Below are 51437 nucleotides of genomic sequence, written 5' to 3'. Positions count from 1 at the left end.
TCATTTCTTTCACCTGCTGTTTCCGTGGTAGATTCTCTACCTTCCAGAAAACCAAGTGTAAATCCTTCCTCCATTACCAAACTAAATTTCCGGATGGGGCACTAGGAACAATTTTTTGGCTGGTAGATGAACTTATAAAATGGAAAATAGGATACGAAAGGAAATGACCCAATAAAATAAAAAGAAAAACCCTTAATCGATGAACCTGTTCGCAGAGAAGTGATTCATACAGAAAAAGAAAAGAGATTAGTACTGAAAGATGAGTCCTCCGGATTTGAACGCCATTTGTTGTCGCCCACCTTTCCATCCAAGGGAATTGAATTTATAATGAACATTCTGCCGGTTGGAGCAAGAACCGGAGCGTTTCCCGCCCATCAAAAAAATGTCCAGGAATATATTTATGTGGATAAAGGAAGGCTTCAAGTGATTCTGGGCGGATCCGATACTTTTATCCTAAATTCAGGGGATTCCTTTTATTTCGAAGCAAACATTGAACACGAGTTTATCAACCATGGAGAAGAGATCTGCCGATACTTCCTGGTAATCGACCCTCATCGCCAATTTTCCGACAATTAAATTTGCCGGTTTGGAATCCCCCCCAAACGGTTGCTCTTTCCACCGGAAGTGCGTCTTCCGGTGAAACACCCCGTGTGCTCAATTTTGCCAAATCCCCCCATTTCCATGACTCTCCTCCCCTTTCCAATAAAAAAAGTAAAGGCCCCGTGACCTTTACTCTACCCAGGACCGATTCCGCTTTCCAAACCTTATATATTATATCTGATCCTTTCCCTTCGGTAAAGATATATTCTTCACCATGAGGCCGATCCTGTGCTATAATGACTCCCTGAAAGTTTATGTCAACCTTTGACCCCGTCCCGTTCATGGGCGAGCCGGGTGATTTTACTTGAAGGGGGAAGCGCATCCTGCGCGCCTGGATATGAAAGCCGACCAAATCCGCAACATTGCCATTATTGCACACGTCGATCACGGGAAAACCACCCTCGTGGATGCGATGTTGAAACAGAGCCATATCTTCCGCGTAAATCAAAGCGTCGCTGAACGGGTCATGGATTCCAATGACTTGGAACGGGAGCGGGGAATCACCATCCTGTCCAAGAACACCTCCGTTCGCTACAACGGGGTGAAGATCAATATTGTCGACACCCCGGGCCATGCCGACTTCGGCGGTGAGGTGGAGCGGGTGATGAATATGGTGGACGGAGTCTTGTTGCTGGTGGACTCCGTGGAAGGGCCCATGCCCCAAACCAAGTTTGTCCTCCGTCATGCCTTGGAACGAGGGCATAAAGCGATCGTGGTCGTCAACAAGATCGACCGGGCCAACGCCCGTCCCGACTATGTGGTGGACACCACCTTCGATCTATTTGTCGATTTGGGGGCAACGGAGGAACAGGCGGAGTTCCCTGTTCTCTATGCCAGCGCCTTAAACGGAATCTGTGGCGAGGAACCGGACCGACTGGCGGATAGCCTGGAGCCGCTATTAGAAAAAATTGTGGAGTATCTGCCCGCTCCCCAGGTCAACCCTGACGCACCGCTCCAGATGCAGGCAACCTTGATGGGACATGACGACTACAAAGGGAAAATTGTGATCGGAAGGTTGAACAGCGGTACCATCCACAAAAACCAGCACGTCCTGCAGATCGACCGGGAAGGCAACCAACATCCCCTGAAGGTGGCTCAGGTCTTCACTCACGAAGGATTGAAACGGACGGAAGTGGAAACCGTCACCGCCGGCGACATCATCGCCTTGACCGGCCTCGGGGATGTGGGCATTGGAGATACCATCACCGCTTTGGAACATCCCCAGCCCCTGCCCCCGATCCAGGTGGAGGAGCCCACACTCCGCGTCACCTTCGGTGTGAACACCAGCCCCTTCGCCGGGCGGGAAGGAGAATACGTCACTTCCCGGAAACTGAGGGAACGCCTCTATCTAGAAGCAGAGAGGGATGTCGCTCTCCATGTGGAGGACACCGATTCCCCCGACACCTTCCTGGTGGCGGGACGGGGAGAGTTGCATCTCAGCATCCTGATCGAGAATATGCGTCGGGAAGGTTATGAGTTTGAGGTAAGCAAACCGGAAGTGATCCTGAAGAAAATCGATGACAAATGGCATGAACCGGTGGAAGTCGTCGAAGTGGAAGTGAGCAGCGAGTACCAGGGAGCGGTGGTGGAACTGCTGGGACGCCGCAAGGGACAGATGATGAACATGGAACTGCGGGATGACGGTTCCATCCATTACACCTACCGTGTTCCCACCCGGGGGTTGATCGGATTTAATCAGCAGTTTTTAACGGCCACCCGGGGGGAAGGGCTGATGAACACCCTCTTTGGCGGCTATGAACCCCACTCCGGTGAAATTCAGACCCGGGACCACGGATCATTGGTTGCCTGGGAGCCCGGCAACGCCACCTCCTACGGACTGTATGCCGCCCAGGAGCGGGGCACACTTTTTATCGGGGCCAACACGGAGATATATGAAGGCATGGTCGTCGGCCAGCATATCCGGGAAAACGATCTGGATGTTAACGTATGCAAAAAGAAACAGTTGACCAACTTCCGTGCTGCCGGCTCCGATGAAGCTTTGCGCTTGGAACCGCCGAGGGATCTCTCCCTCGACGATGCCCTGGAATACCTCTCCGATGATGAGTTGTTGGAAGTGACACCCCAGGCCTTCCGCATCCGGAAGCGGATCCTGCCCAAAAACCAGCGCCGCAGATACCAGAAGCAGGCCGGACGGGTGAAGTGAGAACAGATTAAACCCGGCACGCCGGATCAGGCAGTGTGCCGGGTTTGTTTTATCCATCTGTTTCCGAATGATTGTTGTAGTGATGCTTCGATCCTCCTTCGACACGAAAAGATCCAAGGAGAAATGATGGTCAAGGGGTAAGTCAACCACAAAGCTCCAAGGTTTACAAAGGCACCCTTCCCACGATGACGAAAGGGTGTCTTTGCTTGGAATCAATTTTTAATCTCTGATACCTTCACCAACTGTTTTCCGAGGTTCTCCCCCCTGAACAGCCCCTGGAAAGCCCGTGGGGCATTTTCCAGACCCCTGACGATGTTTTCACGATACTGAATCTTGCCTTGGGACAACCATTCGGCAAGCTGGGTCAGCCCTTCCCTGAAGCGCTTTTGGTAGTCGGAGACAATAAATCCTTTCATCAGAGCACTGTTGATCAGGAGTTGAGATTGAACCCGGGGACCCACATCCGCTCTCTCCAGGTTGTACAGTGCGATCTGTCCACACAGGACGATGCGGGCGAATTTATTGATCTTGGAAACAACGATATCAGAGATTTCCCCACCCACATTGTCGAAGTAAATATCCACCCCGTCGGGGCAGGCTTCTTCGACCTCCTCTTTCACCTGATCGGTCTTGTAGTTGATAACAGCGTCAAAACCCAGATCCTCTTTCAAAAAGCGGATCTTTTCCTTTGAACCGGCAATTCCGACCACACGGCAACCTTTCATTTTGGCGATTTGTCCCACGAGGGAACCGACGGCACCGGCGGCACCGGAGATGACCACCGTCTCTCCCCGTTTAGGTTGACCGATCTCCAAGAGTCCGAAGTAGGCAGTGAGTCCGGGCATTCCCAACACTCCCAGAGCAGTGGTGGGAGGAACCAGCTTCGTATCCACTTGGTTGAGTTGATCTCCCTTCACCACGGAAAAGTCCTGCCATCCCATCATTCCGGTTACCAGATCTCCCTTCCGGAAACCCGGATGCTTCGATTCTTCCACTTGTCCTACCACTCCGCCGGTCAGCACCTCATTCAATTTAAAAGGCGGAATATATGACTTGGCATCGTTCATCCGTCCCCGCATATAAGGATCAACAGAAAGGTAGATGGTTCGTATCAACACTTCACCATCCCCCGGGTTCGGAATCGGAGATTCGATCAACCGAAAGGTGCTGTCATCCGGCCAGCCCTTGGGACGTTTTGCAAGCAGGATCTGTCGATTGGTTAAGTTGGACATGGGAATCCCCTCCATCCACTGGATTTCGATCACAGAAGTAATAATACCCGAAATTCTCTTGATCCAAGCCGCTTAGAAGTTGCCGATCTTGGTCATCCGGTAATCAGTGACCCGATAGCCCATGGATGCATATAATTTGACGGCTGCCAGATTATTGCTGGTGACATAAACATGGCGAGGACTCACCCCTTTTTCGTGAAACCAGCGCTCGCCCCAGGCCAACATCTGCCTGGAGTAACCCCGCCCCCGGAAATCCGGGTGCAGAAATATTTCACTAATAAATCCTTTTTTGCTGAAGATGAGAGGGTCCTTCCGGATCTCCAAGTGCAAAAAGCCGACGGGTTCATCTCTGTCCAAGGTAAAGATCAAAAGGAGTGAATCCGGGTCCTTAAGTCGCTTCCTCAGTTCCCTTGCCCATTTTTCTCCTGCTTCTTCCCTCACCAACACCTGCTCCCAATGCTCGGCATCATGATGCTCTCCGACCAATTCCGACCACAGGCGATAATGTCCCCGTATGAGATCCAGATAAAACTCCACCACCACCCCTTCATCCGTTTCCGGACGGTAGGAGCGCGCCTTCAATGTTTGGCGGCCAAGATTTCCCCTTCTCCTTCCATTCTGATTTTCCGACATGTTATAAGGCACTGAACCCCTTCCCTTCATCTTTGCCGCTGTGTATCCGATTGTTCAACGTCACATACTATGATTATATCGCTCCACACCCCACCATGGAATAGAGATGGACTGAATATACCCAATTGACGGAAAAGGAAAGCCAACATGATTCCCTCGCATGGTACCCGGAAAACAAAGGAAAAAAGCCGAGACTCATCACCGGTGATCCCGACTCTTTTCAGGCGCTAATCCCATCCTCGTTCAAGCGGGGCAATCCAATTCGATTCCACCACATCCCCCCAAAGAAAAAGGCGGTGGGCACCAGCAGGGCAAACAGCCTCCAGTCCCATTCACCCGCCCACATCGCCGTGGAAACTGAAATACCGATTCCGATTCCAACCGCTGACAGCGGATAAACATCCGGATCTTCTCTCTTCATTTTCCCAAACACGAGCACTTGAAGGGGAATGGAGCCCGCAAAGAGCAACACCCCCGTCCCCAATGTTTCTGAAGCCATGTACAGTGCAAGGAGCAGCCACAAAGCCGGATCTTCCGGAACCATGACCGCCGATACATACAGGCCGCACAGAATGAGTTGTACCGAAAAACCGGCACCCAAGGAAAAGATCGAAATGGTGAACAGAGATTTAAACACCTTGGACCCTCGTTTCACTCTTTGACATATCCCCTCCATTTTAACCCGTTTCAGGAACTTATGCACATCAAAACCGGGGAAAGACATTTCCGTCCCCCAACCCCGTCATTCCAGGCGTATCTCCTGAGTTCTGAAGTTGAATTTGAATATCAGGTAAACACCTGACGCACCCGACAGACTGCCCGCAACTGTTCCCGATCCACTTCAAATCCGATCCCCGGCCCGTCAGGCACCGGAATTTGACCGGCCTCCACTGTCACTTCCGGCCGGATCAGATCCCGCTCCCAGTAACGATTGGAGGCGGAAATGTCCCCTGGAAGATTGAAACCTTCCAAAGAGGCGAGGGCTATATTGTGAGCGCGGGCGATCCCCGACTCCAACATCCCGCCACACCAGAGGGGAATTCCTTTTCTCTGACACAGATCATGGATTCGCTTGGCTTCCGTCAACCCGCCGACCCGCCCCACCTTCACGTTGACCACTCGACAACTGTCCAGCTCCAGTGCTTTCCGCACATCGTCAAAAGATTGCAGACTCTCATCCAAGCAGATTGGCGTTGCAAGTTCCGCCTGCAACCGGGCATGATCCACGATATCGTCAGCAGACAAGGGCTGTTCGATCATCAACAGGTGAAACTTGTCCATCCGTTTCAATTGTTCCAAGTCATTCAGCGTGTAGGCGGAGTTGGCGTCGACCATCAACGGCAACTCGGGAAAAGCCTCCCGGATCCGTTCCAACACCTCTACGTCCGCCCCGGGCTTCACCTTCACTTTTACCCGGCGGTATCCTTCCTCCACCCGCTGTCGAATCGTCTCCAACATGGTGTCCGGATCAGCGGCTCCGACAGCCACCCCTGCTTCGATCCAATCCCGGGTCCCTCCCAGGGCACTGGCGAGGGAGAGCCCTTGCTCCTTGCACCAGAGATCCCAGACTGCCCCCTCCAAAGCCGCCTTGGCCATGGGATGACGGCGGACGGACCGAAACCGCTTCGGGACTTCCCCGGGATGTAGCAAGGGAGTGTGGAGAAGGCGGGGGATCAGGAAATCCTTCATCACATGCCAGGCAGTTCCGATCGTCTCCTCAGTGTACCAAGGAGAAGAAAAGGCGACACACTCCCCCCACCCGCTTCGCCCCTCTTCATCTTCCGCTTCCGCCAGGATCAGCTCCCGATCCGTCACAGTGGTGAGACTGTTGGAAAAGGGGGTCTTCAAAGTCATTCGGACATGATACAGCGTCACTTGACGAAGGATCACCAATCCCGCCCTCCTTTCCCTTCCTTTGGAATCAGTTGCAACAGCTCCCGGCGCAGCAGCTTGTTAGAGGCGTTTTTGGGAAGGTGGCTCACAAAATAGATTCGAATCGGCACTTTGTAACGGGCCAGCCTCTCTCCGCAGTAGTGAAGCAGCTCTTCCTCTGTGATGGACTCCCCCGCTTTCAGCCGGACAAAACCGATGGGCACCTGTCCCCACACCTCATGGGACCTCCCGGTCACCCCCGCTTCCTCCACCGCAGGATGCGCAGTAAGAACCGCTTCCACCTCCGCCGGGTAGACATTTTCTCCGCCGGAAATGATCAAATCGGTGCGCCGGTCCAATACATAGAGAAACCCTTCTTCATCCAGATAGCCCAGATCACCGGTGTACAGCCATCCTTCCCGGATCGCCTCCATCGTTGCATCGGGCCGTTTCCAGTAACCCCCGGTGACATTGGGGCCCCGAACCACGATCTCCCCTGCTTCTCCTGGGGGGAGATCCACCCCCTCCTTCACAATTCGAAGCTCTGACGGAAAAAGCGGTTTCCCCGCCGACCCCAACTTCCGCAGGCTGTCCTCCGGGGCGAGGGTGACGATCTGGGAAGCTGTCTCTGTCATCCCGTAGGTTTGAAACACGGGCACCCCTTTCTCTTTACACCGCTCCAGCAACGACTTCGGTGCCGGGCCGCCCCCCAGCAACATGCACCGAAAATGATCCGGATAAAATTTCTCTCCCAAATCCTCCAGCATCCGACTCAGCATCGTCCCGACGACAGAGACGATACTGACTCCCTCCCCCCGGATGCTCCGATTGGCCGCCGCCGGATCAAAGGCGGGGTGGATGACCGCCGTCATTCCGTAGATCAGGCTCCGCATCAGGATGGACAAGCCGCTCATATGAAACAACGGGACGGAAGCCAGCCATCGGTCCCGGGGATCCAATCCCAGGTTGAGGACGGAGGCGATGGCACTCCACCAGTGATTTCCCCAGGTGAGCATCACCCCTTTGGGGCGTCCTGTCGTCCCGGAAGTGTACATGATCGTATGTAGATCTTTCAGGGAGAGACGGGAGGGAAGCTCCATCTCCTTCTCCGGGAAGCGGGTAAGCTCCTCCCAGGTGTAGGCCGTCGTTCCGAAGGATCTCCAGGTTGCCGCCGCTTTCGGCTCGTGATCCTCATCCACCACCCACATCCGGGCCCCGACATCTTCCACCTGCCAGGCAATCTCCTCCGGGGCGAGACGGGTGTTGAGCGGCACCACCACCGCTCCGAGACGGGTGACGGCGTGGATGAGCGTCACCATATGGAGACCGTTTCCCATCAACAAAACCACCCGGTCTCCCTTCTTCAACCCCCATCCGGCCAAACGCCGTGCCATCCTGCCCGCTTCCTCTTCCAAGCGGCGGAAGGTCCACTCCTCCCCTTCACAGATGAGGGCGATCCGCTCCGGTGTCAAAGAGGCTCTCTTGGCCAACCAATGGGGCATTTCCGTTCCATTGTTGTACAACATGAAATACAACCTTTCTGATCATCGTGGTGTCGTTTCCCTATTATAACTCTCACTCACCCTGAAACGGGAGAGCTACCGGATCCACCCCCCTTGGTAAGTCAGGGAGTAGATCACCCGACCTTCCTCCGTGATCCGCTCTCTCCCGTGGAACTGATCCACCCCACCCACACTTTCATCTTCATACCGGAAGGCTCCTTCCCGGAAGAGACAGGGCCCCCGAAACGGACGATCCGGTTGGAGCTTCCGCAGGGCGGCACGCAGGAAAGCATAAACTTCCCGAATCCTTCTGGAATCTTTTATATCCGGGGCCGTCCCCCCGGAGTATGTCATCGACCAGATCGGGCACTCCCGATCATATACCACCTCCTGTCCGCTGAAATGGGAGAACCCAAAGTAGATGTCCCGGTACAACCACGGACCTTCCCCATACTCCAACTGCTTGGATCCGGGCACCAACGGCTGCCGGGTGCCATCATCCCCTTGTGCAGCATAGGTTTCCTGCTTGGCCCGGATCAGAAAACGGATAAATTCTTCTTGGTTCATCTCACTCACAGCCACCCCTCCCTCTTTTCATCCTAATCGAAAGACCGACTTCGGAACAAGCGTTCCTGCAATTAAATTACAAACCCGGCTCCATCAGAGAGCCGGGTTTCCCTATTTACGGGAACCGGGGGAACTTGTCGAAGTCCGGTTTCCGCTTTTCTTTGAAGGCGTCGCGCCCTTCCTTGGCTTCGTCGGTAGTATAGTAGAGAAGAGTGGCATCGCCCCCCAACTGTTGCAAGCCGGCCAGCCCGTCGGTGTCGGCGTTGAAGGAGGCCTTCAGGAAGCGGAGAGCGGTGGGGGACTTCTCCAGGATCTCTTCACACCATTGGATCGTCTCTTCCTCCAACTTCTCCAACGGGACGACGGTATTGACCAAACCCATATCCAGAGCTTCCTGTGCATTGTACTGACGACACAGGTACCAAATCTCCCGGGCCTTCTTATGGCCGACGAGACGGGCCAGGTACCCGGCGCCGTAACCAGCGTCAAAGCTGCCTACCTTGGGGCCCGTCTGACCGAAGATGGCATTGTCCGCGGCAATGGTCAAATCGCAAACCACGTGCAGCACATGCCCGCCGCCGATGGCATAACCGGAAACCATGGCGATCACAGGTTTGGGGATGGTGCGGATCAGCCGCTGCAGGTCGAGGACATTCAAACGGGGAATCTCATCCTCTCCCACATAGCCGCCGTGCCCGCGCACTCGTTGATCACCACCGGAACAGAAGGCCTTGTCCCCTTCTCCCGCCAAAATGATCACCCCAACCTCGGAATCATCCCGGGCCCGGGAAAAAGCGTCGATCATCTCCGTCACCGTCTTGGGACGAAAGGCATTGCGCACTTCCGGACGATTAATAGTCACCTTGGCAATCTGCTTGTACTTTTCATATTTGATATCTTCATACTCCCGTACCGATTTCCATTGGACGCTCACTCGCTCATCCTCCCTCAAATACCCGAATCCGATGAAGTGTGTTCTGGGTTGATCGGGATGGGGTTTCCAGATGACCTGTCGATGTTCTGAACTGTTAAAAGCACTCCATGCAAAACCCCGTCCTCCCTGTGATGACTTTTTCACAATGCCCTTAAGGGATTTCCTGATCCAAAAGAAATTCCATCACTATTGTATCAAAAAGTCGGGGCACTTCCAGGTGAACCGCATGTCCGGCTCCGGGCACAACCCGCCATTGGCACTGGGCAAATTGTCCATTCATCTCCTTCGCAATCCGACAAAACTTCCCATCCAATTCCCCGGTGATCAACAGCACAGGGCATGGGATCTTCCCAAGATGCCCCCACCAAGAAGGCTGTGCGCCGGTTCCCATCCCGCGAAGGCTGTTGGCCAACCCTTGGGCCCGTTGGGACAGCCGCTCTTTCCGCAAGGCCTGTCGCACTTTTTCCGGCAGGTTCGCCTGACTGGCAAACAGAGGAATACTTTCCCAATACCAAATAAATGATTCCAACCCTTCCCTTTCGATCCGGTCCGCCAGAGCTTCATCCTGCTCGCGGCGAGCCCGTCGCTCCGCATCTGTTTTCAACCCGGGGGAGCTGCTTTCCAACAAGAGAGTGTTCACCCGATCGGGATACCACTCGGCGAAGGAGAGAGCGAGACGTCCCCCCATGGAATACCCGAGGACATGGGCATGGGAGATTTGCAACCGGTCCAGGATCTCTGCCAGATCCGCGGTGGCCCGATCCATGGTGTATCGGGCCGGATCCGCTGGTGCATCGCTCTCCCCATGGCCGATGACATCCACCCGCACCACCTGGAATTGTCGCGTCCAGTTGCTGAGATACGGCTCCCAGGTGACCCTGGAACCTGTGAAGCCGTGCAACAGGAGAAGGGCCGGGCCCTGTCCCTCCGACTCGACCCGATAAGAGACACCGTTGACATGAAAGTGCATCAGCCTTCCGCCTCCCTCAGCCGCCTTCGCACCACTTCCCCGATCTGTTTCCAGATTCCGCGGTGCAGGTTTACGTTTTCCCGACGATCTGTCCGAACTTCGATCACATTCAGTCCCGGCCGTTCCAAGCTGGCCACATAATTCTTCCGAAACTCCTCCCAGGAAGTGGGGCGATCCAAATGCCCCCCGTACATCCGCACCGCATGCCCATAATCCAGACCAAGAGGCGTGCCGAACAGCGTCTCAAAGGTGGTGGGCTCCGTTTGGGAAGCTTGAGGGAGAAAGGAGAAGATGCCACCCCCGTCATTATTGATCAACACGATGGTGGTGTTCAAAGCATGAAGCTTGGCGGCGAGAAGACCGTTGAGGTCGTGAAAAAACGAAAGATCCCCCAACACCAATGTCACATGGAAGCCCGCCGCCGCTGCGCCCAGAGCAGTGGAGATCACTCCGTCAATCCCATTGGCTCCCCGGTTAGCCATCGGGAGCAAGCGCCGGTCACTCTTCATCAGGAAAGAATCCAAGTCCCGGACAGGCATGCTATTCCCGGCAAAGAGGATCCCTTCCTCCGGCAACAGCTCCGCCAGCTCCAGGAACACCCGTCCCTCAAAGGGGGCATCCACCCTGCCCGCTGCCGCCAACTGGGCTGTCGTCACCTGATTGAGTCCCTTCCAGAGTTGCGCCCAGGAAGATTCTCTCCGGGGTAGGATCCGCTCAGTCAGCCCTTGACAGAAGCGGATCGGGTCAGTATAGACCATCTCCGCGGCCAGCAGGGATGGCTCCCGCCATCCCCCGTCCGGGTCGACCACGATCTGTCGGGTATGCGGATGCTGTTTCAGAAACAGGAGGAGGGCCTTGGAAACGGGCATCGCCCCGAAGCGGATCACCACCTCGGGGGCCAATTTTTCCACCGCTTCCCCTTCCCGCAGGAAAGCATCATACCCCTCCAGAATCCACTCCTTGGTATGGGAACCGTTTCGAAGACGGGAGAGGGGATCCGCCAAAACGGGAAAACTGAGGGATTCCGCCAGCTGGTGCACTGCGGATCCCAACTCCGATTCTTCCTGAGGACCGACCACGATCAGACCTCGCTCCCACTGGGAAAGCATTTGGGCCCATCTGTCCAGTTCCCCACCGGACGGGTCCTGTTCTCCTGAAACCACCCGGACGTAAGGGGAGGAGCCCTCTCCCCTTCTCCCCCCCAGCCAGATGGAGGGGAAGGAGAGATCTGGAACCAAGGGCTCCCGGAACGGGAGATTGAGATGAACCGGTCCCATCGGACCCGTCCTGGCTGTGGCCACCGCCCGACCGGCCGTGGTCCGCACATACCGCAGCATCGGCTCCGAGCTTTCCGGTAACGCCATTTCCATAAACCATTTGACATGGGTACCGAACATTCCAATCTGATCCATCGCTTGGGGCGCGCCTACATCCCGAAGTTCGTGGGGACGATCCGCGGTCAGCACCACCAGCGGAACTCTGGCTAGTTTCGCCTCCGCCACCGCAGGAAAATAATTGGCCGCCGCAGTTCCCGAGGTGCACAACAACGCTGCCGGCTCTCCCAAAGCCTTGCCCAATCCCAAGGCAAAAAAGCCGGCGGAGCGCTCATCCACCAGCAGCCAATTCTTCAGATTGGGATGGGCGGCCATTGCCAGTGCCAGCGGCGTGGATCGGGAGCCGGGACTGATCACCGCGTGTCGGAGTCCACTCAGGACCAGCTCGTCCACAAAGGCACCTACAGTCGCCGTCAGGTCTTCCATATGACTCACCAGCTATCGCCTCCCAACGCCGACAGCATCGGTTTGAACTTCAGCTTCGTCTCTTCGTATTCGCTGTTGGGTTCAGAATCTCCCACAATCCCGCAACCGGCAAAGAGAGAGGCTTCCCTCCCCCGAATCAGGCCGGACCGGATTGCGCAGGCAAACTCTCCGTCCCCCCGATAGTCCAGCCAACCCACCGGCGCCGAATACCAGCCCCGGTCCATCCCTTCCGTCTCCCGAATCCGGGCCACCGCCTCCTTCTGGGGAAATCCGCCCAGAGCCGGGGTGGGGTGCAGCTGTTGCACCATCGACAGCAACGTGGTCTCCGGCAGCGGTGTTCCCTCCACAGGGGTGAACAAATGTTGTACATCCCGTACTCGGTACAGACTGGGGGAATCTGGTGTCCGCACCTGGGAACAACCCCGTTGAAAAACTTCGCCGATCATATGAACCACTACTGCGTGCTCACCTCTGTTTTTCGGATCAGACAGCAAAGCTTCCCCCAATTTCTGATCTTCCTCCGGATCTTCCCCCCGCCGGGTGGTTCCCGCCAGGCAAGTGGAATATAACCGCTCTCCCTCCCTTTTCACGAGACGTTCGGGAGAAGCACCCAGAAAGCAGACCTCCCCGCGTTCCACCGCAAACAGGAAACTGTGGGGTTGTCTCTCTCGCAACCGGTACAAACTCGCTTCCGGAGAGAAAGATTTGTCCGACTGCAACCGAAGTTGCCGGGCCAACACCACCTTTTCAATAACCCCTTCCCGGATTTCCCGGGCCGCGGCGGCCACGGTTTTTTTCCAGCGATCCGGCTCCACCTCAAACATTTCGAATGAAGCACGGTCCGGGGGAGAGAGATGAAAGTCTGCAACTTCCCCCAGAAGCGCATCCTCCTTATCCGTCAACCTCTTCGCCGTCTGTTCCACATCCTCCCCTGGCCGGATCAGGGCGTTGACCGTCAGCCAACACTCTCTCCCTGTCACTGTCAACAAAAATTGCGGCAGGATGAAGGAAGCATCGGAAAAACCCTCCCAGAGCGGGGTCTTTCCAGCGAGCGGATCAAAGGAAAAACCGCCCAAAAGGAGCGGCCCCGTACCCGTCGGTGACTCCTGCGGAACCCGGATCGCACCTTGCAGAAGGCGACCCCACTCCTGCCCCGTTTTCAAATAAGGGTCCTCTCCGGTATTTATCTCCAACTCCCAGGCGACACCCACTCCGACCAAGGTGACCGCCCGGTCAGGATCAGACCAAAAGTTCCGCGTTCCCCGGTATTCGGTTGCGGACGCAAAAAAAGAGAGGGGATCCACGCTGTTCACCAACCGGGTCCGGCTGACCAGCACCCTTCTCTGTTCCCTCCGGGCCCGGGCCGCCCCTTCCTTCAACCCGGCAAGGTTGCGTAATTCTCTCATGGTCGTCACGGTCCTTCCCCCCCATCCATACCGTCGGAAACCACCCTCCCGACGGCGTTTCGGCGAATCCGATCTCCCTGTGGATTCGCTTTGGTCTATGACCATTTCCGGCCCTTACTCTATCATCAAACCAAATCCAGTATACCCAAAATCCCCGCTCTTTTCTACCGACTGTGTCCTCCGGCTGTACTGGAGTCAGCCAATGTTTCGGGGTATAATGGGGGCGAAAGGAAGGAGAGAAACTGATGCAATCATCCACAACCGGACCGACCGCCGAAAAAGGCTGGCGGGTATGGTGGCAATTGTTGCGTCCCCACACCCTGACCGCATCCTTTGTGCCTGTCCTGATCGGGACGACACTGGCGATGCCGCTAACCCGGATTGACATTCCATTGTTTCTGGCCATGTTGACCGCCTCCATCCTGATCCAGGCGGCAACCAATATGTTCAACGAATACTACGATTACAAGCGGGGATTGGACAATGAACGTTCCGTGGGCATCGGCGGTGCCATCGTGCGCCATGGCATCTCTCCGGGAACAGTGATGAGAATCGCCGTCACCTTCTGCGGAGTCTCCGTTTTGCTGGGAATCTATATCTGCATGGAAAGCAGCTGGTGGTTGGCGTTGATCGGCTCCGTCTGCATCGCGGCGGGTTACTTCTACACCGGAGGACCTTTCCCCATCGCTTATACCCCGCTGGGTGAGTTGGCAGCGGGGTTGTTTATGGGGATGGGAATCATTCTGATCGCATTTTTCATCCAGACCGGCACCCTCACTCCGGACAGCCTGCTTGTCTCCATCCCCATCGCCATCCTGGTCGGGGCGATCCTGATGGCCAACAATATCCGCGACCGGGAAGGAGACGAAAAAAACGGACGCAAAACCTTGGCTATCCTCTTGGGACACAAGGGAGCCGTCCGCTTTCTCGCCGGGATGTTTATCGTCTCTTACCTGTGGGTCATCATTCTCGTCCTGGCCGGGAAGGTTACCCCCTGGATCTTGTTGGTGTTTCTGAGTATACCCAAATCCATCCAAGCAGTCCGTGGATTCCAAGGAAAAACCACCAATACGGAAATGGCCCCGGCCATGAAGTCCACCGCCCAGGTGAACACCCTGTTCGGACTTCTGCTGGCTGTGGGACTCTTTTTAAACCAGTGGATTTGACAAAAGGGGTATCAATCCATCGCAAAAGAATTGGGCATCTCAGACAAATCCATGGTAGAACTGAACACAAAAAAAGTCCCCTGAGGGACTCGATCAATAAAATCGGGGCTGCTGTCTGCCCATACTCATCAAGGGCTTCAACATATTAAAAATGGGAACGATTTTTCCATAGATTGTTCTTATCTTATTCCAGTAGCCCATGATCTTTTTTACCCAGGGTTTTTTCAGCATTTGTGACAAACGGGCCAACACAGAAACCCCTCCTTTCTCCACATCCTGTTTTCAGATTATGATCTCTGACGGTTCCCTGTTTGGACCCCTATACTGATGCGATAAAAAGAAAACGCCCGGTCTCTCGGACACAACGGAGAAAAAAACCGGCGGGCTACATCCGCCGGTTTTTCTTGTACTCAAAGGGACTTGGACCAGTCGACCGCAGCCGCTCCCTCCAGGTATTTCTCGCAGTCTATAGCCGCCATGCAACCGGTGCCCGCCGCCGTGATCGCCTGGCGGTATTCCCGGTCCTGGACATCACCGCAGGCGAAAACACCCTCGATGTTGGTCCGGGTGGTGCCTGGAGTCACCTGGATGTAACCCAGTTCGTCCATGTTCAGCTGACCTTTGAGAAAATCGGTGTTGGGACGGTGGCCGATGGCGACAAAGATGCCGTCAGCTTCGAGGATCTCCTCTTTGCCGGTTTCTTTGTTTTGGACCTTCAGCCCTTTGACACTGCCTTCTTCTTTGGTCACCACTTCCACCGGAACCCGGTTGAGGGCCCATTTGATCTTTTCGTTGGCCCGGGCCCGGTCTTGCATAATCTTGGAAGCCCTGAGCTCTTCCCGTCGGTGCACAACGGTCACCTCGGAGGCGAACTTGGTCAGAAAGTTGGCCTCCTCCATGGCGGAGTCACCGCCACCGACAACAATGATCTTTTTGCCCCGATAGAAGAAACCGTCACAGGTGGCGCAGGTACTGACCCCTTGACCCATGTTTTCCTTCTCCCCAGGGATTCCCAGCAGCTTGGCGGAGGCTCCGGTGGAAAGCACCAAAGCTTCACAGGTCAGCTCTCCTTCCCCTTCCACTGTCAGCTTGAAGGGTCGATGGGAGAGATCCGCATCGGTCACCCAGCCCCGCTTAAATTGGGCACCGAAACGCTCCGCCTGTTTCCGCATGTTATCCATTAATTCCGGTCCGAGAATCCCTTCAGGGAAACCGGGGAAGTTTTCCACATCAGTAGTGGTGGTCAGCTGGCCTCCTGGTTCCTGACCTTCAATCACCAACGGGTTCATATTGGCCCGTGCCAGATAAATTGCGGCGGTCAAACCCGCCGGTCCGGTTCCGAGAATAATCACTTTGTGCATGTGTCCGAACCTCCAAACGTTTTTTCACAGATCTGCAAAAGATACTATGAGGCGGCATGTTCCCCTCAGGTACAAATCCCCTTCTTTCCTTCCTCTTTCAAGCGTTCGATCTCGCGACTCTGGTCGGGAAGAGAGCGGAGTAATGAAGGAAAGTATGGATAATCCTCCCCGTTCAGGGAGTAGTAGACCCACTGACCCTGCCGCCGTTCCTTGACCAACCCGGCGTTCCTCAACTTTCGGACATGCTGGGAGACCGCCGGTTGGGTGATCTTCAGAATCTCCACCAATTCCCCGACGCACAAATCCTCTTCCCTCAGGAGAGCGAGGATTCGAAGGCGGGTTTTGTCCCCCAGGGCTTTATGGCAATCTGCCAACCGGTCAAAATTCATGACCACCACCTCACTCAATATATAAGCATATTATTATATGGTTGTCAAAGGACCGGGGAAATCCCATATACACTTATCCTCGGCGTACCCGCAATTTTTCATCCCCGGAATTGAAGCTCGGATTCTGCTGAGGCTTGTCGGTCCGGGATTACTCAGAGGGACTCGGACAGTCAATGTCCCTCCGGTCATCACCCTTGATCCACGACAGCCATCTTGACCTCAGACATATCTTTGATTGTCACTGGGCAAACCTGCAATGTTTTTCCGGAAGGGCTGTCTGCATGTTTACATTTACACCCGCCTATTGTAATATATCACTCATAAAACCAACTAAATAAATCGGATAAGGTGGTATGATTCTTTTGTCCATTCAAACTCCTGCTCAACCCTTGGGTAACAAGGGATCGCTGTCCTACGCCGCACCTGCCCTTCCTGCCCCCCGATTCGGAGTCCTGGCCATCGCTGTGGCTGCCATCGGCGGGTTGGGTATGGGCATCCACGGGAATCAGGGGCTGAAACAGTGCCTCCTGTTCACCATCGGCCTGTTGCTGGGATACACTTTGTATCATGCCCGGTTCGGATTCACCTCGGCTTTCCGTCAGCTTCTCTCCGTCGGACAGGGAGCCGGCCTGCGCGCTCATATGCTGATGCTGGCGGTCTCCTCCACTTTGTTTGCTTGGATCTTCTCCTCCGGATTCGGCCTCTTTGGGGTCCACCCCCAACCTTCTGTCTCCCCCCTCGGTGTCAGCCTCTTCGTGGGAGCCTTTCTGTTTGGAATCGGAATGCAGTTGGGTGGGGGATGCGCTTCGGGGACCTTGTTCGCTGTGGGCAGCGGAAGCACTCCCGTCCTGATCACCCTTGTCGCCTTTATCTCCGGATCGGTGCTGGGTGCCTGGCATTGGGGTTTCTGGACCCAAGATGTTCCTTCCTTGCCCCCGGTCTCCCTGGCGGAAACCACCGGCCTCGGCTATGGAGGTGCTTGGATTTTACAGATGGTTCTCTTCTCCGCCATCACCTGGATCACCATACTTATCAGCCGGAAGAGACGCCCGCCGAAGATCAAACCGATCCCCACAGCCAAGGGGTGGAAGCGACTGCTTCGGGGCTCCTGGCCTTTGTGGGTGGCTGCGGTTGGGTTGGCGGTGTTGAATGCCCTCACCCTGACAATCAAAGGCGAACCCTGGGGGATCACCTCCGCCTTTGCCCTGTGGGGTTCCAAGTTCCTCCAGTCCATCGGGATGGACGTCACCCATTGGGCCTATTGGTCTGGAGAAAGGGGAGCTGCCTTGAACAAACCCCTCACTGCCGATGCCACCAGTGTGATGAATTTCGGCATCATCCTGGGTGCCATGACCGCAGCGTCCGCCGCGGGGACCTATGCCATCCGCAAGGTCCGCGGACGAGTCGCTCTTGCTTCAGTGATCGGCGGGCTGATGATGGGCTACGGTGCCCGACTCGCCTACGGGTGCAATATCGGTGCTTTCTTCAGCGGCATCGCCTCTTTCAGTCTCCATGGCTGGGTCTGGATCGGGATGGCCCTGCTCGGAACCGCCGTCGGCCTTCCCCTCCGGAAACTCTTCGGCATGAAGAATCCCAAGCCCGATGATTCGGTATGCTGAAAAGATCAATCGATCCCTGAAACGGGATCGGTTTTTTCCACGGAGCCACATAATCCGACTTCCCCGGGAAAACACAGGTGGAGAGCGACCTGATGGGTACGGATTTTTTTCAGGAGGTGAACCTGGACAGACTTTTTGACGATGTAGCGGTTTACAACCAGCGGGCCATGTCCGCCGAGCAACTACCCGTCATCGCCAACCAGGCCCTCCGGATGGCCATGACCCACCGGGGGGGTTGCCCATCTGAATATTCCCGATGACATCCCTGCATTCAAAGTGGAACGCCACGTACGGAGGAACAGCTCCATATTTGTCTCTTCCCGGGTCATCCCCCGGGAGTCCGATTTGGAAAAAGCCGCATCCCTACTGTCCAATCCGGGGAAAACAGTGATCCTGGCGGGTCGGGGAACCCACGGCGCCCGGGAGGAACTGATCACCTTCGCCCAAAAATTAAAAGCACCGATCGTGCTGACTCTCCCAGGAAAAGGGGCGATCCCCGACGATCATCCGTATTGCCTCGGCGGATTGGGACTTTTGGGCACCAAACCCGCCTATTACGCGATGCGGGAAGCGGAAACCTTGGTGATGATCGGTACCTCCTTTCCTTTTATCGGATTTCTTCCCCACCATGCCCGAACGATCCACATCGACTCCAACCCGGCCCAGATCGGAAAGCGCACCCCGGTGGATGTCGGACTGGCGGGAGATGCTCTTTACACCCTTCAGCAGTTGAACAAGCGCCTGTCCGAGAGACAGGAGGATGAATTTTTGTGCCGTCATCAGCAAGAGATGAAAGATTGGCTCGCAGAGATGAAAGCACAGGGGGAGGAAGACCGGACTCCCCTTCGCCCGCAAACGGTTCCGGTCGCTTTGCAGGAAGTGCTCGCCGATGATGCCGTCCTTCCCTGTGATGTGTGAAATATCACCGTCTGGATGGCACGCAACTTCCTCGTCCGCAACCAGAAATTCATCATCTCCAGCTGGCTGGCCACCCTGGGTTGCGGACTGCCCGGCGCCATTGCAGGAAAACTGGCCTTTCCGGACAAACAGGTAGTCGCCGTGGTCGGGGATGGAGGCTTTGCCATGACCATGGCTGATTTTGTCACAGCGGTAAAATACAACTTGCCCATCGTGGTGATTGTGCTGAACAACTTCAAAATTGCCATGATCAAATTTGAGCAGGAAGTGATGGGCCATCCCGAGTTTGCAACCGATCTCACCAACCCCATTGCCCGCTACGCGGAAGATTGCGGCGGAATCGGCATCCGGGTCGACCCGGGATCAACTGAAAACCGCTCTCCACCGAGCATTTGAAATCAAGAAGCCGGTGATCCTCGATGTGCTCGTCGACCCTGATGAAGCACCGATGCCGGCCCAAGTCACCTTCAGCCAGGCAAAAAATTATGCCATCCATCTTTTGAAGGAATGGTGGGAGGAGCGGAAAGACGAATCGCCAACCACATAGGTTTCCAATAAAAACCCCGTCTCTGGGAGACGGGGTTTTTAAGTGATCAAAAATGACAGGAAGATTGCCCCCGCTTCTGGAGATAACGCTGATGATATTCTTCCGCACGGTAAAAGGGGGCCGCCGGTACAATCTGGGTCACCACAGGATCTTTCCATTTACCTGAGGCTTCCAGCTCCTGTTTGGATTTTTCTGCTGCTTCCCTTTGTTCCTGTGAATGATAAAAAATCACAGAACGGTATTGGGTACCGATATCCAGACCCTGCTGGTTCGGTGTGGTCGGGTTATGATTCTCCCAAAACACCCGGAGCAGTTCCTCATAGGTGATCTGCGAAGGATCATACTCCAGATCCACCACTTCGGCGTGACCTGTTCGGTCGGTGCAGACCTCTTCATACGTGGGATTCTCCGTGGTTCCCCCCATATATCCGACAGCCGTGGAGGTGACACCCTTCGTCTGGCGAAATAACTCCTCCACGCCCCAAAAACATCCCGCACCAAATGTGGCTCGCGCCATCGGGCAACACTCCTTTTCCATCCCGGATACGAACCGGGTTTCCTCTTATCCTACCCAAGGATGCCCGCGGCGACAATCCCTGTCGGGACTTTTCCTAGGTCACAATTAAGGTGATATCCCACTTTCGGACAAAGGAACATCGATCTACAACAAGACCGATGGGCACCCCGATGGATATCCGCCGCCACCCCCTCTCTATCCCTTTAATATCCTTGTATTAACCACCAACTTTTGCGGAGGTCACTTCCATGAGGAAAACAACAGCTTTAAGAAAAATGATTCAATCAGAGGATCCAGACTTCATTATGGAAGCTCATAACGGCATATCTGCAAAAATCGTTGAAGAGACCGGTTTTAAAGGGATTTGGGCCAGCGGACTCACGATCTCTGCCAGCCTGGGGGTCCGGGATAACAACGAAGCTTCCTGGACACAAGTACTGGATGTATTGGAATTTATGAGCGATTCCACCTCGATCCCCATCCTGCTCGACGGGGATACCGGTTACGGAAACTTCAATAACGCCAGACGTCTGGTCCAAAAGTTGGAACAACGCCGAATCGCAGGTGTCTGCATTGAAGACAAACTGTTCCCGAAGACCAACTCCTTCATTAACGGCGAAGCCCAACCTCTTGCCGATGTGGAAGAGTTTTGCGGAAAGATCCAAGCGATGAAAGATACCCAGCAGGACGATGACTTTGTGGTGGTCACGAGGGTGGAAGCCCTGATCGCTGGCTGGGGGCTGAAGGAAGCCTTGCGAAGAGCGGAAGCCTACCGGAGAGCAGGGTCCGATGCTGTCCTCATCCACAGCAAGCGATCAGACATCACAGAAATTGAAGCCTTCATGCAAGAGTGGGAAGGCAGACATCCTGTGGTCATCGTACCGACCAAATACTATTCCACTCCGGCAGATAAATTCAAGGAATTGGGAGTCCGGCTCGTGATTTGGGCCAACCACAATATGAGAGCATCCATCGATGCTATGAAAGCCATTTCACAACAAATTCATCGTGAAAAAAGTCTGGTGAACGTGGAAAACAAGGTAACACCCATCGAGGAAATCTTTCGCCTCCAACAGGCAGAAGAGCTGAGGAGTGCAGAAAAGAAATATCTTCCTCAAAAGAATGGGAAGTGATCGACCATGCTCGATACAAAAATATTCGGGGAAGAACTGCAAAGACTGGGTTTCTCTTTTTACAGCGGAGTCCCGTGTTCCTTTCTGAAAAGCTTGATCAACTATGCCATCAACCACTGCCAGTATGTCGGGGCTGCCAATGAAGGGGATGCCGTGGCGATCGCATCCGGGGCCCGGCTGACAGGGAAAAAATCTGTGGTCCTGATGCAAAATTCCGGGCTGACCAATGCAGTTTCCCCCTTGGTCTCCCTGAACCACCCCTTTCAAATCCCGGTCCTCGGCTTTGTCAGTCTCCGCGGGGAACCCGGTCTTCGGGATGAACCCCAGCATGAGCTGATGGGGAGAATCACCACCGATATGCTGGATCTGATGCAAGTGAAATGGCAGGTTTTGCAGACCGATTTGCAAAAAGCCAAAAACCAATTGGCCGAAGCCGATCAATGGATTGCTCAGAACCATTCCTTCTTTTTTGTTGTAAAGAAAGGAACGTTCAGCGAAGAGCCCCTGCAAAGACAAACCGCCTCCCGCCCCTTCCCCGCAAAGCCCATCAAACCCCCGGCCTCCACAGATCAAAAGCCTTCCCGGGTGGAAGCACTTCATGTGGTCCATTCATGGAAACAGAAGCAAACTCTCCTGATCGCCACCACCGGCAAAACGGGGAGGGAATTGTATGAAATCGAGGATGCTCCCAATCATCTGTACATGGTGGGCTCCATGGGATGCGCCGGTTCACTCGGGCTCGGGCTGGCATTGAACCGACAAGATCTGGAGACCGTCGTGATCGACGGGGACGGCGCCTTGCTCTTGCGTATGGGAAGTTTGGCCACCAACGGTTATTACAATCCGTCTAATATGCTCCATCTCCTGCTCGATAACCATGCCCACGATTCCACAGGAGGACAAAGCACCGTCTCCCCTCGTGTCGATTTTGTGGAGATTGCCGCTTCCTGCGGTTACAGCCGCTCGCTTTACATTGACAGCCTTCAGAAGTTGTCTTCAGCCCTGAATGAATGGAGACAAAGACGGGGACTCACCTTTCTGTATATGAAAATTTCCAAAGGATCACGGAAACAACTGGGTCGCCCCCAAGTCAAACCCCATGAAGTGAAGGAACGGTTGCAGAAATGGCTCAAGGACCTCTCCCTTGATCAATGGAGGGATAACCGATGCGGAGGGTCAAGCGAAACATCCTGTTGACTCCGGGCCCCGCCACCACGACAGACACCGTCAAAGACGCACAGGTGGTTCCCGATATTTGCCCACGGGAGCCGGAGTTCGGCCGCCTGATGGAAACCGTGGCCGCGGAGCTGACCCGGCTGGTGGCTGATCCCCGGGAATACACCACCGTCTTGTTCGGCGGTTCCGGAACGGCGGCGGTCGAGTCCATCCTGAGTTCAGTGGTAAATGAAGGCACTCTGCTTATCCTTAACAATGGCGCCTATGGCAGACGCATGTGTGATATCGCCGAAGCTTATGGAATCCAATTCATTCCCTTTGACAGTCCTCCTGTGGAACCCGTCAACATCAAAGCCCTCGAAAAACAGATCCAGATCTCCCCCCACAAGATTTCCCATCTCGCCGTCGTACATCATGAGACGACCACCGGCTTGTTAAACGACATCGGAGCGATGGGGCAATTGTGCAAAAACTACGGAATCGATCTGATCGTGGATGCCGTCAGTTCCTTCGCCGCCATCCCGATTCAGATGAAAGCGATGAATATCAGTTATCTGGCTGCAAGTGCCAACAAAAACCTGCAAGGGATGCCGGGGGTCTCATTTGTGATCGCGGATCGGGCCAAATTGGATGGTTTGCGTCACCATAAAAAGCGAAATTACTATCTTCACCTTTATGACCAATACCGGTATTTCGAACAGACCCGCCAGCTGCGCTTCACCCCTCCGGTTCAAACCCTGTACGCCCTGTATCAGGCGATTGTGGAGCTGAAACGGGAGGGGGTGGAAAAGAGATATCAACGGTACGCATGGTCGTGGCAATGGTTGATCCACGGAATTACCCGGCTGGGATTGAAATATCTCGTCCCGGAACCGCATCATTCCAAGCTGATCACCTCCATCCTGGAACCGGATTGTGCCGGATATGACTTCAAACAGATGCATGATTATTTTTACAGCCGGAATATCACGATTTATCCCGGTAAACTGGACGATTTAAAAACATTCCGAATCGCCAATATCGGGGATATCACCCATCAAGAGATCCAAGTCTTTATCGATCTGTTGGAACGCTACCTGAACAGCATCCAATACCAGCCGAAAGGGGGTTGACAAATGAATCGACCTCTGAGAAAAGACAAGTGGCTGCGATATCTGTTTATGGAAAAAGACAGCCGACTGAAACCCCACCTGCCGGAAACACATCTGCTCACGATGAAATCTTTGAAGGCAATGATCTCCAAATACGGGCAGGTGATTTTAAAACCTGTGATTGGAAGCCGGGGCTTTGGCGTGATCCAGGTGACACCCTTGACAAAAAACCGCTATCAGATCCATCTTGAAAATAAGAAAAAAACGATCCGGGGGTTTAAAAGAACATATCACAAACTGAAGGAGCTGACACGCTCCCGACGCTATATGGTCCAGAAACGGATTCAACTTGCCCGAATCGGCCGCCGTCCCTTTGATATCCGGGTGATTGTTCAGCGCAAAAGCAGCTTTGATCCATGGCGAGTGACAGGAACAGTGGCCAAGGTAGCCGGGAGAGGATACATTGTCACCAACAATGAAAGGAGCAACGGCAGCCTGATGACAGTGAAACGGGCGCTCCAAAAATCATCCCTGAGACACCTCTCCCTCCATTACATCCGTTCCAAAATCAACCGGATCGCGTTGTTGTCGGCGGAAAGTTTGACCGAACACTATCCTGACCATCGCATCTACGGGCTGGATCTGGGAGTGAACCGGAAGGGACAGATCTGGATTATCGAGGCCAACCGATCCCCCATCCTGTCCCACTTCCGCAAATTGAAAGACCGAAGGATGTATCGGCGCATCCTGCAATATAAAAAGGGGGAATGATCCGGAAGGGCGAGTGGAAAAGCTCGCCGATAAAAATCCCAAAACAGAGAAAGCGCCGGCTCATCACCGGCACTCCCTCCATTCTTCCAATATTCACTTCTTGATCAATTCCAGCTCCACGGGGTGGAACTTGTCCACTTTTTCGCCTTTGACGGCTTGGACCGCCACTTCCACTCCGGTTTTCCCGATTTCTTCCGGTTTCTGGGCGATGGTGGCCCCGAGGTCACCTTTTTTAACCGATTTGACAGCATCGTCGGTGGCGTCAAACCCGACAACCACGATCTCTTTTTTGGCGGCCTGGATCGCTTGCAGGGCACCTAAAGCCATTTCGTCGTTATGGGCGAAGACGGCATCGATCTCCGGATTACTCTGGAGGATGTTCTCCATCACAGTCAGCCCTTTGTCACGGTTGAAGTTGGCCGGTTGGGAGGCAACCACTTTTATACCCTTTTGGTTATCCACCGCTTGATGGAAACCCTTGCCCCGGTCGCGGGCGGCGGAGGTTCCCGGAATCCCTTCCAACTCAACGATATTGCCTTTGTTTTTCAGATGTTCCAGGATGAACTCCCCGGCCATCTTCCCGCCGGCCACGTTATCCGAAGCAATATGGGCGAGAACTTCGCCACCTTCGGATTCCCGGTCGACGGTGATGACAGGGATTTTCGCTTTGTTAGCGGATTCGACAGCGGTGGAGACGGCTTTGCTGTCCGTGGGATTGATCAGCAGGATGTCCACGTTTTTCTGAATCAGATCCTCCACATCGTTCAGCTGTTTGGCGTTATCGTCCTGGGCATCGGCCACGATCAGCTCGGCTCCCGATTCTTTGGCAGCTTCCTCCGCCCCTTCCTTCAGGGAGACGAAGAAGGGGTTGTTCAGAGTGGAGACGGACAGGCCGATTTTCACCTTGTCATCTGCCGATGCCTTCTCCTCTTTTTCCAGAGTGGATTCACTGGAGCAGCCGGCCAGCACGCCGACGACCAGCACCGCGGCCAACAACAGAGTCCAAATCCTTTTCACTTGGGTTCCTCCTCAAAATTTTTTTTATACAAAAGTCTCATGACCGGGTTCAGGATTTTTTGGATCGATCCAGCAACACCGCCAGCAGGATCACCCCGCCCTTCACCACCTGTTGGTAGAAGGAGGAGACGTTGAGCAGGTTGAGTCCGTTGTCCAACACCCCGATGATCATCGCACCGATCAGGGTGCCGACGATCCAGCCCCTGCCCCCGGCCAGGCTCGTCCCCCCGATGACCACAGCGGCGATGGCATCCAGCTCATAGCTGGTCCCCGCTGTCGGCTGGGCGGAGTTGAGACGGGCCGTCAGAATCACACCCGCCAAGGAAGCGAACAGACCGCTGATAGCGTACACCCACACCTTCACCCGGTGGGTCCGGATTCCGGAGAGCATCGCCGCTTCCTCATTGCCGCCAATTGCATAAACATGACGGCCAAAGGTGGTGTTTTTCAGAACAAAATATAGGATAAAGAAGGAGATCAGCATCCAGATGACCGGAATTGGAATCTCTAGGAAATATCCCTTGCCCAGCATGGAAAAGAGGTCATTCTCATAAGCGATCGGGCGGCCTTCGGTGTAAACCAAGGTCAATCCCCGGAAGATGGTCATCGTCGCCAAGGTGGCGATAAACGGTGCCACCCGCCCTTTGGTCACCAAAACTCCGTTGACCGCTCCCATCAGAGTACCTGCCGCCACCCCGGTCAAGATCGCCAGGACAGGATCCATTCCCGATGCCAGCATCCCTGCGCTGAAGGCACCGGACAGGGCCAGGATAGAGCCGACGGAAAGATCGATCCCTCCAGTCAGAATGACAAAAGTCATCCCGAAGGCCAGCAAGGCATTGATGGAGATCTGCCTCAGTACGTTGAAGATATTGGTTATGCTCAGAAAGTCCCGGCTGATGAGCGACAGCGCAACCACGATCACCCCCAGACCCAGGAGAGGACCGACTTTCTGCACCCAACTCACTTGCATCCCGGAGCTTTTCAGTTGGGTTTGCATCACACTTCACCTCCCGAGGCGGCTTTCATCACATTCTCCTGTGTCGCCTCATCTTTATCAAATTGGCCGGTGATCCGCCCTTCGTGCATCACCAACACCCGGTCGCTCATCCCCAGCACTTCCGGCAAATCCGAGGAAATGAGCAGGATCGCCAACCCTTCCCGGGCCAAACGATCCATCAGGCGGTAGATCTCTTCCTTGGCCCCGATATCCACCCCCCGGGTGGGTTCATCCAGAATCAGCACCCGGGGGGAAGTGGCCAACCATTTGCCGATGACCACCTTCTGCTGATTCCCTCCACTCAGGGTTCGGACCTCCTGCTCGGGACCCGATGTTTTCACTGATAAGGTTTCCACCGTCTCTTCAGTCAGCCGTGCCTCTTTCTGCCGGTGAATCACCCCCCAGGCTGAAAGGGAGCGGAGGTTGGGCAGAGCCAGATTCTCCCGGAGGGAAAGGGGAAGCACCAAGCCTTCCTGCTTCCGGTCTTCCGTCACATAAGCAATCCCATGCCGGATCGCGTCTTCCGGGCGCCGAATCCGAACCTCATGCCCATCGATCCGGATGGTTCCACTGTCGGGTTTTCTGACACCGAAGAGAAGATCCGCCGTTTCCGTCCGGCCGGCCCCCATCAGCCCGGCCAGCCCGACGATCTCACCCTGTCGGATGGAAAAGGAGACATCCTTTACCTCCCCCTTTCGGGTTAATCCCTCGACGCACAGCCTTTCTTCTCCAGGCATTACAGGATTGCGGGGATAACGGTTCTTGATCTTTCGCCCCACCATCATCCGGACCAGTTCATCCATGTCCGTCTCGCTGCTGACCCGGGTTCCCACCGTTTCCCCGTCCCTCATCACCGTAATCCGGTCACAGATTTCAAAAATTTCTTCCATCCGGTGGGAAATGTAGATCATCCCCACCCCCTGTTTTTTCAGAGAACGGATCACATTGAACAGGGACTCGATCTCCCGGTTGGTCAGCGCCGCCGTCGGCTCATCCAGCACCAGGATCTTGGCCTCCAGGGACAGTGCCTTGGCGATCTCCACCATCTGTTGCTGACCGACAGAGAGATCCCCTGTTTTCACTGAGGGATCGAGATCCATCTCCAACTGTTCCAACCATTTTTTCGCCTCTTCTTTCATTCGGTTCCAGCGGATCCAACCCGTTCGCCCAAAGACGAACTCCCGGCCGAGAAAGAGGTTTTCCATCACAGAGAGATGGGGAATCAGGTTGAGCTCCTGATGGATCATGGCGATCCCCAGTCCTGTCGCCTCCCGGGGATCGGAAATTTCACGTTCCACCCCGGAGACCCTCACCCTGCCTCCGTCTTTCCGGTAGATGCCGCCCAGGATTTTCATCAGGGTGGACTTGCCGGCTCCGTTTTCCCCCATCAGGGCATGCACTTCTCCACTTTCCAGGGAGAAGCCCGCGTCAGTGAGCACTTGGACACCGGAGAAGGACTTTTGGATTTGGGTCATTTCCAGAAGCGGATTTGTCATTGGTTTCACCTTCTTTCAGAAAGGGACACCGGCTTGCAGGATCACATTGGCATAGGGAATGCACTCTCCGGTGCGGACCACTGCTTTTGCTTTCCGGGTCAAGCTTTTCAGTTCCTCATGGGAGATCGTCTCCCAGGACACCTCCGGAAGTGCCTGTATCAGTTTCTGATGCAGAGAGGGACTCACCTCTGCCGTCTCCTTGGCCAGAATCGCTTTTTCCACTGTCATCTCCGACAATACCGCCTCCAACGTCTCCCAAAACCCCGGAGTGCCGGGACGAAGTGCCAGATCGATCCGCTCCGTCTCCGACGGGATGGGAAGACCGGCGTCGGCAATCACAATGTGATCCGTATGGCCCAACTCGCTGATCACCCTGGACAAATGACTGTTTAACAGCATCGTCTTTTTCACTTGTCGTCCTTCCTTTCCGTTCCATAAAGAGCTTCCACTTCCCGCCGGGTCGGCATGCCGTCCTGAGCTCCCAACCGGGTGACAGCAAGAGCAGCCACCCGACCTGCGAAATCGACGGCTTCCGCGAGCTCCATTTCTTCAGAGAGGGCACAGGCGAGCCCGGCGTTAAAGGCATCTCCCGCACCGGTGGTATCCACCACATCCACAGGATGGACCGCCACCCGCCGAAATCCTTCCCCGGACAGGATCGCAGCCCCTTGTTCTCCAAGAGTGGTCACCACACAGCCGACTCCCTGGTCCAACAACACCTGCATGGCTTCCGCCAAGTCTTCTTCCCCTATCGAATGACCAGAGAGGAGCTCCAATTCAGAGCGGTTGGGGGTGATCACATCCGTCAACCGATACAACTCTCCGGGAAGTTCCCGAGCGGGAGCAGGATTCAGCACTACCTTTTTTCCCAACTCCTTGGCTGTCCGGGCCGCCGACAGCACCGTCTCCAGAGGAATCTCCAACTGCAACAGAACCACATCCACCCCGGCAATCCGCTCTTTGCCGGCATCCACATCCTCGGGGAGGCAGTGGCCATTGGCCCCCGGAACAACGATGATGCGGTTGTCCCCACCGGACAGCAGAATCGAAGCCACGCCGGTGGGAGCGATGGAGACGGTTTTCACCGCCGTCGTCTCCACTCCACTCTTCTTCAAAGATTCCAGCAGGTCCTGTCCAAAGGGATCAGAACCCACCGAACCGATCATTTCCGTATGAGCTCCCAGCCGGGCTGCGGCCACCGCCTGATTGGCTCCCTTGCCCCCGGGAATGAAGTGAACCGCCTCCCCCAGCACAGTCTCTCCCATTTGTGGCGGCCGCAAAGCCTGAACCACGACGTCCATATTCAGACTTCCGATCACCGCCACGCGGGCTTGCTTGTCCGTCAATCTTTTCGCCTCCTCGTCGAATCCCGCTGAACCAGATGAATATCCAGCTCCAGGTCCACCACTTGCTCCGTTTTCTCCTGGACCCGATCGATCAGGTGCAGAGCGGCTCGGGCTCCCATCTCGTAGATCGGCTGGGCAACCGTGGTCAATTCCGGTTCTGTCCACTCGGCAGCCCCCACTCCGTCAAAGCCGCACAGGGACACCTCCTCCGGCACCTTCACTCCCATCCGATGCAACGCCTTGAGCGCACCCACCGCCATCAGGTCGTTACCGGCGAAAATCCCGTCCACATCAGGATGGAACTCCATCAATGCCTGGACAGCTCCTTTGCCCCCGGCAATGGAGAAATGGCCGGGCACGATCAGGGATTCTTCAAACCAGGCGCGATCTTCTACCATCTCCCGGTAGCCTTTTAGCCGCTCCTGTGCCGTAATCAATTCCTGTGGGCCGGCGATATGGGCAATTTTGCGGCATCCTGCATCCGATAGATGTTGAACAGCCAGTTTCGCCCCTTCGGCATTTTTGGAACGGATCACGGAGCATCCACCTTGACCTGGGGCCCGATCCAACACCACCAACGGGATGTTGTGCCGGTTCATATACTCCAGTTCCTCTTCCCCCAGGGTGCTGGAAGCAAAAATGATTCCGTCGATATATTTTTGGTGAAGCACTTCGATATAAGATTTCTCCCGGACATCCAAATCATCGGAATTACAGATAATCACCGTGAACCCCCGGGATCTGGCCGTGTCTTCAACCGCACGGGCCAATTCGGAAAAAAAAGGGTTCATAATATCCGGCAGGATCACAGCAATCGTTCCCGTTTTGCGGCTGGTCAGACTGCGGGCCACTGGGTTGGGTCGGTAGTCCAATTCCCGGATGACTTGACGTACCCGGGCCTCTGTCTCCAGGTTCACATACCCTTTTCCATTCAAAACCCGGGATACCGTCGCCACGGAAACCCCTGCTTCCCTGGCCACATCTCGTATCGTTGTCATACGCTGGATTCACTCCCTGTGTAACCGATTACACATCAAAAAAAAGAGAAGGTCACTTTTCCTGTAACCGGTTACACACAGATTACACCTTCTGCAAAAAGCGTGTCAAGATCCAATAGACGGAAATTTGAACCCTTTCTGCAGTTAAATCAGCAACCCGCCCCATTCAGGGGCGGGTTGTTTTATTTCATGATCCTTCTGAGTACTCTCAATCCATTCTTGCTAGAGGGATAGCGGAAGGGAAGATCAAACTTGTCGGTCTGTTTCAGGACGCTCTTCTGGTGGGAGAAACAGTCGAAACTGTGTTTGCCGTGGTAGTTTCCAATCCCGCTGTTACCCACACCGCCAAAGGGGAGGTAGGGGGTCGCCAGGTGCATGATGGTGTCATTGATACATCCGCCACCGAAGGAGATGGAACGCAAAATCTCTTCCTGCTTTCCTCTGTCTTTGGAAAAATAGTAGAGAGCCAGCGGTTTGGGCCGCGCCGTCACCCGCTCCACCACTTGGGAGAGATCCTGGAAAGTCAACACCGGGAGAATCGGACCGAAAATTTCATCCTTCATCACTGATTCTTCCCATGTCACTCCATCCAGCAGGGTGGGAGCGATCTTCAGATGTTCCGGGTCGGTCTCTCCGCCAAGGATGGCAGTACCTTCTTGAAGATAAGCGGTGAGGCGTTGAAAGTGCCTCTCATTCACAATCCGGGTGTAATCGGGGTTTTGCAGGGGGTCTTCCCCGTAAAATTGGCGGATCGCCTTTTGAATCTGCTGGATGAGACCTTCTTTGATCTCCTCATGAACCCAGAGGTAGTCCGGAGCGACACAGGTTTGGCCTGCATTTAACCACTTCCCCCAGGCGATTCGCTTGGCGGCCAGGGACAGGTCGGCATCCTGGTCCACAATCGCCGGGCTTTTGCCTCCCAACTCCAGGGTGACCGGAGTCAAGTGTTTGGCTGCCGCTTCCATCACAATCCGGCCCACTCCAGGGCTTCCGGTGAAAAAGATCTTATCAAAGGGTTGTTTCAACAATTCGGTACTTGTATCAGCACTGCCCTCCACCACGGTCACATGATCGGGATCAAAGGTATCTGCGATCAAATCTGCCAACAGGGACGAGACATGAGGGGTCAACTCCGATGGTTTGAGAACCACACAGTTGCCCGCGGCGACCGCTCCGATCAATGGGGAGAGGGCCAACATAAACGGGTAGTTCCAGGGAGCGATGATTAAGGAAGCGCCATACGGTTCCGGGTAGATATAGCCGGAGGACCCCACATGGGTGAGAGCGGTTTTCACTTTTTGCGGCCGGGCCCAGAACTTCATGTGTTTGGTAACGAAGCTGATTTCCTGAACCAGATAACCGATTTCAGTGACAAAAGCTTCCTGCTCCGATTTATTAAGATCCTGTTTTAGCGCTGCCATGATGTCCGCTTCCCGGGATTGAATCGCTTCCCGCAACTTTTTCAGGCTTTCCCGGCGAAAATCCATCTCCCGTGTTTTCCCGCTGCGAAAAAACGCCTTCTGTTTTTGAAAAAGGGAGGGTGCATCCACCATACTGTCGGCCTCCTCCGAAAAAATTCTTTTTTTTCACTCTACCACAGTTTCAAGCCGATGACGCCCCTTTTCGCGCTGAAAAAGGCCTATTCCGGTGATCCCCTGAGGCCCGCAAATCGCCCCCAAATAGTCTTTGCCTCGGCCACAACTCGGTGGACCAGTTCCCCGGCTCCCTGCCTCCGGGAGAGACGTAGCCCCTGTCCAGCCCAAAGGCTCATCTGTTCCGGGTCCTTTCTGCGGGCGGCGGCTTGCCGAATCTCTTTCGTCAAAGCGTTTTGCACCGGATATGGCGGAATCTCCTCTTCCCGTCCCGCCAGCTGGTCAATAAACCGGTTGCGGATCCCCCGGGCCGGCTTCCCGGAAAAGGCCCGTGTCACCACCGTGTTCTCCTCAGTTCCTTCCAGGATTTGTGCCTGATGCACCTCGTGAGCCCCGCTCTCGGTACAGGTGAGAAAAGCCGTCCCCATCTGCACCCCTTCAGCCCCCAAAGCCAGGGCCGCCGCCAATCCACGCCCGTCCATGATCCCGCCGGCGGCAATGACCGGCAGCCCGATTCCATCCGCCAACTGGGGAACCAGAGCCATGGTGCCGACCATTCCCTGATCATACGCTCCGGCAAAAGTACCCCGGTGACCACCGGCTTCCGCCCCTTGGGCCGTCACCAGATCCACCCCCGCCGCTTCCAAGAGTTCTCCCTCCCGCACCGTGGTGGCCGTCCCGATCAGGATGGTACCGTTGTCCTTCAGCCGATTTAGCCACTTCCGTTCCGGGATGGCAAAGGTGAAGCTGAAGGCAGGGATCTTCTCCTCCACCAGTACCTCCATCTGCGCTTCAAAGGATGGAGCATACCGGGCCGGCTCCCGAGGTTTTAGCCCCGTCTCCCGCAGAATCGGTGTCAGCAATTCCTTCCCCCGTTGCAACTCCTCGGCTGAGGGAGACGGCTCCTGAGTGACCAACAGGTTGACGGCAAAGGGACGATCAGTCCGACTTCGGATCCCCCGGATCGCCTCCCGGATCTCCTCCGGCGACAAATAACCGGCGCCAAGCGTTCCCAATCCCCCCGCTTCGGAGACGGCCGCCACCAGCTCCGGCATGGCAGCCCCCCCTGCCATCCCGGCCTGGATCACAGGATAACGAATACCCAACATCCGGGTAAGCCGGTTTTCTCCCCACATGTGTGACTCCTCCTTTTGGTTTCCAATTGCCTCCAAATGATTGGATTGCTGAAAAATAGGAGAGTTTCATCACTTTTCTTTGGAGTCGATCAAAAATCCTGTCCTCGGCAAATCAACTTTCCGTGTTTCACACACCCGTATTTTATCACGGGTCAACCCCACTCTGCCGAAATCACCGAAGAACAAAAAGACAGCTGTGTATCGACGGACGAACTGGCAACATAGTGATTTACTGCGTTTGAAGGAGATCGATTGGTTTTTCCGCTACGTTTTGTTGTTCTGACGAACCAAAGGCACTCCGCGGACACCCCAACCCTCCCTGTGACTACTTTTTCACAACGCTTCTTGCCCTTTCACATCTCCGTCAACTTATGATTCAACCCGTGGAAAGCTGAGAATGATGAACGTATACAAAAATAAATCATTGTAATGGATATCGTGTTCCCGTCACCCGGTTAAACAAACCCAGCTTCCCTCGTGGAAGCTGGGTTTCTCCCTCCTCAGCGAAGGTCATCCAACGACTTTTTCACCTCCCGGATCTGCCGATGCAGCCTCTCCCGGTCCGCCTCTGTTTCCGGTTCCTCTGAGGCCATCAGACGGCTCAGTTCCAGTTCCAAGGTGCGGATCTTTTGATCCGTCTCCGGATCGGCCGGACGTTCCGCCTGTTCCCGAAGATGCTCCCGGTATGCCTGAAATCCCCCCGGCCAGACCTTCACGGAACCCTTTTTCAACACCACCACCCGGTTGGAGATGCGATCCAGCAGATACCGGTCATGGGAGACCAGCACCAATGTGCCGGGATAATGTTGGAGAGCTTCCTCGATCCGTTCCCTGGTGGGGATATCCAGGTGGTTGGTCGGTTCATCCAGTACCAGCAGATTGGCCTCGGAGAAATAGAGATGGACAAAGGCGACCCGACACCGCTCCCCCATGCTGAGATCGCCGATCCGTTTGTGCACATCCTCTCGTCGGAACAGGAAGGAAGCCAGCACCTTCCGTGCCTCCCCCGCCGTCATGCCGGGAAGCGAAAGAAGGCTTTCCAGAACCGTCCGCTCCGGCTCCAGGCCCTCCAGCTCTTGGGCGAAATAACCGATTCGAAGTGCGGGATGCCGGTTCACCCGCCCCTCTGTGGGCGCAAGTTCACCGATGATCAGCTTCAACAGAGTGCTCTTCCCACTGCCGTTGGGACCGATCACCGCCAGCCGGTCCCCCCTGGAAAGGGTCAGATCCATCCCCTGGAACACTGGTTGCTCTCCATAGGAAAAGCCGACCCCCTCCATTTGCATCAACCGGCGGGCCGCCAACGCCTCACCGCCGAGGTTCGCCTGGATCCGGGGAGCAACCCCGGGCCTCTCCACCTGTTTCGCTTCCAGGCGCTTCAATGCCTGCACCTTGGCTTTCAACCGAGTCTGGTGTTTGTTGGCCTTCTTTTTGTAAAAGGGGTTTCGCTCCCCGGCGGCGGCATGGGCTTGTCGGAACCAGTCACTGTAGCGACGGATCGCCTCCTCCAGCCTCTTCTTTTCCTGCTGTTGCTTCCTGTAAAGTGCCTTCTGCTCCTTCTGTTCCCGCTCCCGCTGCCTAATGAAGTCGGAGTAGCCACCTTTGAAAGCTCGAGTTCCTTCCGCTGTCAGTTCCACTGTGGTGTGGGCCACCTGATCAATCCAGGCCCGATCGTGGGAAACAATCAGACAAGCCCCCGGAAATCCGGCCAACCACTCTGTCAGCCAGTCCAGGGTTTCCCAGTCCAAGTGGTTGGTCGGCTCATCCAACAAAAGGAAGGAAGGCTGTCCCACCATCACCCGGGCCAGCCGGGCCCGGGTCTTTTGCCCCCCGCTCAGCTGACTGTAGGGAAGCTTCTGCAGATCCGGAGGGAAACCGAGGCGATGAAGTACTCTCTCCCCCTCCAACTCCCATTCATATCCACCCGACATCTGATACTCCCCTTGGATCTCGCTGTAGCGTCGGAGTATGGAATCGGATCCGCAACCAGCGGCCAACTCCCTCTCCAACCGGGCCAACTCCCGCCTTAAGTCGAAACGCTTCGGGTCGGCGGAGAGAATCCAGTCCTTTAACGACATTCCTTTCGGAACTGAAGGTTGCTGCTCCACCATCCCCCACCGGGAGACTGGCACATGGCGGTGGATTTTCCCCGCATCGGGTGTGGTTCTTCCGATCAGACAGTCCAGTAAAGTGGTTTTACCGATCCCGTTGGCACCGATGAGAGCCACCCGCTCCCCTTCCCGGACCGCGAGATCCACCTTTTCAAATATCCTTTTTCCGTCCCACTCTTTCAACAAGCCCTCCGCCTTCAATACCCACATAAAAAAACCTCCGCATTCCGTGTTTGCTGTGACCTGAACAGCACAGGCGCCGTCCCGGTTCCGCCCCGGATTGCAGAGGGTCTTGGTTTGGTAAATGGATTTGAAAACAGGGACAAAGAAAGCCTCACCGGTTTCCCTCAGGAAAAACCACTCGGCTCCATCGTCCAACCACCGATGTTAATCGGAGTCCCGGAAAAAGGGCACACCTGTCCCGACCGTTCCGCCCCAGGGCAGAGAATGACGCCGTATCCGATTGGTTACGTCTTAACGGTCGAAACGCATCGCGGTCTTTTGGATACCTCCGGTTCTTTGGAATACCTCCAGTATACATCCTTTTAAAGCATTTGCAAACCACTCCACCATCCCCGAAAGATTTCGGGGATGGTGGAAAACCGTTGAAAATCAAGGGACAGGCTGGGTTATCCACGCTCCAACCCGTACAATTGTTCAACCGTCAGCCGATGAAAAGAGCAGCTGAGCCCATGTGACTCCACAGACTTGTGACGGGTGAGCACCACGGAACAAAGAGCATCAGACTCGGGCAGAGACAGCCGGGAGATAAAATACTTGTACCGGTGATCTGTTACTTCCCCCCAGGTCCTGGGCACTGTAAAGGTCTTTGGCGGCAGTGAAAAGCCCAGACCCTCCGCTTTCATAACGGCTTCCTTTCGTGTCCAAAGGAGAAAAAAGGCCCTCTCTTTCATGTTCGGGGTGGGTTGGGATTGAATCCAGTCAATCTCTTCCGGCAGAAAAACCTGGTCCATCACTTCATAAGGTGCTCTTTTGATCCGCTCCATGTCGATCCCGACTCCATCCCAAGAGGACAAAACACAGGCGATCAGGCGATCGGTATGGGTGAGATTAAAAAACAATTCCGGTTGCCGTTCTGTTTGCAGAAAAAGCTTGCCGTAATCATTCCGGACAAAGCGGATCTCTTCAGATGGAAGTCTCAACTTGTGACCCAACAGTTTTTTCAACAGGACTCTTCCTGTGAGAAACTCAATTTTTTTGAAATCGACGCGGTATCGATCATAGGTTTGTTGTTCCTCCGGATCAAGAAATGAGCGATATTCGGTGAGAAGATCAGGGGAAACCCAGTCAGGTACGGCCACCCAATACGTTTCCAGATGGCTCATCCGTATCACCTATGCTTTCTTTGATGACCATGCATAAAAATTACTGCTTTGGTCCTTGGATTGATCGATGGACCGTTCCCCGGATTTTATCAATCTTTGCAAGCTATTAAGTACCATCTCTTCATTTTGATGAATAAAAAAATGATCGCCGGGAAATATCTCTATCTCAAACGAACCAGACGTGTGTATATCCCACTTCTCCAAATTTTCCCTCGAGACCAGAGGATCACTCTCCCCACCAAATATGGTGATGGGACAAGGCAGACTCTCTCTTTCTGTATACAAATAAGTTTCACACAAAGTGACATCTGCCCTTAGAACAGGGAGGATGATATCAACCATCTCCTGATTCGACCAAATTTCATCAGGTATTCCATTCCACGACCGAATATGTTCAATAAATTCGTCATCCGGGCATTGCCAGATATCCGGAAGATCCCGAGGAAGTTGTGGAGCATTATGACCGGACAGAACCAGGTGATTCGGTGTGATCCCATGTTTTCTCAACAGAGAGTGGGTCAATTCAAAGCTAACCAAAGCCCCCATGCTGTGACCAAAAAATATAAATGGTCGATCCAAACTGGGCAAAATGGCTTCAGTAAGTTCCTCAATCAAAGGATCCAATGAAGTGAACGCCTGTTCATGAATCCTGGACCCCCTGCCCGGATACTGAATAACACAGAAATCGACCACTGAGGACAAGCGTTTCATCCAATCTCCAAAAGAGGAAATTCCCCCACCTGCATAGGGAAAGCAAAACAGTTGTAATTTGGAATGGGGATTGGGTTTTGGATTCCATATCCATCGATTTGTAAAATTACCCATATTATCACCGCCGATATTGGATTTACCCATGGTTTACATAAGACAATAAAAAGAGATTGATTTGGTTCATTCATGGTATCCCATATTACTTCTTCCGCAGACATTTCTGTCTTTCCTCCTCGAAATCGTTCCAATTCAGAAATTCCGCCAATTTTTCTATCCCCCCGGATCATGGCAAGACGCTTCGGTAAGATCTGCCCGGACCCAACATTGACGATCCATTTCGCCTGATTTATATTGCGAAATTTTGTGTCAAATCGGCTTAGTTTTCATTATAATGGATTTGTACGCAAGTTTAACATAAAAGAGGTGGCGAAATGTCACAAGCACCCATCAGAGGAGAACGCTTGGCTCAAGGGATGATTCAGGATCTTCTACTATATTCAGATGGTACGACGACACGCATGATTGAAATTCTCGTACACCAACAGGTTGAAATCCATGTTTTTCGACACTCACTTCTCTCTTTCTCCGAACTTCCGGATCATGTTCCTTTTACCAGCGAAGGCCCCTTCCTTAAACGCCTGTCCAGTTTGATGTTAAACGGTCGTTATTTATCCTACAATGTGGTCTATGCAGACATGAGCTGTATGCCTGATTACATAGCAAATGAATTGAGAGCCAAGCGTTTTCCGATCGGGAAGATTATCCATGAGTACGATACCCGCAGGGAATTTGTTGAATTAACAACCGTCACCAGTGAAGAAATGGATGATTTCCACGAAATCGTTCCCCTCTCCTCCACAATGTACCCTAAGAAAGGCTATCACATATTACATCAGGGAAAACCGCTCTTTCACGTGATTGAGTATTTTGATTTACCCAATTTAATGCATTTCCATCTCAGAGATTGAAACAGGGTCAGGGCTGTTGGTTATCCATATTTCAGCAAGTGGAAGAATCAGGATGATGGAACTTTGACTCTTCTTTACACTCAGGGAAGCACAAGTTTCGCCGGAATCACTTGGTTCCCGGCCTCACCATACGATGCACTTTTAGCAAGAGATCATGCCCTCCCACCATCCTTATCCTCACCAGCACGATTGGCGCAGCAAACACAACACCCGTTTCCCATATCAACATACCTGGAATCCGACCACTCTCCCCCATCGGGGCCAAAAAACCGGACCCATGAAAGGTCCGGTTTTAGTTTATGTCAAATCGATTGACAATTCATGGCGGAAAACTGCAGAACGGTTCATCCATTTGGCAAGATCTGAAATCACCTCTTTCGGAATATGACCCGGATGCAAGTACTCCTCAATGGAAGGCGAACCCTCTCCCTCAACATAAGCATGATTGAGACGTGGATAGTAACGGTACCGGACCCAGTCCTTGTCTCCCATCAATTCTTTCCACATTTCAAAGTCTCTGAAGTCCACATTCAGATCCCGTCCCCCTTGCATAATCAGCAAAGGAATCCGGAGTCCTTCCATGAACTGGACGGGTTTGTATCCTTTGAGACTTCTCCACCATTTCAATCCGGGGGCCAGCCTGAATTCTTCTTTTTTCAAGCGGGGATTTTCCAGCTGATCCAGTTCACTCCGAATCTGTGCCATCTCTTCATCTCCAACTCCGGGCAACGCTTTGCGATATAACATTTCCACTCCATCCAGACAGGGATCCGGAGCAGACAACAAAACAGCCCCCGCCACCCGTTGTTTTCCTGCGCATTGCACAATTTCCGGGATCATCCACCCTCCCCGGCAATGGCCTACAAGGAAAATGGAATTCCCATCCACTTTCCCATGTTGATGCAACAAATCCAATGCTTCCAATGCATCCGGCACAAATTCATCTTGGATCGTGTAATCTGTTCCGAAGATTGCCTTCTTAGTCCTCTTTTCATACCGGATTACCACAAAACCCTCCGCAGCCAGTCCCACAGCCAGATCACGAAATGGTTTTTGGGCAAAGAGACTGGCATCCCGGTCTTGTTCCCCATCCCCGGGGACCAGGATCACAGCAGGAAACGGACCCGCTCCCTTTGGATATGTCAACGTAGCCGGCACCTGAATTCCACCGGAACCCATCCAAAGTGTTTCTTCCTCGAATTTTTCCGGGTCCGCATAAGGCGGTAATCGATCCTGTTGGGGCAGTGAAGTCAGTCTTCCCTGCAACTTCTCCAGATCAAATACCGGGGTGACGGTATCATCCGACTGTTTTCGTCCGCGTATCCGTTGCGCCATCTCTCTGATCCTTGGATACATATAGACATCCTGGAGGGTCAAATGCAACCCAAATTTCCTGTTCAAATGGAGCGCAAGCTCCAGACCCTTGAGAGAATGCCCCCCACACTCAAAAAAGTGGGCATCCGGACCCAAATTCCCTTGACCGAGAACTTCCTCGTATATTGTTGCCACTTCCCTCTCCCATCCTTGGAGTGGGGACTTTTCCACACCTTCCTCCCATCTGGGGTTCGGCAACGCTTGTTTCAACAGTTTTCCGTTGGGCGATATGGGCAAGGACTCCATTTGTCGAAAAAAAGACGGAATCATGTAGTCCGGCAAGCGTCCCTTGAGAAATTGCCGCCATTGCTCTGTATCTGCTTTCCCCTCCCCAAGGGGCACCACATAGGCAGCCAAGTAACATTCTTCTCCATCCTTCCAAGGCACCACAACTGCTTGTTTTACTGACGGGTGTTCCTGCAAATGATACCTGATTTCCTCCGGCTCAACACGGTGACCGCGTATTTTTACCTGTTCATCCATTCTGCCCAGATATTCGATGTTTCCATCGGCCAACCATCTTGCCCGATCACCGGTCCGATACATTTTACCGGGGCCAAAGGGATTATCCACAAACTTTTCCCTGGTCAGCTCAAACCGCCCCAAGTATCCCCGGGCCAAACCCTCCCCGCCGATGCATAATTCTCCGGGAACACCCGTCGGTTGCAGTTGACCGAAACGATTCAGAATATAGACCCATTTATTCGCCACCGGAGTGCCGATCCGAATTCTCTCTCCCGGTCTCACAGGTCCCATCGTCGTACAAACCGTTGCCTCTGTCGGGCCATAAGCATTGATCAGCCGTCTGTTTCGACCCCACCGTTCTGCAACATCGGGGGATAATGCTTCACCGGCAGAGATCAGTGTGCGAAGAGAGGGTAATGACCGTTGCGGCAAGATCTGTAACAGGGACGGAGGCAACGTCACCGTCTCAATCCCAAGAGCCTCCAGTTCATCAAGAAACCCTTCCGGATCCGTTAACATGCCGGAGGTGCGAAGATACAATGTTCCACCGTTTAAAAGAGTGTGAAAAACCTCCTCTACCGCTGCATCAAAGCTGGGGGAAGCAAACTGCAACACTCTGGTCCCTCTCTGGATTCCATACGCCTCTGCCATGACATGCAGATTGCACACACCCCGGTGAGTGATCATCACACCTTTCGGCTCTCCTGTTGATCCGGATGTATAGATTACATAAGCCAGATCATCCGGATGATTCACCCTTTCCGGGTTAGTTGCCGGTGTTGCCGTCGATTCCTCAGTCGTCAAGATCCATTCCCCGTCATAATCCGGGGGCACATGTTCCACCCGATCCACAATCAGATGTCGGATTCCACTGTCTCGCAACATATACCGAACACGTTCACTCGGGTAATCCGGATCAATTGGGACGTATGCACCACCGGATTTGAGAATCCCCAACATTCCGATGATCAACTCCGGTGAACGCCCTGTCAACAAGCCAACCAAATCGTTCCGACCAACCCCCCGTCCCCGCAGAGTGTGAGCCAACCGATTGGAGCGCTCGTTCAATTCCCGATATGTCAGTCGCTGTTTGGAAAACACCACTGCAGGTTGTTCCGGTGTCTGCTGCACTTGTTCTTCGAAAAGCTGGTGTATCGTGTGCTGATCCGGGTATGGTTGAGCCGTGTTGTTAAATTGATGGAGAATCTCTTCCTTTTCTTCTTCTGTGATCAATTCCACTGTCTCCAACAGACCATCCGGCTCCGAAACCACCTGTTTCAATATATGGAGATAACGGTTGATCATCCGGTGTATGGTTTCTCTCTGAAACAACTCCGTACTGTATTCCACGGAAAGTTGAAATCCGTCGGTTTCCACTATGGACCATGTCATATCAAATTTAGAGTGATTCCAGCTCCATGGGTGAGCGGAAATCGACAGACCGGAGACCTCAATTGAATCCATCTCCATATTTTGCAGCATAAACATGGTGTCAAACAGAGGATGCCGACGGGTGGACCGGGACAAACCCAGTCGTTCCACCAACTGATCAAATGGATAATCTCCATTTTCATACGCATCCAGCAAATGCTCCCGGACATTCCGTACCAATGAACGGAACGATTCCCCTTTATCAATCCGTGTCCGAAGTGCCAATGTATTGACAAACATACCCACAGTCTGTTCCAAATCAGAATAGGGGCGACCGTCCACCGGCATCCCCACAACCACCTCTTCAGCATCTGTCATCTTGTGCAGGAAAAGTTTGTACGCAGCCAACAACAACATATATTGGGTGACATTCATCTCCTGCGCCATGTGACGGACACTCTCGGACAGCTTCGGCGGGATGGCGACTTCCAACATTTCCCCCACAGTCCTTCGGGATGATCTTCGGGGGTAATCAGTTGGAATTTCCACAGCGGGACCCGTTTGTTGATGAAGGTTGATCCAATATTCTTCCTGGGTTTCCATCCGTCTTTTCCAGGTGTCCGTTTGCTGAAAGAGAGCAAAGTCCCCATACTGAAGTTTTGGAGATTCCGGAATCTCATCCCGGTAAAAGGCAAACAGCTCAGTCAACAACAGATTGACAGAGACTCCGTCTGCGGCAATATGATGCACATCAGTCATCAACAAATGATCCTCACGGTCAATACGGACTAACCGGGCACGGAATAGCGGTGCCTCATCCAAACGAAAAGGGCGAATAAACTTCTCTATTATACCGGGAATTTCAGATTCAGCCGCTTGTTGCTTCTCCATCCGCCACTGGATTCCCTCATGTACCTGTTGCACCAACTCACCTTCAGCCAGGTGAAAAGATGTACGAAGTATTTCATGACGTTGCAGCAGAAACTGAAACGATTGCTCCAACTTGGACCGATTCAGGTTTCCGCGGATTCTAAAGACCAGGGGAATATTGTAGTGGGTTGCGTCGGGATTCCCCATTTGCTGCATGATGTACATGCGCTTTTGAGCGGAGGATGCAGGAATCGGTCCGGAACGATCCGACCGGCTGAACCCGTGCAACTGATTTTCCTCTCGATCTTTCCTGCAGGAAATGCGCCGAGCCAATTGAGACACTGTCGGATACTGGAATACATCACGGATTGAAATTTCCGTCCCCGTCGCTTTGTTTATTTTCGCAACCAGTCGAGCCGCTTTGAGGGAATGACCACCGATATGGAAAAAATGATCCTCCGCACCAATCGACTCTACTCCTAGAACCTCTTCCATGATGCGGGCCACCAATTTTTCCGTGGCTCCAACAGGCTCACGGGAAGATGGGAGTACTGGATCCGGTTCCGGAAGACGTCGCTTGTCCACTTTTCCGTTGGGAGTCAGAGGGAGTCGATCCAACCTCATGATCCGGGAAGGTATCATGTAATCGGGCAACCGATCCACAAGCTGGCTAAATATCAACTCCGTCTGCACATTTTTCCCGGTCACATAAGCAATAAGCTCAGCATCGCTTTCGTCTGTTCGTATGACGACGGCCTCATCCACCTCCGGAAGCTCCAAAATCCGCTTTTCCACCTCAGCCGGTTCAACCCGAAAACCACGGATTTGTACTTGATCATCCACCCGACCGATATATTCCAAATCTCCATTTGGCAACCACCGAGCCAGATCCCCAGTTTTGTACATCCGTTCTCCTTCAATAAACGGATCCACTAGAAACTGCTCCGCTGTAAGGTCCGCCATCTGATGGTAACCTTTGGCCACCCCAGCGCCGGAGATATACAACTCTCCAGGTATTCCGACCGGTTGGATTTGACCATCGCTGTTCATGACATAAATTCGCGTGTTGTCGATGGGACGTCCAATCGACACAACCGGATCCTTCGCAGTCACTCTCCCACTTGAGGCAACCACGGAACACTCTGTCGGGCCATAATTGTTAACCACCGTATAGGGAACGGGTGGAACTTTGCGAAGCTGATCTCCCCCTGTCAATAATAAACGGAGTGATCGGTTCGTCTCCTCCATGAATGCCTCAGCCAATTGAGTCGGCATAAAGGCGACTGTGATCCCTTGTTCTTCCAGGTTTCGATTCAGTTGGACCGGATCCATCCGCACCTGGTCATCGATCAGATGAAGTTGAGCCCCGGCGATCAGGCAAGGAAAAACCTCCCACACGGAAGCATCGAATCCAACCCCTGCCAGTTTGCTCATCCTGTCTTCCTTGTTAATACCGAAAGTACGGAGGTGCCAAGAACATAAATTCTCCAATCCCCTGTGCTCCACGACCACTCCTTTGGGTTTTCCGGTGGATCCGGAAGTGTAGATCACATAGGCCACATCTTCCGGTTCAATCCGGTTCATCGGATTTTCCTTCGGCTCATCAAGATATTGTGGGTCGGACACTACCATTTCCCGAAGAGTTCCCGACGGAGCGGATCCGGGTTCGGACACCAACACCACCTGTGCTCCACTGTCCGTCAGCATATACTGGCTACGCTCCTTCGGATAAGCGGGATCAATTGGAACAAATGCTGCACCGGCTTTCAGTACAGCCAAGGCCCCCACCACGTAATCACAAGACTGTTTCATATACAACGCCGCTCTCACACCTGGACCCACACCCTCCCGCTGCAAGGCATGAGCCAGCCGATTGGCAGTTTCGTTAAGCTCCCGGTAGGTCATGCTTCGATCCGCCGTGATCAATGCTTTCTTTTCAGGAATGCGTCCCGCCTGCCGCTCAAACAGCTCTATAATTCTTTGTCCCGGGGGTTCCACTGATTCCCCCTCCACCCACTTCCAAACTTGTGCTTTTTCTGATGGAGTTATCAACTCCAGCTGTGAAATGGACAGATCCGGATCGGATACAATCTGCTCCAGGAGATGGAGGTACTGGTCCAACATTCGTTTGACAGTGTCACGCCGAAACAAGTCGGTACTGTATTCCACTGTCAACTGCAACGTCTCTCCTTCCACTGCAGCCCAGGTCATATCAAACTTGGTGTTGGTGCTTTCCTGTTCCCAGGTCAGGAGAGAGAGATCCGGCAGCACCGGGTTCATCGTATCCATATTTTGCATCGCAAACATGGTGTCAAACAAAGGATGCCTGCTCAGATCCCGTTCCAGATTCAGATCGTTCACCAGTTCTTCAAAGGGATAATCACTGTATTTTTGGGCTTGTAACAAACTGTCAGCCACTTGATGAAAAAACTGACGAAACGGCTGATCCTTATGAATCTTGGCCCGGATCGCCAAGGTGTTTACAAACATACCGATGACCCGTTCCAAATCCGGATGACTGCGCCCGGAAACCGGGGTGCCGACGATCAGATCACTTTGACCACTGGATTTGTGAAGAAAGACCATATAGACTGCCATCAGAATACTGAAGGGTGTAACCTTTTCTTCCTTGGACAACCGCTGTAAATCTTCCAACAGGTCAGGATCAGACTCAATGGAAATGGATCCACCCACAAATGATTGAACAGGGGGGCGTAAGTAATCGGTGGGAAATTCCAACACCTGAAGTTCGCCTTCCATCTGATTCAACCAATACTGTTTGCTTTTTTCGAGGCGGGACTGTTGCTCATCCGTTTGTTGCCATACAGCATAATCTTTGTACTGAATCGGTGGGAGCGGGTTTTCCTTTCCCTGGTATTCAGCAAATAAATCCGCTGTAAGAAGATTGATTGAAACCCCATCGGAGATGATATGGTGCAAATCCACACATAAAACATGCTTTTCGGGCTCTCTTTGGATCAGAACCGCCCGGATCAACGGGGCTTCGGCAAGGTCAAAGGGACGGATGAACTGCTGCAACTTCCGGTCGACTTCTTCCCTGCTTTTCACCTTCACCCGTTCCATACTCCAGTCTACGGATGGATGAACCCGCTGTACGGGATCCTCTTCATCCATATGGAAGGACGTGCGGAGGGATTCGTGCCGATCAATCAACCGGCGAAAAGCCGCTTCCAGGCGATCAGCATCCAACTCTCCGATCACTTCCAATATTACCGGAATGTTGTAAACGGTTCCTTCTGCTTCACCGGCTAATTGCTGAGCAATATACATCCGGCGCTGGGCGGCAGAGACAGGGTAGTGCTCCCGTTCGCCCACCGGCTGANAATTGGACCAATGTCAGTCGAAAGAGCAAGTCCCGGGAGAGGTCAAATCCTCTCTCCCGGTCTTCTCTCTTGATTTCTTCCAGTCGCTGTTCCTGTTCCTCGGGGGGAAAAGATTGCAGATCCACATAGTGAACCCGCCCCGTCCTTTCTTTCATAACCACCTGCACCGGTTGCCGCATTTTCTGGTGAAGAAACAGTGTACGCAACACTTCATGCCTTTGAATCAAGCCATTTAAACTCTGTTCCAACAAACTGCAATCGAGCACACCCTCAACCTTAAAATCCAGTTGTTCAAAGTAGAGGGATCGATCCCCCTCACGGAGATCGTGGTACAACATCCCCTTCTGCATGGGGGAAAGCGGATAAATATCTTTTACCTGCTCGGGATCAAACATGACCAAACAACCCCCCTCGAAGTTCAAACGAGTACAATTAAAGATTTTTCAATGTGGAGAATACGTCTTCCAAATCTTCCATTGTCATATTTTTCATGCTGAAATCGCTGGGTGTCCGTTCTGATGTATCCTTTTTTAGACAGTGCTCTGTCAGCCGAAGGAGATGTTGAAGGAACTTTTCCATCCATCGTTTGATCGTTTCGGCTTCCCAATAACAGGAATAGTCCACCAAAAAGTGCAACCGCCCATTCCGAATCACTCCGGTGATTTCAATATCGTGTGCGCGGCGGTTGCGTAAAGAAACCGGAGTTCCCGTGGGCAGACTGGATGCATCGGCACCTGTCTGATCAAATTGTCCCAGGTAGTTGAAGCTGATCCCGGGTTGGAGTTTCCCTCTCTTCCCCTGCAGATACCGCCGGACTCCATACCCCACCCCTTTATGGGGCACCCGGCGCAAAGTCTCCTTCACTTCCTTGATCACTGTCCCCGGATTTTCCGTCCGGACCGGCAGCACCACCGGATAGATCGACGTGAACCAGCCCACTGTCCGGGTCAGGTCCACCTCCGGCAGAATCTCCTCCCGACCGTGCCCTTCCAGATGGATCGCCACCTGATCCGCTCCGCTCCATTCCCGGATCGCTAGGGACAACGCCGCCAACAACAGATCATTGATCTCCGTCCGGTAGGCTTGGTGCGCCTCAGTGAGCAATTGGGAGGTCGTCGCCTCATCCAGTGTCACCACTTCGGTCCGACTGTTGCCGAACCGGTGCACCTCCCGGCTTTCCCTGTCTCGGGGCAGAGACGGGATCTCCTGCTGTTCCACNAGGTCGTCACCTCATCCAGTGTCACCACTTCGGTCCGACTGTTGCCGAACCGGTGCACCTCCCGGCTTTCCCTGTCTCGGGGCATAGACGGGATCTCCTGCTGTTCCACTTCCTGCCAGTATACTTCTTCCTTCGCCGCCTCCCGACTCTCCCCGTACCGGATCAGTCCCTCGGCCCACTCCCGGTAGGAGCTTGTCTTCTCCGGAAGAACTCCGCCCCCGTACAGCGTCTCCAAATCCTCCAACAGAATCCGCCAGGATACCCCGTCCACCACCAGGTGATGGATCACGATCAACAGATGATCCCCCTCATCGGTGGCAAACAGGCCCAATCGCACCAGCGGGCCTTTTTCCAAATCCAGGCCCGCCTGCAACCCCTCGGCGGTTTCCTCGATTCGTCCTGCCGGATCGACCTCTCCCCGCACATCGACACAATCCAGGGTGAAAAAGGGACCTTCCTCCAACCCCCGGCACCGTTGACGCACTCTTTCCCCTTCCAGCTCATAGATCATCCGCAGGGCATCGTGATGTTCCACCAGCCGTTCAAAGGCCGCCTCGACCCGGGACGGATCCCAACCTTCCGCCCGGTAGAGCATCATGGACTGGTTGTAGTGGTGCGGCGCCTCGAGCGGTTGCTCAAAAAACCAGTGCTGAATCGGGGTGAGCGGGACTTCCCCTTCCATTGGACCCTGCTCCCGCTTCACTTCCAGCCGCCGGGTCAGCGGGGCCAGCTCGGCGATCGTCGGATGACGGAACAAGTCTTTCATCTCAAACCGTAACTGTTGTTCATGCAGTCGGGCGGCGATTTGGATCGCCTTGATCGAATCGCCCCCCAGTTCAAAAAAGTTGTCCCGGATTCCGACCTTTTCGATCCTGAGAATATCCTGCCAGATGTCGGCCAGCAATTGCTCCATTTCATTTCTGGGAGGAATGTAATTGGCCGTCCCTGTTTCCGGTACAGGGGGTTCCGGCAAAGCATGTTTATCCACTTTTCCGTTCGGATTCAACGGCAAATCCATCAATTCCATAAACCTGGACGGAAGCATGTATTCAGGTAGCTCCCGGGCCAAAAAAACTCTTAACTCTTCCGAAGTCCACTGGCTATCAGATGTAAAGTAGGCCGCCAAATAAGCCATTCCTTCATCGTCTTGGCGTGAGACCACAACTGCTTCCCGGACCGCAGGGTGCTGTAACAGACGCGCCTCAATCTCTCCCAGTTCGATGCGGTGGCCCCGAATTTTGACCTGATCATCCATCCGCCCCTTATATTCCAATGACCCGTCAGGCAACCACCGGACCAAATCCCCGCTCCGGTACAGACGCTCTCCGGGAGCAAACGGTGCAGTGACAAACCGCTCACGTGTCAGTTCGGGACGATTGAGATAACCGCGGGCCACCCCGATTCCCCCGATCCACAATTCCCCCGGAACCCCCACTGGCTGCAATTGTCCATTTTCGTTCACTACATAAACCTTTTTGTTTGGAATCGGTTTACCAATGATTGACTTGTCCATTTGCGGTTCACAAATATGCACTGTGGCATCCACAACGGTTTCTGTAGGTCCATAGGCATTGATAAAGGTCCGCTCCCGCCCCCACGTCCCGATCAGATCCAGCGGAAGAGATTCTCCACTGGGACTGATCGTATGGAGATCGGGCAAATCCTCCAGTGGAAGTGTTTTTAATACAGAGGGCGGAATAAAAGGAATGGTTTCAATCCGATTGGATCTCAGCCAATCAACAAATTCTCGTCCCGAAGACAATTGTTCCCGTGTGGAAAGGTAAAGCGTCGCGCCACTCAGTAAAGTGTGGAAGATGTCCCCGACGGACGCATCAAAGCTGTAAGAGGCAAGTTGCAGAACCCTTGTCCCCTCCCGGATTCCGTATGTATCTGCCATCAAATACAGATTACATACACTCCTGTGGTCGACCATCACACCCTTCGGCTTGCCGGTTGATCCCGAAGTGTATATCACGTATGCGAGATCATCCGGATCATTCACCCATACCGGATTTGTTTTGGGAACGGAGCCACTCTCTGCAGGCAAGGATAGCCATACCCCGTCATATCCCGTCGGCACATCGTCTTCTCGATTGACAACCAAGTGTTGCACTCCGCTGTCTTCCAGCATATAGCGCTTACGTTCCCCCGGATATCCAGGATCGATCGGAACGTATGCTCCCCCGGATTTCAAAACTCCCAGGATCCCGACAATCATCTCCGGCGACCGGTCCAACAGCAAACCCACCAAGTCTCCGCGCCGTACACCCTGATCCCGCAGGGTGTGGGCCAGTCGATTGGCCTGCTCATTCAACTCTTCATAGGTCAACCGCCGGTTCTCAAATATCACTGCAGGCAGTTTCGGTGTTTTCTCCACCTGTTCTTCAAACAATTGGTGTAACAAATGGCAGTCCGGATAGGGAGTGGATGTGTCGTTGAAACGGTTCAAAATCTCTTCCTTTTCCTGTTTTGTCGTCAATTCGATCATATCCAGCCGCCGATCCGGATCTGTTGTCACTTGTTCCAATACATGAAGGAAGTGCCCGATCATCCGTTCAATTGTCCGTTCTTGAAACAGATCAGTGCTGTACTCCACGCCCCCCATTAAAGATCCGTCCTCCAACTCCGCCAGATCCCAATTCAGATCATACTTGGCATTGGGATAATTCCATTCAAAACGGCGGAAGAGCAGACCGGGAATTTCCTCTTCGGATATGGAAAAATTCTGCAGGTTCAACATGGTGTCAAAGAGAGGGTGACGACTGAGATCCCGCTCCAGTTCCAGATTTTCCACCAACCGGTGAAAAGAGTAATCGGCATGTTCATACGCACCCAACACCCGCTCCTTAACCTTGCGCAAAAATTCCCGGAACGTCAGATGTTTCAAAGGATAGTTGCGAAGAGGCAAAATATTGATGAACACACCGACTGTCTCTTCCAAATCCGCATGGGGCCTGCCGGCAACAGGAGTTCCAACAACAATATCTTCCTGTGCGGTATAACGGAACAGCAACACATTATAAGCTGCCAACAGTGTCATAAACAACGTACTTTGTTCCTCTTGTCCCAGTTCATAAACCTGTTTCATCAAATTCGCCGGGACCGTAAAAGGGAGGGTCCTTCCTTTATGACTTTGAATGGGCGGGCGAGAGAAGTCTGTTGGCAGCTCCAATACCGGTACTCCGTCACTGAACTGCTTTTTCCAGTAATGGGCACCCTGCTGATCGATTTCCGAAGGCCGTTCCTTTTCCCAACAGGCAAAGTCCTTGTACTGAATCTTCACCGGCAGCAATTCTTCCCCTTTATAAAGCAAAATCACATCCCGAAGTATCACATCGGTGGAAACCCCATCGGAGATAATATGGTGAAGATCTACGTACAGGACATGCTTTTTGGACTCTCTTTGGATCAGAACCACCCGGATCAACGGGGCTTCGGCAAGGTCAAAGGGACGGATGAACTGCTGCAACTTCCGGTCGACTTCTTCCCTGCTTTTCGCCTTCACCCGTTCCATGCTCCAATCCACGGATGGATGAACCCGCTGTACAAGTTCTCCATCTTCTTGGTGAAAGGATGTACGGAGGGATTCGTGCCGATCAATCAACCGGCGAAAAACCGCTTCCAGGCGATCAGCATCCAACTCTCCGATCATTTCGATCACCAGCGGTACATTGTAGCTGACCCCTTGCTCCCCTTCCAATTGCTGAGCGATATACATCCGGCGCTGGGCGGCAGAGACGGGGTAGTGCTCCCGTTCGCCCACCGGCCGGATCTCGGAAGCGACCCGCTGCTCCTGATCGTCCATCCACGCCGCCATCTCCCGGATCGTCGGCCGGGCAAACACTTCGGACAACGGCACTTCCTTCCCCAGTTCCTTATGGATCCGGGCGGTCAACACCATCGCCTTGAGGGAATGGCCTCCCACTTCAAAGAAGTGCTCGTTCACCCCGGTTTCCCGCCCCAACACTTCTGCCCAGATCCTCGCCAACGCCCGTTCTGTCTCCGTCGCCGGGGAGCTTTGCTCCTCCGACCGGGTCGCCGGTTCCGGCAACGCCCGTTTGTCCACTTTTCCGTTCGGGGTGAGGGGCAGCGCCTCCAAAAAGATGAAGGAGGAGGGCACCATGTACTCCGGAAGGGTTTCGCTCAGATGACGCCGCAGGTCGGCATCCGCCACAGATTGTCCCGTCAGATACGCNGAAGTGCTCGTTCACCCCGGTTTCCCGCCCCAACACTTCTGCCCAGATCCTCGCCAACGCCCGTTCTGTCTCCGTCGCCGGGGAGCTTTGCTCCTCCGACCGGGTCACCGGTTCCGGCAACGCCCTTTTGTCCACTTTTCCGTTCGGGGTGAGGGGCAGCGCCTCCAAAAAGGTGAAGGAGGAGGGCACCATGTACTCCGGAAGGGTTTCGCTCAGATGACGCCGCAGGTCGGCATCCGCCACAGATTGTCCCGTCAGATACGCCGCCAGGAAGGAGTGACCCGCTTCATCCCGACGGGCCACCAGCACCGCCTCCTCCACTGAGGGGTGTTCCAACAGACGCGACTCGATCTCTCCCAGTTCGATGCGGTGACCCCGGATCTTCACCTGTTCGTCGATCCGTCCCAGGTACTCCAGCTCTCCCTCCGGCGACCACCGGACCAGATCCCCGCTCCGGTACAGACGCTCTCCCGGCACCAAGGGATTCTCCACAAACCGCTCCGCTGTCAATTCCGGGCGGTTCAGGTAGCCCCGGGCCACTCCGTCGCC

General features: G+C 53.9%; 39 protein-coding genes and 2 pseudogenes. 10 read left to right on the top strand and 31 right to left on the bottom strand.

What is annotated here, in order from left to right; genetic code table 11:
- The first annotated feature begins 327 nt into the window (after positions 1 to 327).
- Together IEV46_RS18705 and typA are read left to right on the top strand one after the other, a co-directional pair.
- Complete coding sequence (locus IEV46_RS18705) at positions 328 to 576, top strand: cupin domain-containing protein (protein ID WP_188433330.1); 249 nt, start codon at positions 328 to 330, stop codon at positions 574 to 576.
- A gap of 361 nt (positions 577 to 937) precedes the next feature.
- Positions 938 to 2764, top strand: a complete 1827-nt coding sequence (gene typA, locus IEV46_RS14850; RefSeq protein ID WP_188433334.1) for a translational GTPase TypA — start codon at positions 938 to 940, stop codon at positions 2762 to 2764.
- A gap of 212 nt (positions 2765 to 2976) precedes the next feature.
- Here the strand turns inward: typA and curA are convergent, their stop codons facing one another.
- From curA to IEV46_RS14800, 10 genes are all read right to left on the bottom strand, one after another.
- Complete coding sequence (gene curA / locus IEV46_RS14845) at positions 2977 to 3996, bottom strand: NADPH-dependent curcumin/dihydrocurcumin reductase (RefSeq protein WP_188433329.1); 1020 nt, start codon at positions 3994 to 3996, stop codon at positions 2977 to 2979.
- A 72-nt stretch (positions 3997 to 4068) separates the two neighbouring features.
- Positions 4069 to 4641 carry a GNAT family N-acetyltransferase gene (locus IEV46_RS14840; RefSeq protein ID WP_188433328.1) on the bottom strand — a complete coding sequence of 191 codons (573 nt, stop codon included), beginning with the start codon at positions 4639 to 4641 and terminating at the stop codon, positions 4069 to 4071.
- A gap of 208 nt (positions 4642 to 4849) precedes the next feature.
- Positions 4850 to 5284, bottom strand: coding sequence for a hypothetical protein (locus IEV46_RS14835; RefSeq protein WP_188433327.1), 435 nt, complete (start codon positions 5282 to 5284; stop codon positions 4850 to 4852).
- A 131-nt stretch (positions 5285 to 5415) separates the two neighbouring features.
- Complete coding sequence (menC, locus tag IEV46_RS14830) at positions 5416 to 6519, bottom strand: o-succinylbenzoate synthase (protein WP_188433326.1); 1104 nt, start codon at positions 6517 to 6519, stop codon at positions 5416 to 5418.
- Positions 6516 to 8027: an o-succinylbenzoate--CoA ligase gene (locus IEV46_RS14825; protein ID WP_229736149.1), complete on the bottom strand. Its 1512-nt coding sequence runs from the start codon at positions 8025 to 8027 to the stop codon at positions 6516 to 6518. The genes menC and IEV46_RS14825 overlap by 4 nt, the downstream gene beginning before the upstream one ends.
- A gap of 72 nt (positions 8028 to 8099) precedes the next feature.
- Entirely contained in the window at positions 8100 to 8570 is a 471-nt protein-coding gene (locus IEV46_RS14820; protein ID WP_229736154.1) for a DUF5680 domain-containing protein, read from the bottom strand.
- Positions 8571 to 8685: 115 nt separating this feature from the next.
- Entirely contained in the window at positions 8686 to 9504 is an 819-nt protein-coding gene (menB, locus tag IEV46_RS14815; RefSeq protein WP_188433325.1) for a 1,4-dihydroxy-2-naphthoyl-CoA synthase, read from the bottom strand.
- A 151-nt stretch (positions 9505 to 9655) separates the two neighbouring features.
- Positions 9656 to 10474: a 2-succinyl-6-hydroxy-2,4-cyclohexadiene-1-carboxylate synthase gene (gene menH, locus IEV46_RS14810; RefSeq protein ID WP_188433324.1), complete on the bottom strand. Its 819-nt coding sequence runs from the start codon at positions 10472 to 10474 to the stop codon at positions 9656 to 9658.
- Positions 10474 to 12243 (bottom strand): 2-succinyl-5-enolpyruvyl-6-hydroxy-3-cyclohexene-1-carboxylic-acid synthase, encoded by a 1770-nt coding sequence (gene menD, locus IEV46_RS14805; protein ID WP_188433323.1) that lies wholly within the window; start codon positions 12241 to 12243, stop codon positions 10474 to 10476. Before menD ends, menH begins: the two co-directional genes overlap by 1 nt.
- On the bottom strand, positions 12240 to 13640 hold the full coding sequence (locus tag IEV46_RS14800) for an isochorismate synthase (RefSeq protein ID WP_229736153.1): 1401 nt from the start codon (positions 13638 to 13640) through the stop codon (positions 12240 to 12242). Before IEV46_RS14800 ends, menD begins: the two co-directional genes overlap by 4 nt.
- A gap of 245 nt (positions 13641 to 13885) precedes the next feature.
- Here IEV46_RS14800 and IEV46_RS14795 point away from each other — a divergent pair, with 245 nt between their 5' ends.
- The gene (locus IEV46_RS14795) at positions 13886 to 14806 is read left to right on the top strand and encodes a 1,4-dihydroxy-2-naphthoate polyprenyltransferase (protein WP_188433321.1); all 921 of its coding nucleotides are present in this window, start codon (positions 13886 to 13888) and stop codon (positions 14804 to 14806) included.
- Positions 14807 to 14899: 93 nt separating this feature from the next.
- Here IEV46_RS14795 and IEV46_RS14790 read toward each other — a convergent pair whose 3' ends face one another.
- The 3 genes from IEV46_RS14790 to IEV46_RS14780 form a co-directional block, all read right to left on the bottom strand.
- On the bottom strand, positions 14900 to 15058 hold the full coding sequence (locus IEV46_RS14790) for a hypothetical protein (protein WP_188433320.1): 159 nt from the start codon (positions 15056 to 15058) through the stop codon (positions 14900 to 14902).
- A 158-nt stretch (positions 15059 to 15216) separates the two neighbouring features.
- Positions 15217 to 16167, bottom strand: a complete 951-nt coding sequence (gene trxB, locus IEV46_RS14785) for a thioredoxin-disulfide reductase (RefSeq protein WP_188433319.1) — start codon at positions 16165 to 16167, stop codon at positions 15217 to 15219.
- 65 nt (positions 16168 to 16232) lie between these two features.
- Complete coding sequence (locus tag IEV46_RS14780) at positions 16233 to 16556, bottom strand: ArsR/SmtB family transcription factor (RefSeq protein WP_188433318.1); 324 nt, start codon at positions 16554 to 16556, stop codon at positions 16233 to 16235.
- Positions 16557 to 16909: 353 nt separating this feature from the next.
- Between IEV46_RS14780 and IEV46_RS14775 the strand changes: the two genes are divergently transcribed.
- Both IEV46_RS14775 and IEV46_RS14770 read left to right on the top strand, forming a co-directional pair.
- Positions 16910 to 18175 carry a YeeE/YedE family protein gene (locus IEV46_RS14775; protein WP_188433317.1) on the top strand — a complete coding sequence of 422 codons (1266 nt, stop codon included), beginning with the start codon at positions 16910 to 16912 and terminating at the stop codon, positions 18173 to 18175.
- Positions 18176 to 18249: 74 nt separating this feature from the next.
- Positions 18250 to 19640 (top strand): annotated as a pseudogene (locus tag IEV46_RS14770) (thiamine pyrophosphate-dependent enzyme); the annotation flags it as partial.
- A 46-nt stretch (positions 19641 to 19686) separates the two neighbouring features.
- On the opposite strand, the gene msrA reads toward IEV46_RS14770, so the two are convergent.
- On the bottom strand, positions 19687 to 20157 hold the full coding sequence (gene msrA / locus IEV46_RS14765; RefSeq protein ID WP_188433316.1) for a peptide-methionine (S)-S-oxide reductase MsrA: 471 nt from the start codon (positions 20155 to 20157) through the stop codon (positions 19687 to 19689).
- 248 nt (positions 20158 to 20405) lie between these two features.
- Between msrA and aepX the strand changes: the two genes are divergently transcribed.
- The 4 genes from aepX to IEV46_RS14745 are packed head-to-tail and all read left to right on the top strand — an operon-like array spanning position 20406 to position 24328.
- Positions 20406 to 21290: a phosphoenolpyruvate mutase gene (gene aepX / locus IEV46_RS14760; RefSeq protein WP_188433315.1), complete on the top strand. Its 885-nt coding sequence runs from the start codon at positions 20406 to 20408 to the stop codon at positions 21288 to 21290.
- A 6-nt stretch (positions 21291 to 21296) separates the two neighbouring features.
- Complete coding sequence (gene aepY, locus IEV46_RS14755) at positions 21297 to 22487, top strand: phosphonopyruvate decarboxylase (protein ID WP_188433314.1); 1191 nt, start codon at positions 21297 to 21299, stop codon at positions 22485 to 22487.
- Positions 22457 to 23578 (top strand): 2-aminoethylphosphonate aminotransferase, encoded by a 1122-nt coding sequence (locus tag IEV46_RS14750; RefSeq protein ID WP_188433313.1) that lies wholly within the window; start codon positions 22457 to 22459, stop codon positions 23576 to 23578. Before aepY ends, IEV46_RS14750 begins: the two co-directional genes overlap by 31 nt.
- 3 nt (positions 23579 to 23581) lie before the next feature.
- Positions 23582 to 24328 (top strand): YheC/YheD family protein, encoded by a 747-nt coding sequence (locus IEV46_RS14745; protein WP_188433312.1) that lies wholly within the window; start codon positions 23582 to 23584, stop codon positions 24326 to 24328.
- 93 nt (positions 24329 to 24421) lie between these two features.
- Here IEV46_RS14745 and rbsB read toward each other — a convergent pair whose 3' ends face one another.
- The 12 genes from rbsB to IEV46_RS18185 form a co-directional block, all read right to left on the bottom strand.
- Positions 24422 to 25345, bottom strand: a complete 924-nt coding sequence (gene rbsB / locus IEV46_RS14740; RefSeq protein ID WP_188433311.1) for a ribose ABC transporter substrate-binding protein RbsB — start codon at positions 25343 to 25345, stop codon at positions 24422 to 24424.
- A 49-nt stretch (positions 25346 to 25394) separates the two neighbouring features.
- Complete coding sequence (locus tag IEV46_RS14735; protein ID WP_188433310.1) at positions 25395 to 26345, bottom strand: ABC transporter permease; 951 nt, start codon at positions 26343 to 26345, stop codon at positions 25395 to 25397.
- Positions 26345 to 27841 (bottom strand): sugar ABC transporter ATP-binding protein, encoded by a 1497-nt coding sequence (locus tag IEV46_RS14730; RefSeq protein ID WP_188433309.1) that lies wholly within the window; start codon positions 27839 to 27841, stop codon positions 26345 to 26347. The genes IEV46_RS14735 and IEV46_RS14730 overlap by 1 nt, the downstream gene beginning before the upstream one ends.
- A 15-nt stretch (positions 27842 to 27856) precedes the next feature.
- Entirely contained in the window at positions 27857 to 28252 is a 396-nt protein-coding gene (gene rbsD / locus IEV46_RS14725) for a D-ribose pyranase (RefSeq protein WP_188433308.1), read from the bottom strand.
- Entirely contained in the window at positions 28249 to 29187 is a 939-nt protein-coding gene (gene rbsK / locus IEV46_RS14720) for a ribokinase (RefSeq protein WP_188433307.1), read from the bottom strand. The genes rbsD and rbsK overlap by 4 nt, the downstream gene beginning before the upstream one ends.
- Entirely contained in the window at positions 29184 to 30185 is a 1002-nt protein-coding gene (locus IEV46_RS14715) for a LacI family DNA-binding transcriptional regulator (protein ID WP_188433306.1), read from the bottom strand. The genes rbsK and IEV46_RS14715 overlap by 4 nt, the downstream gene beginning before the upstream one ends.
- A gap of 182 nt (positions 30186 to 30367) precedes the next feature.
- Complete coding sequence (locus IEV46_RS14710; RefSeq protein WP_188433305.1) at positions 30368 to 31738, bottom strand: aldehyde dehydrogenase; 1371 nt, start codon at positions 31736 to 31738, stop codon at positions 30368 to 30370.
- A gap of 86 nt (positions 31739 to 31824) precedes the next feature.
- Positions 31825 to 32913 carry an NAD(P)H-dependent flavin oxidoreductase gene (locus IEV46_RS14705; protein WP_188433304.1) on the bottom strand — a complete coding sequence of 363 codons (1089 nt, stop codon included), beginning with the start codon at positions 32911 to 32913 and terminating at the stop codon, positions 31825 to 31827.
- A gap of 500 nt (positions 32914 to 33413) precedes the next feature.
- A complete protein-coding gene (abc-f, locus tag IEV46_RS14700; RefSeq protein WP_188433303.1) occupies positions 33414 to 35234 on the bottom strand; it encodes a ribosomal protection-like ABC-F family protein in 1821 nt (606 codons plus the stop codon).
- A 419-nt stretch (positions 35235 to 35653) separates the two neighbouring features.
- Positions 35654 to 36370: a 4'-phosphopantetheinyl transferase family protein gene (locus tag IEV46_RS14695; RefSeq protein ID WP_188433302.1), complete on the bottom strand. Its 717-nt coding sequence runs from the start codon at positions 36368 to 36370 to the stop codon at positions 35654 to 35656.
- Between the two features lie 9 nt (positions 36371 to 36379).
- Positions 36380 to 37081 carry a thioesterase II family protein gene (locus tag IEV46_RS14690; protein WP_229736147.1) on the bottom strand — a complete coding sequence of 234 codons (702 nt, stop codon included), beginning with the start codon at positions 37079 to 37081 and terminating at the stop codon, positions 36380 to 36382.
- Positions 37078 to 37299, bottom strand: coding sequence for a hypothetical protein (locus tag IEV46_RS18185; protein ID WP_229736145.1), 222 nt, complete (start codon positions 37297 to 37299; stop codon positions 37078 to 37080). Before IEV46_RS18185 ends, IEV46_RS14690 begins: the two co-directional genes overlap by 4 nt.
- 213 nt (positions 37300 to 37512) lie before the next feature.
- Here IEV46_RS18185 and IEV46_RS14685 point away from each other — a divergent pair, with 213 nt between their 5' ends.
- Entirely contained in the window at positions 37513 to 38049 is a 537-nt protein-coding gene (locus tag IEV46_RS14685) for a chorismate pyruvate-lyase family protein (protein WP_188433300.1), read from the top strand.
- Positions 38050 to 38346: 297 nt separating this feature from the next.
- On the opposite strand, the gene IEV46_RS14680 is transcribed toward IEV46_RS14685, so the two are convergent.
- The 5 genes and pseudogenes from IEV46_RS14680 to IEV46_RS18700 form a co-directional block, all read right to left on the bottom strand.
- Positions 38347 to 45465 (bottom strand): non-ribosomal peptide synthetase, encoded by a 7119-nt coding sequence (locus IEV46_RS14680; protein ID WP_188433299.1) that lies wholly within the window; start codon positions 45463 to 45465, stop codon positions 38347 to 38349.
- The gene (locus IEV46_RS14675) at positions 45392 to 45868 is read right to left on the bottom strand and encodes a condensation domain-containing protein (protein ID WP_188433298.1); all 477 of its coding nucleotides are present in this window, start codon (positions 45866 to 45868) and stop codon (positions 45392 to 45394) included. Before IEV46_RS14675 ends, IEV46_RS14680 begins: the two co-directional genes overlap by 74 nt.
- Positions 45869 to 45905: 37 nt before the next feature.
- Positions 45906 to 46691 carry a condensation domain-containing protein gene (locus tag IEV46_RS18370; RefSeq protein WP_188433297.1) on the bottom strand — a complete coding sequence of 262 codons (786 nt, stop codon included), beginning with the start codon at positions 46689 to 46691 and terminating at the stop codon, positions 45906 to 45908.
- Entirely contained in the window at positions 46604 to 50815 is a 4212-nt protein-coding gene (locus IEV46_RS18180; RefSeq protein WP_444542868.1) for a non-ribosomal peptide synthetase, read from the bottom strand. The genes IEV46_RS18370 and IEV46_RS18180 overlap by 88 nt, the downstream gene beginning before the upstream one ends.
- A gap of 94 nt (positions 50816 to 50909) precedes the next feature.
- Positions 50910 to 51437: pseudogene (locus tag IEV46_RS18700) on the bottom strand (AMP-binding enzyme); the annotation flags it as partial.

Origin of the sequence: Kroppenstedtia guangzhouensis, from assembly GCF_014637345.1 — a bacterium.
Taxonomy (GTDB): Bacteria; Bacillota; Bacilli; order Thermoactinomycetales; family DSM-45169; genus Kroppenstedtia; species Kroppenstedtia guangzhouensis.
The sequence above is the reverse complement of the archived record's forward strand: the minus strand, read 5'-3'. Positions and strand labels throughout refer to the sequence as shown.

Coding starts and splice junctions, on each gene's coding strand:
- menH (WP_188433324.1), bottom strand. CDS start 10,474: ATGCACTTTCATGTCAACGGTGTCTCTTATCGGGTCGAGTCGGAGGGA.
- IEV46_RS14775 (WP_188433317.1), top strand. CDS start 16,910: ATGATTCTTTTGTCCATTCAAACTCCTGCTCAACCCTTGGGTAACAAG.
- trxB (WP_188433319.1), bottom strand. CDS start 16,167: ATGCACAAAGTGATTATTCTCGGAACCGGACCGGCGGGTTTGACCGCC.
- IEV46_RS14715 (WP_188433306.1), bottom strand. CDS start 30,185: ATGACAACGATACGAGATGTGGCCAGGGAAGCAGGGGTTTCCGTGGCG.
- typA (WP_188433334.1), top strand. CDS start 938: ATGAAAGCCGACCAAATCCGCAACATTGCCATTATTGCACACGTCGAT.
- curA (WP_188433329.1), bottom strand. CDS start 3,996: ATGTCCAACTTAACCAATCGACAGATCCTGCTTGCAAAACGTCCCAAG.
- IEV46_RS14735 (WP_188433310.1), bottom strand. CDS start 26,345: ATGCAAACCCAACTGAAAAGCTCCGGGATGCAAGTGAGTTGGGTGCAG.
- aepX (WP_188433315.1), top strand. CDS start 20,406: ATGAGGAAAACAACAGCTTTAAGAAAAATGATTCAATCAGAGGATCCA.
- abc-f (WP_188433303.1), bottom strand. CDS start 35,234: ATGTGGGTATTGAAGGCGGAGGGCTTGTTGAAAGAGTGGGACGGAAAA.
- IEV46_RS14685 (WP_188433300.1), top strand. CDS start 37,513: ATGTCACAAGCACCCATCAGAGGAGAACGCTTGGCTCAAGGGATGATT.
- IEV46_RS14825 (WP_229736149.1), bottom strand. CDS start 8,027: ATGTTGTACAACAATGGAACGGAAATGCCCCATTGGTTGGCCAAGAGA.
- IEV46_RS14745 (WP_188433312.1), top strand. CDS start 23,582: ATGAATCGACCTCTGAGAAAAGACAAGTGGCTGCGATATCTGTTTATG.
- IEV46_RS14710 (WP_188433305.1), bottom strand. CDS start 31,738: ATGGTGGATGCACCCTCCCTTTTTCAAAAACAGAAGGCGTTTTTTCGC.
- IEV46_RS14730 (WP_188433309.1), bottom strand. CDS start 27,841: ATGACAAATCCGCTTCTGGAAATGACCCAAATCCAAAAGTCCTTCTCC.
- IEV46_RS14800 (WP_229736153.1), bottom strand. CDS start 13,640: ATGAGAGAATTACGCAACCTTGCCGGGTTGAAGGAAGGGGCGGCCCGG.
- aepY (WP_188433314.1), top strand. CDS start 21,297: ATGCTCGATACAAAAATATTCGGGGAAGAACTGCAAAGACTGGGTTTC.
- IEV46_RS14750 (WP_188433313.1), top strand. CDS start 22,457: ATGCGGAGGGTCAAGCGAAACATCCTGTTGACTCCGGGCCCCGCCACC.
- IEV46_RS18185 (WP_229736145.1), bottom strand. CDS start 37,299: ATGTCTGCGGAAGAAGTAATATGGGATACCATGAATGAACCAAATCAA.
- IEV46_RS18705 (WP_188433330.1), top strand. CDS start 328: ATGAACATTCTGCCGGTTGGAGCAAGAACCGGAGCGTTTCCCGCCCAT.
- IEV46_RS14705 (WP_188433304.1), bottom strand. CDS start 32,913: ATGTGGGGAGAAAACCGGCTTACCCGGATGTTGGGTATTCGTTATCCT.
- IEV46_RS14780 (WP_188433318.1), bottom strand. CDS start 16,556: ATGAATTTTGACCGGTTGGCAGATTGCCATAAAGCCCTGGGGGACAAA.
- IEV46_RS14695 (WP_188433302.1), bottom strand. CDS start 36,370: ATGAGCCATCTGGAAACGTATTGGGTGGCCGTACCTGACTGGGTTTCC.
- IEV46_RS14690 (WP_229736147.1), bottom strand. CDS start 37,081: ATGAAACGCTTGTCCTCAGTGGTCGATTTCTGTGTTATTCAGTATCCG.
- msrA (WP_188433316.1), bottom strand. CDS start 20,157: ATGGCGCGAGCCACATTTGGTGCGGGATGTTTTTGGGGCGTGGAGGAG.
- IEV46_RS14795 (WP_188433321.1), top strand. CDS start 13,886: ATGCAATCATCCACAACCGGACCGACCGCCGAAAAAGGCTGGCGGGTA.
- IEV46_RS14820 (WP_229736154.1), bottom strand. CDS start 8,570: ATGAACCAAGAAGAATTTATCCGTTTTCTGATCCGGGCCAAGCAGGAA.